Below are 57,671 nucleotides of genomic sequence, written 5' to 3'. Positions count from 1 at the left end.
GGAAGGAAGCAGATATCATTTTGCTGAATACCTGCGCCATCCGGGAAAATGCCGAGGATAAGGTATTTGGTGAACTTGGACATCTCATGCATCTGAAAAGAGAAAAGCCGGATATGCTGCTGGGTGTATGCGGCTGTATGTCCCAGGAAGAAAATGTGGTCAACCGCATTATGCAAAAGCATGGCTTCGTGGATCTCATCTTCGGTACCCATAACGTTCATAGACTCCCTCATTTAATTAAGGAAGCCCTGCTCAGCAAGGAAATGGTTGTAGAGGTGTGGTCCAAAGAGGGCGATATTATCGAGAACCTGCCGAAGAAACGCGAAGGCTTGCGTGCATGGGTGAACATCATGTATGGCTGTGACAAGTTCTGTACGTACTGCATTGTCCCAATGACACGCGGCAAAGAACGCAGCCGTCGTCCAGAGGATGTAATTGCCGAGGTACGGGAACTGGCCCGTCAGGGATTCAAAGAAATTACGCTATTGGGTCAAAACGTAAACGCATACGGCAAAGATTTTACCGATATCACATACAGCTTCGGCGATCTGATGGATGACATGCGAAAGATTGATATCCCGCGTATCCGCTTTACAACGTCCCATCCGCGGGATTTCGATGATCATCTCGTGGAGGTTCTTAGCAAAGGCGGCAATCTGGTGGAGCATATCCATCTGCCGGTACAGTCAGGCAGCAGTGAAATACTTAAGATTATGGGCCGGAAATACACACGCGAAATTTACTTGGAGCTCGTCCGCAAAATTAAAGCAGCCGTTCCGGGAGCCGTACTAACCACAGACATTATCGTAGGTTTCCCGGGTGAAACCGATGAACAGTTTGATGATACGATGTCGCTGGTGGATGAAGTCGGCTTCGATTCTGCCTATACCTTTATCTACTCTCCGCGGGAGGGTACACCGGCTGCGGTCATGGAAGACAATGTACCGATGGAGGTTAAGCGGGAACGTTTGCAGCGGCTGAACCGTGCAATTGAGAAGCACAGCCGTAAGAGTCATGAGAACCTTTGCGGAGAGGTTGTTGAAGTGCTGGTCGAAGGTGAGAGCAAGAATAACGCCTCCGTGCTGGCAGGACGCACACGTACCAACAAGCTGGTCCATTTTGAAGGGAACAAGGATCTGATCGGCGGTTTTGTTCATGTCAAAATCACCGATGCGATGACCTGGTACATTAAGGGTGAGATCGTTACAGAAATAAATGCAGCGCCTGCACTAACTCAAAAGAGTCAAATTAACGGAATAGGGGTAATGTAAGGTGACAGAAAAGGGCCATTTGAACAGCTTGGGCATGATGTCTTACGACACAAAAGATCTGGTTATCCGTGACGATATCATGGCCAAAGTAAAAGAACTTGCAGAACTGATTTCAGGCAGTGAAGAGGTTAAGCAGTTTCAGAAGGCGGAAGAAAAAATCCGCAATCATGAGCATGTGCAAGGATTAATCTCCACATTGAAGAAGCGTCAAAAGGAAATTGTTGCTTTCGAATCTTTTCAAAACCCGCAGATGGTAACGAAAATCGAAAAGGAAATGGAAACGCTACAGGATGAAATCGACGGCATTCCGGTGGTGGTTGAATTCCAGCAAAGCCAAAGCGATATCAATTACCTTCTGCAGCTGGTCATGTCTGTTATTCGTGATACCGTATCGGAAAAGATTAACGTGGAAGCGGGAAGCGATGCGCCTCCTTCAAACTGTGGTTAAGTTTTATGGAATTAAGGCTGTGGATCATGTATCCGCGCCTTTTTTTGTGAATGCCCGAAAAATATCACTTTCCAAATCTGGCATGCACGCGGAAAGGAAGGTCTGCTAATGAACGAGTTGGTGATAGCCAGGCCGAAGCAGAGCAATGAAGCACTTCCGAAGGAATTGCTGCTGCTGGCGGACCCGGACTGGCTGCAAGTGAAGAAGTATCTGGATAGATCAAGCTGGATGGTGGCTGAAATCGGAGGTCGAATCATAGGTGTCTGCGGATATATGCCTGTGGGTGCTTATTCTGCGGAAATCATGAATGCAGTGGTTGATCCGGATTTTCAGGGCAAAGGATATGGCAAACAGCTGATATTGCGAACCCTGGAACAAGCCATAAAGGAAGGTTATCAGAAGATCATAGTCCGGACAGGGAATTCCAGTCTGGACCAGCTGGGACTGTATCAGAAATGCGGATTCCGAATGGTCCGGATAGAGCGGGACTATTTTGTGAACAACTATCCTGAACCGATTTATGAAAATGGAATCCATTGCCGGGATCAGGTCGTGCTGGAAATCAACACCCGGGGAGAATGAAACAGCATAATATTCAGAGACAACAATGGGGGAAGCATAATGAAGGCATTGGAAGAAATGATCGCCCGCGGCGAGAACACATTTTGGGATTATCTGGGCTGTGAATTTGTTTCAGCCGATGAACATGAAGTTGTTATTGCTCTTGAGGCGAAGGAGCATCACACAAATTCAATGGGGATTATCCACGGCGGAGTTCTGACCTCATTAATGGATCAGGCGATGGGAATGGCTGCGACGGCGGCTAAAGACCAGGACAGCTGCGTGACGACTAATATCAACGTTCACTTCACGTCCGCCATGAAAACCGGAAAACTCATTGTAACAGCACGCGTGCTTCATATGGCGGGCCGTTCCCTGACAACGGAAGCCCGTATTCACAACAGCGAGGGAACCCTTGGATGCCTTGCCACAGCTACTTTCAGAGTTGTAAACCGTAAATAACGGAAGAATAAACAACGATAACGATATTTTTTCTAAAAATACTTGACTTTTCATATTAATAAATCATAATGAAAGTATCAAAAAGATATTATGTGGTGATGATATGAACGAACATGGGAAACAAGGTGAAATTTCACCTGAAGCACAAGCTTATTCGGCTAAAAAATACCGTACGCCAGATGGCGTGCCGGCAGATATCGTTATGTTTACGCTGACCAAAAAGGAAAGAAAAACGGTGACCAAAACGCTACCGATCAGAGAGCTCAAGGTTATGCTGATCCGGCGTAAATCCTGGCCTTTTGCAGGTATGTGGGCGCTGCCAGGAGGCTTTTGTCAGGAAAGCGAATCGATTTATGATGCCGCCACACGAGAGCTCAAAGAAGAAACCGGTGTTGACGGTGGCCACCTGGAGTATCTGGGGGTTTACAGCACACCCGGAAGGGATCCGCGCGGTTGGATTATCAGCCATGCCTTTTTTGCCCTTGTAGAGGAATGGATGCTGGAGAGCAGACAGGCTGCAGATGATGCTGGTGAAGTGGGTTTATTCGGCATAGAAGAGGTTTTAAACGGGCTGGAGCTGGCATTTGACCATCATGAGATTATACGTGATGCCTACCTTCGAATTCAGCAGCAAATGCTGCATTCCACGATCGCTCGCCAATTTTTACCCGAGCAATTTACGCTCAGCGAACTCTACCAGGTTATTCAGACCGTTGTACCGGAGTTTAGCGAACCGAATTTTATCCGGAAAATTACATCGACACGCAGCAGACAAGGCATTCTGGAAGAAGTACGGGACGAGGATGGCAAGCCCCTTAGCTCTAACCAATACTCTCAACGTCCGGCTCAATTATATAAATTCACGGATTTTGAGCCGCTGTTATCCATTTACACCTAGGGTAATTCCAACCAACGTTAAAAATCATTGCATGCGGTGGTTTTCATTGATGTTACAGGGCAGTTATTGATCCTGGCGTTTATCGTTGGCTGAACCGAAGGCTTGTAGGAACCTAGAGGCCCTTAAGTGGCTGGAGTACAAAGGAGGAAGCCTGCCATGCAAACAGCAGGATTGGCATTACATACGGATAAATATCAAATCAACATGATGTATGCACACTGGGTAAACCGGTCGCATCAACAGAAGGCTGTCTTTGAGGCATACTTCCGCAAGCTTCCATTCGGAAACGGTTATGCTGTATTTGCAGGCCTTGAGCGGATTGTTCATTATATTGCCAATCTGCGTTTTACGGATGAGGATATCAAGTATCTGTCTGAACAGGAAGAAAACTATGAATCTGCATTTCTGGAGGAGCTTAAGCAGTTCCGCTTCTGCGGAAGTATGTTTTCCATGAAAGAAGGGGCAGTTGTTTTTCCGAATGAGCCGCTGATCCGAGTGGAAGGAACGATTATGGAAACGCAGCTGGTGGAGACAGCGCTGCTTAACTTCATGAATTTCCAGACATTGATAGCCACCAAAGCTTCACGTGTGAAGCAGGTTGCCGGCAAGGATATTCTGCTGGAATTCGGAACACGGCGGGCACAGGAAGCGGATGCTGCCGTTTGGGGCGCACGCGCTGCTTACGTAGCGGGATTTGATGCTACTTCGAATATGTTGGCGGGTCAGAAGTTCGGCATTCCTACGAAGGGTACTCATGCCCATTCCTGGGTTCAAAGCTTTCCTTCGGAGCAGGAAGCATTCGATACCTATGCCAGAGTAATGCCTGATGACGTGACCCTCTTGGTCGATACGTTTGATACTTTAAAAAGCGGTGTCCCCCATGCGATCGAAACTGCCAAAAAGCTGGAGGCCGCCGGTAAGAAAATGTCGGCCATCCGCCTGGACAGCGGTGACCTGGCTTATCTTTCTATCCAGGCTCGCAAGATGCTCGATGACGCCGGTCTGCCTTATGTCAAAATCGTAGCTTCAAATGATCTGGATGAAAATACGATCTTTAACCTGAAGGCTCAGGGCTCCCGTATCGACACCTGGGGCGTGGGAACACAGCTGATTACCGCTGCGGACCAACCGGCTCTTGGTGGCGTATACAAGCTCGTAGAACGCGAAGTAAAGGGCGAGATGGTCCCTACGATCAAGATTTCCGGTAATCCGGAAAAGGTGTCGACGCCTGGCAAAAAGGATATCTACCGTATCGTAGACCGTGTCAGCGGCAAAGCAACAGCAGATTATATAATGTTTCCGGACGAAGAACAGCCGCATGATGGTATGCGTCTAAAGCTGTTTAATCCGCAGCATCCTTATTTGCAAAAATACGTGAAAAATTACGATGCTATTCCAATGCTGGAGCGGATCTTCGAAAATGGAATGCAGGTATACACTTTGCCTACGCTGGATGAAATCCGCCAGTACCACCGCGAACAAATGAACCTTTTTTGGCCGGAATATTTGCGCAAGCTGAACCCGGAGATTTATCGCATCAATATCAGCGAGAAGGTCTGGGAGCTCAAGCAAACATTAATGGCCGAATATATGCAGCTTGAAGAATAAAGTAAAAGATAGATCCAGCATAGAATAAGCGCTGGGTCTTTTTTTATGTTCAGGTGATGGGGAAAGAAGGACGCAAAGCATAATTATTTCTCGGGAAAGCGCATAAAACGCCAAATATCGCAGGGAATTCTCGTATGATCGACAGGGTTAGACGCTTATGGAAAATGATTTGACTGTTAAAGGTATTGTATAATCAATATGCAAGCATACCGAGGGAGGGATAACAGCAAATGGAAACATTCCAAGCGTTTATGGTCCGCCAAGAAGAGGATGGGCTGAGAAGCAGGATAGAGGAGCTGACAATCGATCAGCTGCCTGAAGGGGATGTATTGATAAAAGTGCATTTCTCGGGCGTCAACTATAAGGACGGATTAGCCTGTTCGCCAGAAGGTAAGGTAGTGCCGCAGTATCCTATGATTCCGGGGATCGATCTTGCCGGCGAGGTCGTGCAGTCGGAGCATTCTGACTTTCACGAGGGCGACTTGGTTTTATGTACTGGTTATGGACTAGGAACCAATCATTACGGCGGTTTCAGCCAATATGCGCGGCTTTCAGGAGACTGGCTGGTACCGCTGCCTGACGGGCTGTCTCCTCGGGAAGCGATGGGAATCGGAACTGCCGGTTTTACAGCTGCTATGTCCGTCGATCGTTTGCTTCGTAGCGGAGTTACGCCTGATTTAGGCCCGGTCCTCGTGACAGGAGCAACCGGCGGTGTGGGCAGCTTTGCGGTGGATATCCTGTCGCGGACAGGATTCAAAGTAACGGCAAGCACCGGCAAAATAAATGAACAAAGCGGCTGGCTGGAAAACCTTGGAGCATCTGAAGTTGTCAGCCGGAAAGATGTTGAGGTAACCGATGCAGCTCCGCTCGTTAAACAACGCTGGGCAGGTGTTGTGGATCCCGTAGGAGGACCGCATCTGACAGGAATACTAAAAAGTATCCGCTATGGTGGAGCTGTTGCGCTTTCGGGGCTTACAGGAGGGACATCGTTTGAAAGTACCGTACTTCCTTTTATACTGCGCGGTGTTCAACTGCTTGGCATCGACTCGGTGTATTGTCCGAAAGCATTAAGAAAAGAAATTTGGAGCAGGCTGGCGCAGGAATGGAAGCCGGAAAGAGCTTTGGCAGGCGGGATTAAGGAATGCACCCTTCAGGAGCTTACAGAGGTACTTCAAGCCATTTTGCAGGGGAAAGCTGTCGGGAGAACGATCGTCCGTCTGGAATAAAGCAACAGGCTCACCGGTATCATGCTACTGCATAATGCGTTTGAAATGTTGGCATTCTAAGCCCATAACAGGCTGTTTTCCGCTTGAAGCGGCATCAGGGAATCTGGAAGGGATGAACCAACATGAACAAACCGTTAGCATTGCTGCTGGCCTGTGTGCTGCTGATTGCCGCGGTTGGCTGTGACAAGCATACCGTCATCAAGAAAGAAACCAAATTGTATAATTTTGATTCCTATTCGGAAGGGAATATCAGAGCACAATCTCAAGGCAAAGGGTTAAACGGCCAATTATTAAATGAGCTTCAGCTGACTTTTGGAGCAAAGAAGGTACCGTTGACCCATGAAATGTATGCAGAGGATGGCAGGGGAAATATCAGCTATATGTTTTATATCAGGGGAAATCCGCAGCAGTACATTAATCTGCATGTTTTTACCGATGAACAGGAACGCATCAAACGGATCCATAACTGGTATGGAGACCAAAACCGGATTGATACGCAGAACATGCACACCGTGATTTATAGTCATAACAGAGCTTCTTTGATTTATACTTCATCAGGTAAAGACAAGGGAATGTATGACAAGCAGGTTCATGAGGTGTTTAATTCCTTACTGAACCGCATGGACTTTAAATAGTGAACATATAAAATGCCGGAGGAGCAGTCTATCGCTTCCCGGCATTTTTGAATTTTATTCTTTTTTATATATTTCTCTCATGACATGACCCAGTTCCGGAACAATAATCCGTTCCATGGCCAGTTTAACGGCCCCGGTAGAGCCTGGAATGGAGAATACAGCCTTACCACCGGAAGTTCCTGCAATGGCCCGGCTAAGAATGGCTGCAGCTCCGATATCTTCTGTAAAGCTGAGGTATCTGAAGATTTCTCCAAAACCCGGAAGCTGCTTATCCAGCAGGGAGGAAACGGCTTCATATGTGGTATCCCGTGGTGAAATTCCGGTGCCTCCCGTTAAAATAACAGCCTCCACATCCGGGCTGCTCGTTGCTTCATGAATAAGCTCGCGTATTCCTTCATAATCGTCTTTAACGATTTCATAGCCCGCAATTCGGTGCCCCGCCTCTTCCAAAAGGGATGTAATCAATTGTCCCCCGGAATCGGTCTCCGGAGTGCGTGTATCCGACACGGTAACAATCATACAGGAAACGGTCTCCGGTGCTTCACTGCGGTGCTGGTCTACTGATTTCATATCTCTATTATCTCCTCTCCCTTTTAGAGTATCTTTATAGAATAATCCTTTGAGGACTGACATGCAAATCACTTATATAACCTGAGTTTTTAATCATGATACTAAAGTTGCGGTGCAGCCAAGGGTGTAGTACACTTTGCTAAAAACAGATTTCATAGCGCAAAGATCAAAGAGGAGAACGATATGTCGAAGCAAACAACAACACCCATTTACATACTTTCCGGTTTCCTGGGAAGCGGAAAGACAACCTTACTGCAGCAGTTAGTATCTTACTGGCAGGAGCAGGGGATGCTTCCGGCTGTTATCATGAATGAAGTCGGCGATGTTAATCTGGACGGTCTGCTTGTTAAAGAGCAGGTGCCTATGACGGAAATGCTTAGCGGCTGCATCTGCTGCTCGATTCGCGGGGATCTCAGTATGGAGATTGCCGGATTAATTCAAAGAGAAGCGCCCGATGTCATTGTCGTTGAAGCAACGGGAATTGCGAATCCCATGGAGATTTTAGATGGAGTTACCGAAGCTGCCCTCTATCTTAAAATCGATCTTAAGGGAGTTATAACGGTTGTGGATTCTGCCCACTTACTCGATTTATACCGGAATCAGAAGGGGAAAACGTTCCGGTTAATGCAGGAACAAATACGCTCGGCCTCCTGCCTGATTCTGAATAAGACAGACCGGGTTAGCGCGGAAGAACAAGAGCTCCTGTCTTCCGTTATTTCCCGCTGGAACGAATTTGCTCCCGTTCTTCCTTCTGTCCGTTGTGAAGTGGATATCACCAAGGTTCTTGAATCGTTAGGAGATAGTTCCCTGGACATTGCCGCCCTGCGGTTCGATGTCCATGATCAGGTTGCCGGCAGCGGACAGACGACTCTTGAACATGATCATGATTCATCGCATCAACATACACATCATGATCATGTCATGGTTTATACGCATTATTTAAATGGTCCTGTAGACAGCGGGGAATTCGAGAGCTTTATTGCCAATCTTCCGCGTGAGGTTTACCGTGCGAAGGGTGTTTTGACCTTTAGCGATACAGCAAGCCGCTTTCTGTTTCAATATGCGTTCCGTGAACCGGATTTCCTAGGGATCAGACCACAAGGAGAAGTTCCGGATGTTGTCGTTTTTATCGGAGAGCATTTCTCAAAGTCGGCAATAGAAGAGGGTATGAGGGCGATGGAGCTGCGCTGATAAACAGGGCGTATTACTGATTTTTCCTGGTTTCTCCTCCACAGTTTATGGTTAATAGAAAAACAGAGCCACAAATAAACTGGAGGTTGGAAATGATGATGAACCAGGATTTGCATTATAAAGATTGTATCGAGGCCTGCCTGCAATGCATGAATGCTTGTAATGTCTGCTATGTTTCTAGCCTGAAGGAATATGACTTGGCTATGCTGCGTGAATGCATTCGTCTTGATCGAGAATGTGCGGATATTTGTGATTTTGCTGCACAATCGATGATCCGTCAAAGTCCGTTTGTCCATGAAATTTGCGAATTATGTGTGAAAGCATGTGAAGCATGTGCCGAGGAATGCGGCAAACATGAACATCAGCACTGCAAGGAATGTGCGGAAGCATGTCGCAGATGCGCTGATGCATGCCGTCAAATGTTGGCAACGGCTTAAGCTGATTCATATCATAAATTACATAAAGCCTGAAGTTTTCTTGAGTGCTCTCAAGGGACTTCAGGCTTTTTTCATGCTTGATGCAATACTTATGCTTGGGGTTTGAGTTCCATTGAAATGGGGTACTATATGGTTGGTTGTTTACATGAAGCTTCAGACATAAATGGAAGGAGAGACTTTCATGAACGCAAAAGAGCATAAGAAATCCGAATCATTTGTACCGTACATACCAGCATCCAAGTCGCTTCCAGAGTTAACCTTGCTATCTATCATTTTGGGGATTATTCTCGCAGTGGTGTTTGCAGCAGCCAACGCGTATCTCGGACTTAAAATCGGATTGACTGTCAGCGCCTCCATTCCTGCAGCCGTTATTTCCCTCGGTGTGCTGAGAGGAATATTCAAGCGTAAATCCATCTTGGAAAACAATATTGTCCAGACGATGACTACTGCGGGTGAGGCGGTAGCGGCAGGGGCAATTTTTACAATTCCAGCGCTGTATATGTGGAACCAGGTTCCGCATATGAGTACAGTCAGCTTTATTGTTCTGGTGGGCGGGTTTCTGGGTGTGGCCATGATGATCCCGCTCCGCCGACTTTTGATCGTAAATGAACATGAAACACTGCCATACCCGGAAGGAACGGCGTGCGCAGAAGTGCTGATATCCGGTGAAACCGGAGGGAAAAGCGCCAAGATGGTCGTGTTCGGATTTCTAGCCGGCGGCTTGGTTAAGGCCCTTGGAGACGGATTCAAATTTTTCAAAACAGAAATTGAAACCGGTATCTACAAGTTTAAAAATTCATTGATTGGTATGGATACTTACCCGGCACTGCTTGGTGTGGGCTATATCATCGGGCCGCGGATTTCAGGACAAATGCTGGCCGGCGGTATTTTGGCATGGCTGGTCCTGATACCGATGATCGGCTTTTTCGGAGCAGGTGATGCTTCCGTGCTTCCGCCTGGAGACAAGCCTATTCCGGGACTGGATCCATGGGGAATATGGGAAGGTTATATTCGTTATATTGGTGCCGGAGCAGTCGCTGCCGGTGGCATTATCACCTTGGTCAAATCACTGCCTATGCTATTCAGCTCGCTGGCTGCTACACTCTCAGGCTTGAGAAGAAAAGATCATGAAAAGGTAACCCTCGATCGTACCCATTTTGATATCCCAGGTTTTTGGGTGACCATTATGATCGCTTTGCTTGTCATCGTCATTGCTTTTGCCCCATTAACGGATGTGGGTATTATCGGCGCTATTGCGATTGCCATATTCGGCTTCTTGTTTGTTACGGTCGCTTCACGGATTGTCGGGCTGGTTGGAAGCTCATCATCACCGGTATCCGGAATGACGATCGCAACGCTGTTGATTGTCACGATTATATTCAAATTGACCGGCATGACAGGTATGACCGGCATGATTGCGGCATTAACCGTTGGAGCCATCGTGTGTGTGGCGCTTGCAGTAGCGGGAGATATTTCCCAGGATCTGAAGACTGGATATTTGGTCGGCGGAACACCTTGGAAGCAGCAGGTAGCCATGATGATCGGTGTTTTGGTAAGCGGACTAGTCATCGGGTTCATTCTGTCTGTTCTGAATGAAAGCTACGGACTGGGTTCCGAAGATCTGCCGGCTCCGAAAGCAGTACTCATGCGGTTGATCGTTGAAGGGATTATGTCCGGCAACCTGCCGTGGGATCTGATTTTTATCGGAGTTGCTTCGGCTGTAGTCTTTGAATTTTTGGGCCTGAATTCATTAACGGTAGCCGTAGGCATTTATCTGCCGATTCATGTCAGTACGCCTATTATGGTAGGCGGGATTGTGCGCTGGTTTGTAGAATGGCGTTCACGCAAAAATGAAGCACTGCTCAAAAGACGGGTGGAAACTGGTACTTTGCTTGCATCCGGACTTATTGCGGGCGAGTCGTTGATTGGCGTCATTATCGCGATTCTCATATGGCTTAACGTACCGATTCCAGGTAAAGTACTGATTGAGAACAATTGGCTGCCATTTATTATTTTCATGCTTGTCGTTATCATGCTTACCTGGATGTCGATGGGGCGGAAGAACAAGTCCGTGATTACCAAGCGGGAGGTGTAGTTTAGATGATCGGATTTAAACCTAAGAAAAATCGTCATCAGCTTGAATCTCAAAATTTGCTTGATATGATTCCTGTCTTAACCAACCGTATTTCGGTCGTGCAAAAAGCTGAAGAGGGGGTAACATTAGTCCTTCCAAGAAGGAGCTGGCTGGAACGGCAATCCGTCAAATGGCTAAAACAGCCTGAGGCCGTGCAGATTCATCTGGATGATTTGGGCAGTGCTGTGGTTGCCCGCTGTATCGGCAATCAATCGGTAGGCGAAATTGCGGATGAGATTCATAAGCATTTTGGTGAAGCCGCAGAGCCTTTGCTTCCACGCCTAGCCAAATTCATGGAGGTACTTGAAGCAAACGGGCTGCTGACATGGCAGTCTTCAACAGAAATGAATCATGACAAATTAACGGCAAGATAATGAAGTAGCCCTTGCATTCCCGTTCATGTGATGTGTATAATATTGAAAATTGAACGTCTAGGATCGGGAGAGTAAGGAAGGCAGAACATGGATAGCGAGCCGGAAAGAGTGAAAGCCGGTACATGGTTCCTTCGTGAAGCGCACCCGTGAGATGGCTGGTCCAAAGCTTTTCTTCAGGAAGCAAGTAGATCAGTCCGGTTGACCCCGTTAAAAGTTCTTAAGAGAAACGACAAGAACGGCTCCAGGCCTCTTTCGTTTACTTAGAGTGGTACCGCGGGAATTTAAGCTCTCGTCTCTATTATGGAGATGAGGGCTTTTTTGTTTTTCAAAATGAAAGAGAGGTATTGATCATGATGTTATACCAATGGGCAGCGGATGCTCTTAAGGCATATGTTCCGCTAGAAGAAAAACAAATCATGGAGCTGCTTGAGATTCCACCTTCTGCTAATATGGGAGATATGGCTTTCCCTTGTTTTATATTGGCTAAACAATTCAGAAAAGCTCCTCAGGCCGTTGCTGGGGCGATCGCTGAAGCCATCACAGATCCGTTAATTCATGCGGAAGCGGCTGGTCCTTATGTTAACTTGAAATTCAACCGGGGGCATTATGGCAGTCTAATCATGAGCGAACTGGAGAAAGGCAGGGTAGCGGAAACGGGAAAAGGAACCAAGGTTGTCATTGATATGTCTTCTCCCAACATTGCGAAGCCTTTTGGCATCGGTCATTTACGTTCCACCATGATAGGAGCAGCGCTGTACAATATGTATAAACTGGCCGGCTATAATGTTGTCAGCGTTAACCATCTTGGTGATTGGGGAACCCAGTTTGGCAAGCAGATTGCCGCTTACAAAAGATGGGGGGATGACAAAGCACTGTCAGAAGATCCGATTGGCGAATCTCTTAAACTGTATGTGCGTTTTCATGAAGAAGCACCACAGGATGATACGCTTGAGCCGGAGGCAAGGGACTGGTTCCGCAAGCTGGAAGCAGGTGATGAAGAAGCACGCAGACTGTGGACTTATTTTGTGGAAGTCAGCATGAAGGAGTTCAACCGGATGTATACGCGGCTGAATGTCCGCTTCGACCATACACTCGGAGAGAGCTTTTATAATGATAAAATGCAGACGGTTGTAGATACCTTGAAGAAGCAGGGATTGCTTGAGGAAAGTGACGGAGCGTTAGTGGTTCGTCTGGATGATGAGGGCATGCCGCCTTGTCTTATTATTAAGACGGATGGAACGACCATTTATCCTACGCGGGACTTGGCCACAGCGATCTACAGACATGATGTAATGAAGGCTGAACGTCTTTTGTATGTCGTTGGAAGTGAGCAAAGGCTTCATTTTGAACAGGTATTTTCCGTACTTCGCCGCATGGGTATGGATTGGGCTGACAGATGCGCACATGTACCCTTCGGCTTAATGAAATTTGAAGGCAAAAAAATGTCTACGCGCCGCGGCAAAATTGTCGTGCTTGAGCAAGTGCTGGACGAGGCAATAGCTCGGGCCAAGAGCATTATTGATGAAAAGAATCCGGAGCTTGAAAATAAAGAGAAGGTAGCGGAAGCAGTAGGAATAGGTGCTATTATTTTCGGTGACCTGAAGAATAACCGTGTGAATGAAGTGGATTTCTCGTTGGAAGACGCCCTGAATTTTGACGGTGAAACAGGTCCGTATGTACAATACACCTATGCCAGAACACAAAGCGTGCTCGCTAAGGGTTCGGCTCTAGAACAAGCGGCGGCAGAGGATGCTGCAGCGGTGATATCCACTAACGTTGATGTACTCGGGGATTCAGGCTGGGAGCTTTTGAAGCTGCTGACGAGATTCCCTGAGCAATTGCTGCGTGGTATCCGAAATAATGAGCCTTCCGTTCTGGCACGTTATGCTCTGGATGTGGCGCAGTCCTTCAATCAATTCTATAATAAGGAAAGAATTGTCACCGATGAAGTGTCGACCCGATCTGCAAGATTGCAGTTGACACGCCTGGCAGGTCTTTCTTTAACACGAACTTTGCAGCTGCTGGGACTTCAGACACCTGACCGTATGTAAACTTGGATTAATCCGGAGAGGAGCATTCGGGCTTGGCGATTGCAGGTATGGAAAATGGAGCATCTGCGGAACTGATGGTCATGCAGGACGCCGCTAAAGTATATGGCAGGCGTAAAGTACTGCAGGATATTTCGCTTAAAGTATGTAAAGGAGAATGTACCGCCTTAGTAGGCAAGAACGGCTCAGGCAAAAGCACACTTCTGCGGATGCTGGCTGGCCTTACCCACCCTACAAGCGGTACACGATGGGTAAGCGGCAGAAGACTGGTTACCGGCTATGTTCCGGAAAGATTCCCTCCGCTTATCTTTACTCCCTGGGAGTTTTTGCTTAGTAGTGCAGAAGTTCGCGGGATGGAAAAGGCATTGGCAGAGAATGAGCTGAGAGGCTTTTTGAGTCAGCTTGGTATGGAAAGCTTTGCGCATGTCCGGATGAGACAGTTCTCGAAGGGCATGCTGCAAAAGATCAATTTAATCCAGGCGATGATGGGTAGTCCTGATCTGCTTCTGCTGGACGAGCCTTTGTCGGGGCTGGATATGAAGGCACAGGAAAATCTGGTAAATATTCTGATTGGTTTGAAAAGCGGCGGTACAGCGATTGTCATGTCGGTTCATGAGCCCAAGCTGATTGAGCAGATTGCTGACCGTGTGCTGCTGATGAAGAATGGGCAGATTATCAAAGAAACATTGGAAAAGCATCTTGAAGCGGGAACTACCACCCAAATTGTCATACGGGGTCTCGATTCAAATGCGGTAAAACGAATATCCGAGCATCCGGGAATGGTCGATCTGGCAGTCAGATCAGATAGCTGTGAGCTTGAGGTACGGTCCGAAGCAGCTGACTTGTTATTACGACAAATTCTAGATTGCGGCGGTTCGATCGTGTCGGTGATTCCAAACATGGGAATGAACATTCCACTAGGAGAATGGCTGCAGCCTGCTGCCTCTGAGAAAGGAGATCAGGTTTAGTGATAGCATTGGTCCGCTTTTTACTGAAAAGCTATACCCGGAAGCATGCTTATTTTGCACCGCTCGCTGCAACCTTGATCGCTATGTTTTTGCTTTATTCATACAAACCGAATCCCGTAATGGACAGCTACGCGGTCACTTCTGTATTTTTGTTTATCGGTGCAGCTTGGCTGGGCTTAACCTTCCTGAATCACGGCAGTCCGCAGCAGGAGCAATTGCACATCATACATATTGGTAGCATGAAAAAGTACCTTTTCAGCCAGATTCTGGCGCTCCTCATTCCTGTGATTTTATTGACGGTTATCTTTATAGTCTTTCCGATTTTAACGCATATGTTTAATAGACCCGTCTATCTTAACGAGCTCCTAATGGCCATATGCGGACATGTGATTTTGGGCATACTGGGTTTCATGCTATCGCTTTTTTTCCAAACTGCATGGATGCCAAATGGTGCACGGGCAATCGCGATTATGCTGATTGTGGTCATTGTATCGCTTGGAGCCAAATCCATTATCGCGCGGCTCCCTTTCCCGTTTGCTTGGATACGATGGATCCTGCCTCCGGTATCGCCTATCATGGACGGTTTGATAAACAGCACGGTTTTTACGCCTGAACAAGTTTGGGGAGCTATTGGATATGGTCTTGTGTATATTCTATTGCTGTACCTTATTTACATGTTTATTTCAGTTCGAAGAGATGCCCGAACCTAGTTTCTTCGAGCCTGCAATGGATGTGGATGAGTACCTATATAACATTGCTGGTTGATGATTGGATGTACATCCTTTAACATGGAACTATACGATCTCATCACGGATATGGGTAGGAGGGTATGATGAAACAGACACGGCTCTTGGATAGCGAACATTCCAAAGAATTATTTGCTTATTTCGGACTCGCTGTATACTATTCACAGGCGCTCGAGCAGCAGCTTGTCAACTTGTTAATGCTGATGAAGATCTCACAGGGAAAGGTTCCGACAGAGGAAGATCTTGCCGATCTGTATCATCAGAAGCTGAGCAACTCGCTTGGCCAGCTGGTAAATGAAATTCAGCATCATTTCCCTTTCTCAGAGGAAGAGACAATACTCCTGAAAGAGGTTTGGAAACAGAGGAATTATATCGTTCACGATTATTTTAAGGAGCGTATCCAGGAAACCTTTAGTCCTGCAGGCCGGTCAAGAATGATACGGGAGCTCACCAGCTTCAAGCAGCAGGCGCAGGATCTGGAACGCAAGCTGCAGAAATATACGAATGATTTGTATAAGAAGCTCGGACTGGACCTGGAAGCGGAAAAGGCTGGCACGCATACGAATGCTTAATTGGAGAATGAGCAACTGCTCTTTTGCCAATAATATGAAACATTTACAAGATCGTCCCCGTCTGAGAAAGTGGAGGTGATCGTTTATGCGATACATGAAAAAAACAGCCGTGGCATTGTTGGTAACCTGCTCGCTTGCAGCTGCGACATCGGCTTATGCTTTTTCAGATATTAAGGATACCCGCCAGGAAAAAATAGCAGCAGAGCTGCAAAACAAAGGCATTATACAGGGCGTGTCCGCGGATAGATTTGCCCCAGCGGACAAATTGACGGCCGCACAGGGCGTTCAGATCCTTGTGAAAGCAATGGATTTTAAGGCTGTGAACGGAAAATCCGAAGCCGATAATATACCGCCCGATGCTTGGTACGCCAAAGCAGCAGTCATCGCGCAGGACAATGGCCTGCCTGTTGGTTCTATCAAGGATTGGAATGCCAAGCTAACGAGAGAGCAATTTGCTCTTTTGCTGTATAAAGCGGTAACGGCGACAGCAGGAACGTATCCATCCGTACAAATGCTGATGCCAGTGGCGGATGGCGACCAAATACAGCCTGAGACAAAAACGGCGGTGCAATTTTTGCTGCTGTCAGGTATTGCCGGGCTGGACGGGCAGAATCGTTTTTATCCCAAACAAAACATGACTCGTATGGAGGCAGCTGAAATGACGTATGATGCTCTTCAGTATATCCAAAAGCATAACGGGCAGCAGGATCCGGGTGAATCGGAAGATGAGGTTTCCGTCCAAATGGAAAAGATCGATGATCAAGTCAATAAAATCGTAATTTCAAAGTCCGGCATGCCAAATCCAGGCTACGGTATCTCGGTTGACCGCATTGACTTTCTTTCGGGGCAAAAGGCTGTAGCATACTATCATTTCACGACACCGGAACCGGGAAAGATGTATCCGCAGGTTATTTCAACCGCAAAAGCTTCATTTTATCTCGATAGCAAATATAAGGTAAGTGTAAAAAGAACCCCCGGCGAGAACGGACCTCCGATTTCAATCCCCGGGATAGATAAAACTTTACTCAAGTAGCATATCAAAAAGAGCCCTTTCTCCGGTTTCTGGGGGAAAGGGCTTTTTTATATTATTGTGCAGCATCTGTTAAAAGTATCAGATTTCGTTGACCAGGCAAATAGTATTCCTTTATTGCAAACGATTACAATAATAGCTGAGGGGGGAAGCATATGGCGCAGCTCGCAACGATAACAAAAGTGGAGAACGTAAAGAAAAAGCGGGGAGTCGCATACCGGATGGTCAAGCAGTGGGATATCCAACTGATGGTTATACCGGCACTGTTATTAATTTTTGTTTTTGCCTACATACCGATGTATGGTGTATTAATGGCTTTTCAGGATTACAGCATTTTTAACGGGTTTTGGGCGAGCCCTTGGGTGGGTTTCAAGCATTTCAGCATGTTTTTCCACTCACCTGAATTTTGGCCCATTATCCGTAACACGATCATCATCAGTTTGCTGAAGTTCTGTATCGGATTTCCGGCACCGATTGTTCTCGCGCTGATGTTGAATGAAGTGAGACATATGGTGTTCAAACGGGTTATCCAGACGGTCAGCTATCTTCCGCATTTTCTGTCCTGGGTTATTGTCGCCGGTTTTACCATGTCAATTCTGTCGACAGATAACGGAAGCTTGAACATTTTACTGCAAAAGCTGCATTTGATCAAGGAGCCGATCGGATTCCTTGGCCAGGCTGAGTATTTCTGGGGCATTATTGTATCTACAAGCGTGTGGAAAGAAATTGGCTTCGGCTCCATTGTGTATCTGGCTGCCATCGCAGGCGTCAATCCAAGTCTGTATGAAGCGGCAGCGATGGACGGAGCGGGACGAATCAAACAAATATTTATGATTACAATTCCTTCCATCTTACCTGTGGTTGCGATCTTCATGATTCTGGCTATCGGCAATCTCCTGAGTGCGGGCTTTGAAGACATTCTCCTGCTGGGTTCGAATCCGGTACTGAGGGATGTGGCTAATGTCATCGATACCTATGTTTACAGGGTGGGTATTACGAACCAGCGGTTCTCATACGCGACAGCGGTCGGATTATTCAAGGCCGTAATCAGTGTCGGGCTGCTGACATTCGCCAATATGTTTGCGCGCAGATCAGGTAACAGTCTGTGGTAGAATCCATAATTTTGACGACATGGGAGATGACAGGGAGGCTGCAATAGGATGCATAGTAAAAGCTTTGGCGATCGAGTGTTCAGCATTTTTGTATATGTCTTTCTGATATTGCTGGGCTTCAGCACTTTTTATCCATTCTGGAACGGACTTGTCGTTTCACTGAATGAAGGGATGGACACGGCACTTGGAGGAATTACCTTCTGGCCGCGGAAATGGTCTCTGGAGAATTATTACGTTGTTTTCCGGGATACCCGAATTCTGAACGCCTTTTCCATCAGTGTGATGAGAACCGTGGTGGGAACGATACTTTCCGTTCTGTGTACAGCGATTTTCGCTTATGGGATGACGAAAAAAGAGCTGATCGGCCGTAAATATTACATGTTGATGTGTATTGTTACGATGTACTTTGGCGGCGGTTTGATCCCTACATTCCTGGTCGTGCGCGGTCTCGGACTCATGAACTCCTTCTGGGTATTCATCATCCCGAGTTTGATCAGCGTGTGGAACATGATCATATTCAGGACCTTCTTTCTCGGGCTGCCTGACGGCCTGGAGGAATCAGCCAAAATCGACGGCTGTGGCAACTGGTCCACTTTTTTTCGGATCATTATGCCGCTGTCCGGTCCGGTTATTGCAACGCTGGGTTTATTTACGGCTGTTGCACATTGGAATGAATGGTTCCTCCCTAGTATCTACATCACCAATGAAAAACTGCTGCCTATCCAGTCCATGCTGCAGCAGATTCTGAGCACGAACATTATGACCGAGCAGATGTCCAAGCTGGATTCGGCTGCGCAAAGCCGGATGTCGGCTATGAAGAGCGTTACTACCAAGTCATTGTCGATGGCTACCATGATGGTTGCGACACTGCCTATTATTGCGGTCTATCCCTTTGTACAGAAGTATTTTGTCAAAGGTGTGCTGGTAGGATCACTCAAAGAGTAGCGTTTAGAGCTTTTGCTTTAAACATCAGGATTGTGCAAAATCGCAATCGGAATCTTGCAGAATCCTGATATAAATTGAATGATGGGGAAAAGGGGTTATCTTGTATGAAAAATTGGAGAAGATCGCTGATTGTGTCACTTGTGTTTTTGTGTGCAACAGCAACTGTCCTTTCAGGCTGCGGAAGCAAAAGCGACAATAACAGCAAGACAGCCGAGGGTTCGAACAACAACACTACGAAAGTAGAAGAAACAAAGGAAAATAAGGAAGGCGAAGGCTCCGAGAAATTTGAGCTTGGCAGCTCACCGCTCGATTTTACCTTCTACGGCCACTATGACTGGTACACCATGCCAGCCTGGGGTGCGGATGAAGCAAGTAAATGGATTCAAGACCAAAAGAAAGTGAATATTACGGCTGTTAATTCCGGCGGCAACGCTGCGCAAAAGCTGAACACAATGATTGCTTCCAAGGAGCTTCCGGATGTGATCTGGACAGACCGCGGCACAGATGTTGAGCGTCTGCGTGCTGCAGGTATGCTGGTTTCGTATGACGAATATCTCGACAAATATCCGAATCTAAAAAAATGGGCGGGGGATTCAACATTAAATATGCTCCGTTCGAGCGATGGCAAGCTGTATCAGTTCCCGAACTGGTATACCTCCCAGCCGGCAGGGAATGCAGGCTATCTCATGAACAGCAAAATGTATAAGGAGCTCGGTTCGCCGAAGCTTGAAACTACCGATGATTTATACAATTATCTGAAAGCAGTCAAGGCTAAGTATCCGAATGTTGTACCGTTTGAACCGGATCTGGCGAAGGATGGCCAGGGTCTGGATATTCTGTACAGTGCTTTCGGTGAAGATCATTCTCCGGTATATCTGAGAGAAAGAGCCGTACCAACCGGTGACAAGCTGACTTCGATTTTCCAGGATTCGGTCTATCGTGAATCGATGCAGTTCGCTTCGAAGTTGTTCCGCGAGAAGCTTATGGCACAGGATGCTTTGACACAAACAAAAGATCAGGTGCTTGAGAAAGCATATACGGGACGTTTCGCCATCGCTGCTGGCGCAAGTCCAACAGAATATGGCAGTAAAGGCGATGTGGAACTGAAGAAAAAGGATCCAACCGCCGGCTACGAGATGGTTTGGCCGTTTCATAAGGAAGGCCTCGACAAAAATAAAATTTGGACAGGAAGCTACAACCAACTGGGTTGGAACGTGGCTCTGATTACGAAATCAGCCAAGGATCCTGAAAAAATCTTCGCTTTTCTGGATTGGCTGACAGGAGAAGAAGGAAGCCGCGTCATTATGTGGGGGCCTGAAGGTATTCTGTGGAATGGTACCGATGAAGAAGGATATCCGAAATTTACCGATACGTACATTAATGATGTGGAAAGACGCAGCAAAATCATGGACGCAACAGTCAACCTGCAATGGAACGGTAATACGGTATATATTGATAAATCCAAAATGAAATTCGAAAAAACGCTTCCGGCCGAAAAACAAAACTGGGAGAGCCGTTATCAATCATCCATCACATGGAAAACGCAGTACAATGCAACACAGTTTGTAAACCTGAATCCAATGCCGGATACCGAAGAAGGTATTATCCAGCAAAGTGTGGATGAGATCTTTTCTGAATCGAGAGCGAAAGCCTTGTATGCCAAGAATGACGAAGAAGTACTGTCCATTCTGGATAAAGCAGAAAAGGATGCAATGGCTGTAGGTTATGACAAACTGCTGGCATTCAAAACAGAGAAATGGCAGGATAACCTGAAAAAAATCGGTGATAAATAACAAAAAATGGTATAATTAAGGTACATCGAGCATAAGCCGTCCCGGCCTAAGGGACGGCTCATGCCTTTATGAGGCGAATTCCATGTACTGTGCATGAGACAGTTTAATATTCGGTCAGGAGATGATTTCATGTATAAAACACTGATTGTAGATGATGAAATCCTCGATCTGGAGGGAATGAGGACCTTCATCCCTTGGACGGAACTGGGCCTGGAAGTCGTTGATGCCGTCAATAACGGTTTTGAAGCAATGAACGCTTTGGACAGAGAAGCGATAGATGTGTTAGTAACGGATGTACATATGCCCAGCATGTCAGGGCTTGAGCTTGTGAAGAAGGCGAAGGAGCTGTATGGCGGCATTAAAGTCATTTTTGTAAGCGGTTATCAGGATTTTAACTATGTGAAGCAGGCCATTTCGCTGAACGCGTACAGCTATGTTTTGAAGCCTATGGATGATTCGGAACTGATTGATGCTTTAAAGAAAATTGTTTTGGAGCTGGACGGAGAAAGACAACGGGAGAAAACTGAGCAAGCCTATAGAGTCATAGCCAAAAATGAGTATCTGCTTCAGCTTCTTGAAGGGGGTGTCACCGATGAAACCTCCAACATTCTTCTGGAGCATTATGGTTTGAAAAATGTAAGCTGGCCGGCCCGAGCCGCCGCAATAGAAATTGATGATTTGAGCTGGAAGCTGGATCCACTACCGGAGCATTTGAAGCAGGAATGGTTTAATAGGTTTTATGAATCGGCTTTACCTATGTTTGAAGCTGAGGGAATCCATCATGTGTGCAGAACATCAAACCAACGGATTTTTCTCCTCATTGAGAGTGGAATGCAGGATCCGGACTTGGAGTCTGTGATCCATCATCTTCATGAACTCCATCCATTCTCTGTGACCGTTGGTCTTGGGGGCAGAGCTGAGCATTTGGTTGCACTCCGGGAGTCTTACGTGGAGGCTCTGACAGCACTGGATTATAAGCTGATCCTCGGCAAAGGAAAAGTGATTGACCATCATAAGCTTATCTTTGAAGACGTTGAAGAAAGGGTGGACACGGATATTCCGCTGGAACAGCTACTAAATGCTGTACTTCATTATGATCTGGTCAAGATCAGTGACGAAGTGGACCGTTTGTTTATGATGGCGGCGGGGATGCGCACCAAGGCTCAGATTCAATTCTATGTCATGAATATTTGGATGAGGCTGGAAGGCCAGCTCAAATCCATCAGTGAGAATATGTTCCAAGCCTTGCAGCATGACGGACTAAGTAAACCGGATATCATGCTGAAATATGAAACTATAGATGATATCCGCTCATGGCTAAGATACCGGCTGTTCAGTGCCGCTGAAATCATCCAGAATAAAAGACAGAAGAAAAGTGCCAAGCTCGTAGAGGAAATGATTCGTTATGTGAAGCAGCAGATACACGAAAATGTCACACTCAAAGAAGTTGCCGACTATCTGTCCTTTTCTCCCAATTATCTGGGCTCCTTATTCAAGGAGGTTACAGGAACCAATTTCAGCGAATATGTTATCACCATGCGAATGGAAAAAGCGGGTGAATTGCTAAGGGATCCGCGGATTAAAATATATGAAGTTGCTGACCAGGTTGGATATCGTTATATGCCGTACTTCAGCCGTCAGTTTAAAGAGGTATTCGGTATGACACCAGGCGAATTCAGGAGAAAAATGTAGTTATGGACAAGTACAACCGGATGAATCCCAACAAGCCAATGTTCTTGCCCTTCGGCATGAAGCTGTTTATTTCCTACCTGATTCTGATCATTGTTCCGATCTTCATTTTTGGTTACATGGCCAATGCCATACTTGTTGATCTCTATGGGAAGCAAATGAATACGAATCTGACCGGAACATTGACGCAGATCCGCGACAATATCAACTACAAGCTGGAGGATACCCAGCGTCTTTCGGATATTCTATATTTTGATGAGAGTATGCCACTTGAAATTATGCGATATGAGGAAGGCTGGGTCAGTTACCAGACGACGACCAAGCTGCTGATTCCGAAATTCAGGCAAACGGTCGATTCAACGAACCGGAAAGTATGGATGAGTGTGTTTTTGAAAAATGAAACACTGCCGGAAATCTACAACAACGATGATTCGATGTCAGATGCCTTGGCGAAAGGCAAGCACTGGGGGTTGTTCCATTTGCGCCGGATCGTGGACAAATCCTGGTACAAGGCTTTTCCAGAAGAGAACTACGGAAAAACCATGGTATGGCAGCAGGTGGAGGATGACAGCAGATTTGGAAGAATATCGCTTCTGCGAAGGTTGGTGGATACGAGAAATCCGACGAAGCTTGAAACGATCGGATTTATGAGAATCAGCGTATATTTATCTGAAATTTTCCAGAGTGTGGACATTGATAAAGTTGGCAGCGGCAGCATGCTGTTGATTATGGATGAAAATAACCGGATCCTCTATGGCTCCGGGGAACATGTGCCGGACATACAATCGGATTACAAGCTAATGGATGTCTCCCGGTATACAGTCCTCAGCGAACAGCTGCCTAAACTGAATTGGAAGCTTACCGCATTAATACCCAATACAATCATTCAGCATGAGACCCGGAAAGTTAATATACTTACGCTAGTGATCTGTCTGGCAAGCTTTGTGGTGATTCTTCTGGTAGCTTTGGGTGTATCGCGTTTCTTTTCCAAACGAGTATCCAAAGTGGTCTCTGTGCTTAATTTATTTCAGCAGGGAGATTTTCATAAACGGGTGCATTACAAAGGAAACGATGAATTCACGATGATTGCCGCTTCGCTCAACAAGCTTGGTGAACATACCGAACATTTGATTGAAGAAGTATATATGACGAATCTGAAGAAAAAGGAGGCAGAGCTGGAGACGCTTCAGGCTCAGATCAATCCGCACTTTTTGTATAATACCTTGTCTTCGATCAGCCGGCTGGCCAAGTTTGGACAGGTGGACAAGCAGCATCAGATGGTTATGAACCTGGCTAAGTTTTACCGTTTATCGCTGAATGAAGGACATACCATTATTGCTATTCATAAAGAACTGGAACAGACGCAGGCTTATATTGATATTCAGAAGGTGAAATATGGAGAACGTATGGATGTGGAGTTCAACATTGATCCAAGCATCGTCAATTTTGTAACCGTAAAGCTGATTCTTCAGCCGTTTCTGGAAAATGCGCTGCAGCATGCCTGGTGTGGGGATCGGATATATATCCGCGTGTGCGGTCGACTAGAAGAAGCGGGCGATTCAATTTTGTTTGAGATTATGGATGACGGTAACGGAATGAGCCAAGACATTCTGAAGCAGGTGATTTCAGCTATGAATAATCCCGGTACGACAAAGGGTTCCGGCAGAGGAAGAGGATATGGAATCCGCAACGTGAATGAACGTATTAAGCTCTATTTCGGAAAGGAGTACGGTGTTCAGCTGCATAGCAGACATGGCATTGGCACCACGGTGTCCATCCGGATTCCGCTTCAGCGCGCAAAGCAACAGGCTTCTGCTGAGATGAATGTGGAATGGACCGGGTAATGTTGATGCGGTAAAAATGCACAAAGACTTTCAAGATTTCATATTTGCAGGTTTTGGTACAGGCAGCATATGTGGTACGATAATCCCTGACGATATCGATAGAAGAGAGCAGGTTTATAGTGAATGACAGAAAATAGACAACAGCGTTTCCGTTTCAGTGAAGCACCCATCTGGGATTTGCAGCGGATGTATTACGAAGATCTAGGATTAAAGGCATGGAATAATGATCAGGTTCCGCAATATATTACGAGCAACCCGATGATTGGCACAGCTTATGCGGAAATGATCTTTGGATTTCTGCAAGATCGGGCCGGAAAGGGCCATATTTCTGAACCCGTTACGATCCTGGAGCTGGGGGCAGGCGCGGGACGCCTCGCGTTTCATGTGCTGCATCAATTATGCGAGATGCGTGATTATGCGGGAATTCCACTTCCTCCATTTCGATATGTGATGACCGATTTGCCTATAAAAAATGTAAAGAGCTGGGAGCAGCATCCCGCTTTGCAGAGCTATATCCAGCAGGGGATGCTGGATTTCGCGCGCTTTGATGCGGTGAATGACACGGAGCTGAATCTGACGGTGTCAGGTACAACGATACGACAGGGAGATTTAAAGCAGCCCTTGTTAATTATCGCAAACTATTTTTTTGACGGTATCCCGCAAGAGCTGATTTATGTTGGTGAAGGCCATATTTTTGATTGCGATGTTATCGTCGAAACACCGGATACATCGGAAAACCTTACAGCGTCGGAAGCTCTGCAGCAAATGAAGCTAGAATATGAGTACCGCCGTGCGCCCGAATACGAAGAAGAATCATACCCGTATCGTGATGTGATTGCACTATATCAGCAAGAGCTGGAGGATTCGCATATTCTGTTCCCTGTGGCAGGACTGACTTGCTTAGAACGGCTGAACCAGCTGTCTGAGGCAGGATTTATGCTTATTACGGCGGATAAAGGCGATCACCGTCTGGATAACTTTAAATTTGCAGAGCCTCCTGAGTTAATCATTCATGGAAGCTTTTCTTTCACGGCTAATTATCATGCCATACAGCATGTGTTGGAAGAGAAGGGGGCACATACTTTATTCACAACGCATCACTATAAAAATTTAAACGTAGGCTGTTTCTTTATGATGGAAGCACCTATGAGCTACACGAATTCCAGGCTGGCATACCGGAGCTTTATCGAGCGTTTCGGGCCGGATGATTTCTTCAGTATGAAGGAATGGGTAGATCCTCTTCTGGATACGATGGGACTGCAGCAAATTCTCGCATTTTGGCGGCTGGGCGGATATGACGCGGAGTTTTTTATTCAGAGCGCAAAGCAAATTTCAGCTCTACTGCCTGAGGCAAATGACGAAGAAATGCTCGATATTCAGCGGGGAATACACAAGATGTGGTCTGCTTACTATATCATGGAGCAGCGCTATGATCTGGCTCTGGATGCTGGACTTCTGCTTTTTGAAATGGACATGTATGAGGATTCGAAGCATTTTCTGGAGGCATCCCTTGAAGCGGATGAAGATGAACCTGTTCCGACGGTTCTCTACTGCCTCGCCATTTGCAGTTATGAGCTCGATCAACTCGAATTAGCAATAGCATATACACGCGAGGCGCTGGTTCTGGAGCCTGATCATGTGGAGGCACTGGATCTGCTGCGTGCTTTGACCGGCGAGAATTAATATTTCAGGGTTCGATCCTGAGGTGCCGCTTGTAAACGCATCGTTCTATAAATAGAAAAGACCCGTAAGAGAGTCACTTTTGTAAAGTGTCTATCTTACGGGTCTTATTATATCTGGTTCTCATCTATTATTGATCATAGGGATTAAGCAAGAGAAGGCGTTATTGTCTGTGTTTGAGCCTTATCAATTGTCTCCGAGGAACCTGATTGCAGCTGATACATTTGATAATAGCGACCACCATGCTGCATGAGCTCATCATGTGTACCACGCTCGACGATTTCGCCGCGATGCAGAACGAGAATCTGATCAGCACTGCGGATGGTAGATAAGCGGTGTGCAATGATAAACGTCGTCCGGCCTTTTTTCAACACCTCAAGGGCGGATTGAATCAGACTTTCTGTTTCCGTATCGATATTGGCTGTCGCTTCATCAAGGATCAGAATTGCAGGATCGTAAGCCAGGGCACGTGCGAAGGAAATCAACTGCCGCTGTCCTGCAGACAAAGTGCTTCCCTTCTCAACCACAGGCTCGTCGAATCCTTTGGGCAGATGGGCGAGAATCCGCTGTGCACCTACATCGCGGAGTGCTTTTTCAATCTGCTCCCGTGATATTTTCTCGTCGCCGAGACTTACGTTTGAGGCGATGGTGCCCGTGAACAGGTAAGGATCCTGCAGCACGATACCCATATGATGGCGGATCCATTGCTTCGGAAGATCCGTGACATCCTGGCCGTCGATAGTGATGGTTCCTTTTTGCGGGTCATAGAAACGGAACAGCAGATTGATGATCGAGCTTTTGCCTGAACCCGTGTGGCCTACAAGCGCGACCGTCTGTCCTTGCTTCGCTTCAAAATTGATATTTTTCAGCACATAGTTTTCCTTCTTATAAGCAAAGGATACGTTTTTGAACTCGACATTTCCCTTGTAACGCGGCATCGTGCCATCGGTTACGTCTTCACCAGGCTCATCCATGAGCGTGAAGACGCGTCCTGCGGATACCATCGAGGAATCCAGTGCTGCCAGCTGATTCACCATACCGGTGATGGGCTGAAACAGACGGCCGAGAACATCCACAAAGGCGTATAAGACACCAAGGGATACCGCAGTTCCGCCTGAAAGCGAACCAAAGCCGAAGTAAGCGAGTATGACCGCAAAAGAAAAACTGCGGAGCACATTAACCAGATTATGTGTAGTAAATGCGTTCAGATTCAGCATTTTGTTCTGATGCTTCATATAATCATCATTCAAGGTTTCGAATTCTTCCCGGGTCTGCTTCTGCCGGCGGAAAACGCGGATGATAGACATTCCCTGAATGGACTCATTGATAATTGCATTGATCTCACTAAGGCGCGACCGGATGATCGTATTGTATTTGGTAGCGAACTTCCGGTAGAAGATGATCCAGGCAATCAACAGCGGGACGATAAACAAGCAGACCAGTCCGAGCCGCAGATCCAGCAGGAAGAGGGCAATATAAACGCCTGTTATATAAATGACCCCGGAGCTGAAATTGGCGAGAACAGCTACAAAAAGATCCTTGACCGCTTCCGTATCATTGGTAATCCGGGAAACGACCTTACCGGCAGGCAGCGTGTCGAAGAAATATACCGGCAGTCGCTGCATATGCGCATACACATCATTTCTAAGTTTTTGAATAACCTTATTGGCCGAAGATTGAAGCCAGTAGGTTTTGCCGAATTCTGTGAAAATGCTGATGATCAGGAAGATACAATACAAACCGACCAGCTTTAAAATCCCCGGGATTTCCGGTTTGTAAAAGGAATATAGATCGGTGGCTGACAGTTTCTGTGCAGGATACTGTGATACTTTGTCGCCGTACTTGATCGTCATTTGGCCGTCCGAAAAGGTTCGTTCACCTTGAGGCTCTGCCACAGCCTGATCGATAAAATAAAAGCTGCGACCGGATTGCAGGAGCTGAATCTGGGAACCCTTGCTCTCGTCAGCATCAAAGCGGTCGCCCCGCTTGTAGTAATGCCCGTTATATTCGGCGGCTTGCTCAGCCGATGTTGATTCAAAATAAGGCCGTTCGATACCGAGCATATGATCATCGATCATGCTCTTGGCTATAAAAGGTCCGGCCAGTTCTGCGCCTACGCCGATGGCGAGGGCGATGAAGGCGGCAATGAAAATGCCTTTGGCGGTAAGAGCGTATTGAAACAGACGCTTTCCCGTCCTGGGATTAGGAGTCATAGGATGATTCCTCCTCGCTCGTCAGATTGTTTTCGACCTGCTGGCGTTCAAATTGTTCTCGGTACCATCCACCTCTGGCCAGCAGCTCAGCGTGGGTACCTTCTTCGATGATGCTTCCTTCATCCAGCACCACAATCCAGTCCGCATGTTCAATGGCGGAAAGACGATGGGTCGAGATCAGCGTGGTTTTTCCGGAACGGTGCTCACGGATGTTATCAACAATGCGTGCTTCGGTCCGTGCGTCAACAGCAGAAAGGGCATCGTCCAGGATCAAAATGTCCGGATCGGATATGAATGCCCGTGCGAGCGATACGCGCTGCTTTTGACCACCTGACAGGGACACGCCTTTTTCACCAACGAGAGTATCGAGTCCGTCAGAGAGTGTATGCAGATCCTTATCGAATGCAGCGGTGGAAATGGCCTGCATAATAACTTCATCGCCCGCTTGATGCTTGCCGAACTGGATATTTTCACGGACGGATTTGGAGAACAGGATTTGCTCCTGCGGTACATATCCGACCCAACTGTGCAGCCGATCCTTGGCTATCAGTTCAATGGGGGTATTGGAGATGAGAATCTCACCGGTACCCGTTGGATATTCATGAAGCAGCTGCTTCAGCAGTGTTGATTTGCCGCTGCCCGTACGTCCAACAACACCCAGCGTTTGCCCGCGGCGCAGGTTCAAGTTTACATGCTTCAGGTTATCAACCGTGGAGGTAGGATAACGGAAAGTGACATCTTTTAAAGAAATGGTATCCGGTGAATCCACGTGAGATGGATGCGGTACATCCTCTACATCGGGAACGACGGATAAGGTCTCATCCACACGGTCCAGAGAAGCGCTGCCGCGCTGCATGACGTTAATCAGCTCGCCAATGGCGAACATTGGCCAAATCATCATCCCTAGGTACATATTGAACGATACGAGATCTCCCAAGGTAATCTGGTTCTTGAATACAAGATAAACGCCAAAGGCCAGGCCAATGACATAACTGAGGCCTACACAGAGCCGGATGGTTGGCTCGAACAGCGCATCCATTTTGGCAACCCGCATATTTTTGCGGTATACATCATCTGCAATATCCTGAAAACGGCGCTCATCGGATCTTTCCTGAACATAGGCACGGATGACGCGCACACCTGCTACCGATTCCAGTACCTGGTCATTCATATCACCGAAGGCGTCCTGTGCTTCTGTATAGCGTTCATGAACCATCTTGCCGTAGATTTTCATGGCCAGTGCTATGAAAGGCAGTGGAAGGATGGCTGCGAGCGTCAGCTTCCAGCTGATGAGAAATCCCATCGCGAACAGGATCACGGTCAGATAGGCTGTTGAATCGGTCATAACAAGCATGCCGAATCCGGCTGTATTGGCTACGGCGCGCAGGTCATTGGTCGCCCGGGCCATAAGGTCACCGGTACGGTTCCGTTCAAAAAACGGTGGAGTCATGCGCAGCAGTTGATTCATATAACGGGAGCGCAGGATGCGTTCCACCAGGTTCGCACCTCCAAACAGTTTGTGCATCCATATGTACGTGAAGATGTAGATCAGGATTAGAGTCACGATGATGAGACTAATGTATTTTGTGAGTGAAGCCCAGGTGATGGAGCCGCGGACGATTTCGTCAATAGCGTTTCCAAGCAGCCGGGGTGGGAACAGCTCACCAATTCCGCAGATAATCAGCATGAACAGACCGATCAAATAGCGCTTCTTTTCCTGGCGGAAGAACCAGCCCAGGTTTTTAAGTACGGAAAACAATACTTTCACTTCCTCTCTTGTTGGGTCAATCCCGGTAAATGCTGCGGAGTACAAAGAAATTAAAAAAAGGCATATCGCCCGTGTATTCGGACGATATGCCTTGCAATCCTTAACATATATCATACGCACGGTTGATGATAACAACCCGCGCCTCAGGAATGGTTAATATTCAATGCTCCAAAGTCTGTTTCCAGGCTTCAAAAGTCAATTCCACCAGCAGGGTTGCACCGATATTCAATTGTCGTTTGGTTAAACTGATCATGAATGAAATTGAACACGTTACTCACCCTTTCTTTGGTAATAATTTGAATTTGGACCTCGTATGCAGAGAATTTTATCACCCTCCTCACAACTATGTCAATTTATATTTTCAGGAGTTGATCGATTAATGTTATGATATATTGTATGTAGATTATTTTTGGACTCGCACAAAATTGATGAAGGGAATGAAGCCTGATGAAACTTCGGATCAGTAACGACGCGGCAAAATGGTACATCAAGGAACTGGGGCTGCAGAATGGCAGCGCGCTGCGCTTCTTTCCCCGATACAGCTCGGGTGGGGGACTCCATCCCGGTTTTTCGCTTGGCATATCGGTAGAAGATCCTGAACGTCCACTGCTTAAGGAAGAGTTGGAAGGAATTATCTTTTTTATGGAGGAGCAGGACGGGTGGTATTTGAGAGGTTATGACCTGGTAGTTCGTTACCTGGAATCCCAGGACGACATTGAATATATTTATGAGGAAGATCAGGGAAATACAACTTCGAACGCCGGGTAATTTAGAATATGGTTTGCGGAAGGAGGGAGAAGCTTGTCTCATTTGGACCGTGATTTCCGCCAATACATTAAAAAAACGTCCAAAATCACCATACAGGTAGCTATCCTTGTGATGAATAAAGACAAGGAAGTGCTGCTGCAGCAGAGGGCGGGGGCTGAGGAATGGGGGCTTCCCCTCGGTTCGATGACACCTGGAGAATCGCTGGAAGACGCTGCCCGCAGGGAATTATGGGAGGAGACCGCTCTGACGGCGAAGGATATGACTTTGTTGAAGATGTTTTCAGGCCCTGAATTCAAAAAGGTGAACAACAGCGGGGATGAAGAATTTTTAGTCATTGCGCTATATGAAGCGAAAGGGCTTCAAAGCGAGCTGGAATTTAAGGCGGATGTAAACAAGGCGCTTCGCTTTTTCACAGAACCATGGTCAGCGGTGGATCTGCTCTCCATGACGCTTCTGAGCAGTCTTCGATCATTTACGGATTAAATTCCAAACCGTGTAAGCCGCAAAAAACTCCTTTCCATGAGGAAAGGAGTTTTTGACTGCGTATACGATTCCCGTGAACCAGGATTAAATATGATGGGTAAAGTTATCGGCTTCCACAGCAAACTGAAAGTCATCAATATCAAATACCTGTACAGGTACCGAGGCATCAATGATGCGGTGAATCAGCTCCGGCTGATCCGTAAGCAAAGGTGCCTGTTCCCGCTGGGAAACAAGCAGCAGCTCGGTTTCGACAGGATCGAAAAACTCACCATATGGAGCAGTATCCATGGCATTGACCACGGAAACGCGTGTAGATTCTCCGATCAGAATATACGGGCTTTTAGCCCATGGCATGTTGAGAGCTTTTTGAATTTTCTTCTTATTTAGCGGCTCATCGAGATAATCTACCAATTCCCTGATTTTCTCTTTTACATGGTTGTCATCTTCGTTGTTGCTCATCAATGGCTCATCACTTGCTAAAAATTCATAAAGCTCAAGCAGGCTGGTATACGGTATCATATATTCAACCGGCACGGGAGTCAGCAGCAGTTCTCCGTATATGGCTAGCATGACCGCTTCCGTAACGAATTGTTTTGGCATTTGGGGCCTCCTGAGTTCCCTGCGATAGCGGCAGGGTCTTTGGTTACATGGCTTATGGTTCAATGGAACGATGTTGTAACTTAAAAATATCTAATCATTGTAAGGAGGAAATGTCAACCGGGTGAATCGGCTGTTCACTCGGGTAATATAGATTTACCGCCAAATGGCATGTGTTTGAAGAAGAAAGGGGAAGTGCAAGGCATTGAGTCACTGGAAAGCATATTATCAATTTGTTAAACCCTATACGAAGTGGATTGTCCTGACTCTGATCATTGGGATGGTGAAATTCGGGATTCCGCTCACCCTGCCGATGATCCTGAAATATGTCGTCGATGATCTGCTCATGAATCCCAAAATGACAGTTCAGGAGCAGGCATCGCAGCTGTTTTTAATTCTCGGCGGCGCATTGTTTCTGTTTGTCATTATCCGTGGACCCGTTGAATACTTGAGGCAGTATTTTGCCCAGCTCATTACGAGTCGTATCCTGTTCGATATGAGGAATAAGCTGTATGCGCATTTGCAGCGCCTATCATTGCGGTATTATCAGAATACGAAGGTCGGAGAAGCGATATCGCGTTTTGTTAATGACGTGGAGCAGACGAAAAACATCGTGGAAGTCGGCATGATGAATATCTGGCTGGACATGTTTACGCTGCTGTTTGTCCTTGGAGTCATGTTCTATCTCAATCCCGTTCTTACGCTGGTGTCAATTGCGATTCTGCCTTTTTACGCCATTGCCGTTAAAATGCTGTACAAAAGGCTCAAGAAGCTGACCAAAGACCGCTCCCAGGCACTGGCAGGGATTCAGGCTTATCTTCATGAACGAATTCAGGGGATTTCAGTAATTCGAAGTTTTACTCTCGAGCGTCATGATCATCAGCAGTTTAAAAATATTAACCAGAACTTTCTGAACAAGGCGCTTGCTGCAACCCGCTGGAATGCGCTGACCTTCTCGATTATTAATACACTCACAGATATTGCACCACTGCTTGTAATCGGGTATGGTGGCTATCGCGTTATCAATCATAGTCTGACACTAGGTACCTTTATCGCATTTTTCGGTTATTTGGACAGGCTGTATGCTCCGCTTAAACGGCTGATCAACTCCTCAACCGTATTAACCCAGGCGTCTGCTTCACTGGAACGTGTCATGGAGCTAATGAACGAGCCTTACGATTTTGTGGATGCTGCGGATGCCAAAAAGCTGGATACGCCTGCACGCAATATCACTTTTGACGGAGTATGGTTCAAATATAACAACGATGGGGATTGGGTGCTTAAGGATGTAAATCTTGAGATTAAGCATGGACAGACGGTAGCTTTTGTTGGCATGAGCGGTGGAGGCAAATCCAGTCTGATCTCACTGATTCCGCGGTTTTATGATATCCAGCAGGGAAGTGTACGCATTAACGGCGAGGATGTGCGGAAATTAACGATGGAGAGTGTCCGCGGTTCGGTCGGGATGGTGCTGCAGGATAACTTTCTCTTCAGCGGCTCCGTAAAGGATAATATCTTAATCGGAAATCCAGATGCGGATTCATCCAAGGTAGAGGCGGCCGCGGCTGCAGCCAATGCCCATGAATTCATCATGAATCTGCCCCAAGGTTATGATACAGAGGTTGGGGAAAGAGGCGTCAAGCTCTCGGGAGGACAAAAACAGCGGATTGCGATCGCACGCGTGTTTTTGAAAAATCCGGATATTCTCGTTCTTGACGAAGCCACATCGGCGCTTGATCTGGAGTCCGAGCATTTGATCCAGCAAGCATTGCAATCTCTGTCCGTCAATCGTACGACATTGATTGTTGCGCACCGATTGTCGACGATTACCCATGCAGACCAGATTATTGTGATGGAGCATGGTACGATTACCGAACAGGGTACCCATGCGGAGCTGATGGCGATGGAGGGCAGCTACGCAAGACTGTTTAATGTGCAGCATCTCGAAGTGTAACAGCATTTGCCATGGTTTGAGAACTTATACAATTCAAAATAAGAGGTTAGCGGAATGTTCCCTGCTAACCTCTTTTTGTTTGAATGGACAATCGGAATTGGCTTGTTTAGATGATCTTTCGTGTTAAAAAACAAGTACGAGCATTTGATTATACTCTGCCGATGATAAGGGAGAGAATTCCTGCCGCTATCAGTGGACCGACTGGAACACCTTTGAAAAAAGCTACACCAAGAACGGTTCCGATCAGCAAACCGGCTACAATCGTAGGGTTTGCGGCCATGAGTGAAGCTCCGCGACCACCAAGATAGGCGACCAGCATTCCGATCACAATAGCGAGCAGTGATTTCCAATTCAAGAACGATTCGCCAATGGTCTGCAGGCTCATCTTTCCACTGGCCAGAGGCGTCATCACCCCAATGGTCAAGATTACAATGCCAAGAGTCAGTCCGTTTTTTTCGAGCCAAGGAAATAGCTGCTGGAGATGAAGAACCCGCAGCAGAAGCAGAACAATCATAGCGATCGTAATTGGTGTATTGCTGCTGATGATGCCCAGTGCTGCCAGAATCAGCAATATCAATGACGTCATATCCAACCCGCTTCGCCTCCCGCATTCAGTAATGACAAAAAATACCCTCTATACAGCAGTATTCTTATTGCAGTCAGAAAATATCCATATGCAGGAAGTGTTACTTCGTAGCGGTGATATGTTCGGCAATCCGGACACCGTGCTCGCGTCCTGTCTCGATAAATACTTCATTGGCGTTGCGCCCCGATGCGATAACACCTGCGACATAGAGTCCGGGCACATTGCTTTCCATCGTTGATGTATTATAGAGCGGCTTTTCCATGTCGCCGTCAAGTTCAACACCACAGGAAGACAACAGCTTGCGGTCAGGACGGAAGCCGGTGAGGGCAAGGACGAAATCATTATCCACCTTGCTGATTTCACCGTCTTTGCTTTCAATAGTAACGGAGTCCTGTGAGATCTCCGTAACATGAGACTGAACATGGACGGTTATTTTGCCCTTCTGTACCATGGCTTCGAACACTGGTCGTACCCATGGCTTGATATTCTCGGACACCGTTTCGCCGCGATAGACCATATCGATTTTGGCGCCGACGCGAATCAGTTCCATGGCTGCATCAACGGCTGAGTTGCTTCCTCCGATAATGGCAACTTTCATACCGCTATATGGATGTGCCTCACGGAAGTAGTGCGTAACTTTGTCCAAATCTTCTCCCGGTATGCCAATATAGTTGGGATGATCAAAATAACCTGTCGAGATGACCACGTTGCGGGCTTCATATTGATGATGGGTTCCCGTGCGGTCAACAGTTTCGACTACAAAGGATTGATCTCCTTTACGCTCAAGAGACAGGGCTTCTTCATACTGTGAAATGGCAAGATCGTAATGTTCTGCCACCTTCCTGTAATAGGCTAGCGCCTCATAGCGGAATGGCTTTTCATTTGAAGTAGGAAAAGGGATATCCCCAATTTCGAGCATCTCAGCCGTACTGAAAAACTGCATATGAGTCGGATATAGAAATATGGAATGCACTAGGCAATGCTTTTCAATAATCCGTGTGGACAGCCCTCTGCGTTCGCATTCAATTGCGGCCGATAATCCGCAGGGGCCGGCTCCAATAATAATAACGTCTTGCATGGTTTGTTCCTCCTCTGACTATAAACAATTCACTTACCATCGTATCGTAATTTACTGACAAAAACCAGCAGCTTACCCGGGATTTAAGGTTGACAAAAATGTGAATTGACACATGACATTTGATGAATATATAATTAGACAAACATTAAATTAGATAAACATGAAATTAGATGGTGGATAACTATTTAATCCCCGGGGAGTGAAGAGATGCAGCTTGAGAAAATCGTGAACTACCACAAAGCATTGGCTGATCCGACCCGGCTTCGTATTTTGCTGCTGCTGTCGGAAGGGGAGATGAACGGTCAGACACTGGCAGAAAAATTGAACATTTCACAGCCGACGGTCACTCACCATGCAGCCAAGCTTAGAGAGGCGGCACTTATTACAGAGCGACGTGAAAAGAACACGGTTTATTTTGCCCAAAACCGCTATTTTATCCAGCAGCATGCAGAGGCATCACTTCATTTGATTTTCAAGGAAGGAGGTAAGGAAATGTCAGAACCCGTGAATGAAAATGTAAAAGCAGCGGTGATTCGCAATTTCTTTGCGAAGGACGGCCGTCTGCGCCAAATTCCTGCCCAGTATAAGAAAAAGTTGATCGCATTCGAGCATATGATCGAACAACTGGAGCCAGGACGCAAGTATCCAGAGAAAGAAATTAACGAGTTTATCAAGCAATACCATGATGATTTTGCCACAATCCGAAGAGAGTTTATTATGCATCAATTTATGTACCGGGAAGACGAAATCTATGAGCTTAATCCGCGAGAGCTGTGGACACATTGGGAGAACGTCAAATAAAAGGGCTTGACAATGATTGGCTAAACTGGTTATGATGTCAGCATATGACAGGAAAGGAGACGATAAAACATGAAAAATAACACATTATTTGTATCTGGCGTTCGTTATGCATGTATATCGGTCTCCTTTCATCGGCTTAAGAAGGTTCCCATGTTCTAATACAACATGAGGGATACCATTTTTATATGCCGCGGAGACCTTATGTCTCCGCGGCTTTTTTTATTGCGAATGTATGCAATAACCCCGGAGCGATAAGCTTCGGGGTTTTTTCATAAAAAAACAAACAACATTTTTTAGGGGGATTTTATTTGAATCAATTGAAGCAGTACGGTTGGAATATGTATTGGGAGAACAACTGGAGCAAAGAGGAACGCAGTCTGCACAAGCCGGGACGGATCATCGCGGATCACGGTCAAAAGTACAGGGTGTTCACGGATGAAGGAGAAGTGTGGGGCGAAATGTCCGGCAAAATGCAGCATACTCTTCAAAGTAAAGGCATAAATCCTGCTGTTGGCGACTGGGTTCAGCTGCATATGCTTGAAGGTGAGGGCCGAGCCATTATTCACAGTATTATCGACAGAAAGACCAGCATTTCCAGACAGAAGGCTGGTGCCAAATCGGCACAGGAACAATTGATTGCTGCAAATGTCGATGTACTATTCCTAGTGACTTCACTGAATGATGATTACAATCCGCGGAGGATGGAGCGTTATCTGATCATGGCCTGGAATAGCGGCGTGAATCCGGTCATTCTTCTGAGTAAAGCCGATCTGTGTGATGATGCGGAGATGAAGGCTGCGGAAATGGAATTGATTGCACCCGGGGTGCCGGTACATGTAGTTAGTGCGCTTGAGAATATGGGGAAAGATGCGGTTACCAGTTATCTGAAGGAGGGTGTGACGGTAGCACTTACGGGCTCATCCGGCTGCGGTAAATCGACGATCGTTAACTGGTTGGCGGAATCCATCGAGCAAAAGACGCAGGGCATCCGTGAGGAGGATAGCCGGGGACGGCATACGACCACCCATAGGGAGCTGTTTTTGCTGCCACAGGGAGGACTGATGGTGGATACGCCGGGAATGCGGGAGCTGCAGCTCTATGATGATGACGGCGGAGGATGGGAGCAGGTGTTTGCCGATATCGAAACGATCGGGGAAGGATGCCGATTCACGGACTGCCAGCATGAGAATGAAGCGGGATGCGCCGTTCTTGCAGCTGTTCATGACGGGGAGCTGGATGAGAAAAGGTTGCAGAATTACCATAAGACTCAACGCGAGCTACAGTTCCAGATTAAGAAGGAGGCGCGCACCCTTAGGAAAGTCAACCGGAAGGATCACTCTGCGAAGGAGCCGGTACGCCGAAAATCTGCGTTTTGGAACAGCCGCATAAGTGAGGAGTGAGGGGGCTCACCGGAGCTGAATAATAATGGTATATATTGGATGTAAAGGCTTTCCTTTTAAGTTATAATTAGGCTTGCCCTACCAATATATAATATAAAGGAAGCTGCGGGAGGTGGAGAGAGTGGGTTTTTTACACTTATTTTGGGGATTTCTGTTTCTGATTGATGTCCGCATTAATGGTTTTGACATACTGCCGGATGTGGTCGGGTATGTGCTCTTCTTTCTCGGTTTCATAAAACTGGAAAGCAAGTCGCTGCATTTTCTCAAGGCCAAAAATATGTCCGTTGTCATGATCATTCTTTCGGTGATGTCCCTCGTCATATCGTGGGCATCACTCCAGTCATGGTTGTTCTACTTTTTGTTTAATGCCGTGCTCTACATCCTAAAGCTGTACATTGTATTTCATCTTTGCTATGGCATCAGCGAGCTTGCCGGCCGCAGAGGCTTGCATGAATTTCAGAACAAGGCGATCCAGCGCTGGAGATGGTATATCATCGTCATCACTGCAACTTTTCTCATTTTGCTGATTGCGCCGCTCGCACCGCTGCTTGCCGTAATTCTGGGAATCCTCCTGATCCTGGCATCCCTTGTTATTTATATTTTAATGATGCTTTTAACACTAGAAGCAGAGCAGGTGCTGCATAGGTAAAAAGCGTGATTAAAAAGGATTTATGCGGGTAAATATGTAAAACAGGAAAATAGTTCCTGAATGAATCTTAAGGGAGAGGCTTGATATGTCCATTGATCGGTTTATTTTAAGAAAACTGGACTCCTGCCCGGAAGAACATACTCGCTCCAGTTTGCTTCAGTTATTCAAGATCCGTATTCAGAAAGCACAAAACGCAGTGGAATGGTATTCCTTCAAATAATAATGATACGCATGTATCCATCATGGGGAGTCTTACATAAAGGCTCCTTTTTTGTTGCAGACAAAAAAAATCCCTCTTAATAGAGGGACAGTGCCAATGTGTCATTTTCACTTTTGCTGTGCAAAATGGCTTCAGAGCCTTCGATTTCGATGCTGATCAATGAATTCAGGCATTTTTGTAATGCTCTTTTACCGTATTGGAACTTATTTTCTAAGGTGCCGCTTAGCAGCTTTAATATTTTTTGGACGGATTGTTTGTTTTCACTGCTGAAGTATACTGGGACCAGCTTGTTTTGGAAACTAATTAACATTCTCATAGAAAAATCACCTCATTCGTGTTATTCCATATCTGTATTCTAAACCCCGATTATTAAAAATACCTTAAAGAAAGCTTATAAAAACTTAAATTGCACACAATTTTCACAGATTCATAGAGATTTTCATGGATATAAATGAAGTGAAATTGTCATTTCGATCTTACTTGAAAAAGGATATTTTATCATAAACAGGAATGAAAAATAAATGGAAATGATTCTCTGAACCTATTTTATTTTTGAGTATAATGATTTATTCTAGTTAATTTGTCACAAATTGACATGTTTGCGCACGAGTGATACATTATCATAGAAGTTATTGTATCTTATGAATCATAGATTTACAGAGAATGTGAGGTGTAAAATATTGATTCTGACCGTCATCAAAAGCCGCCAGCAAAGAGACTGGTTTGATATCGATGTTCCGGACGATTATCCCGTCATTCAATTGAAGGAAATGCTGGGAATGAGGGTGTACGGGGAATCGCCTCAAGCAGGCCAACAATATATATTGGAAGGAAAATTTCCGGACGGGCTCTGGTTTACGATCCGTGATTCACAGGATATCGCCGAAGCAGGTCTTCGGGAAGGCAGCCTGATAAGGCTTCAGCGCGCTTTCTCCACAACGGATGAAGAAGCTCCCGTATATGGGAAAAGAAGCCTGTTTCAAAATGATTCTATTGGGGTAATGGGGGATTAAGAGAGCAACTTTGGAGAAAAAAACACGTACAAAATACATAGAATGTTTTTGGAAGCTAAAGGAGGAGCTGACGCATCGTGAATGTGTTGTATCAACGCTCGCCAAGAATCAAGCCAACGCTGAAAGAAGAGATAATCGAAATATTGAGACCGCAGAATGAGCCAAATAAGCCTTCATTCTCTCTCATTTCCATTCTACTTCCGGCGGTAATGACGATATTCAGTATTGGATTTTATATATATATGAATCTGACCGGAAAGATGGGCAATTCCAGCTATATTATGTTTCAGATGGTTTCTGTCATGATGATGCTGACATCTTACACGATTCCTTTCTTTGTCTATCTAGGCAACAAGAAGAAATATAAGGAACAGCTGAAGGAACGTGTCCGTGTATATCATGTGGAGCTGGACAAACACAGGGAAGAATTAACCATAGGGCATAAGGAACAGGTGAATGTGCTTTTCGAAGTTCACGGTGATCCTGATGTCTGTTTTCATGTTGTCAAAAACCGCAGCAGCGTGCTGTGGGAACGTTCCTTTGAGGATGATGACTTTCTGCATACGCGTATTGGTACAGGAAATCTTCCCTTTTATATGAAGGTGAAGGTTCCCCGTCCGGACGGCTATGTAAAAGATCCGCTGATTGAAGCGGCACAGGAGCTGGCAAGTGAATTTGAAACGGTTCCGGATGCTCCGGTAGCGCTGCCGCTGTTCCAAGCGAAAGTCATTGGTCTCGTGGGGGACCGGGAGGCGGTCATGAATTCGCTGCGGGTCATGATTGCCCAGATGGCTGTCCGGCATTCACCGGACGAGGTGAAGCTCGCCGCCTTTTACGAGGAAAAGGATGCAGAGGACTGGGACTGGATGAGATGGCTCCCGCATACATGGGATGAGAACCGGGGCCAGCGCTATATGTCTGACCGGCGCAGCAGTACCCACCAGCTTGCGGATGAATTGTTCCAGCGTCTGATGCGCCGTAAAACATCACGTAATGAGAAAAAGAAGAAAACCGTTGAATTGCCGGTGCAGCTTGTCCTTCTGTCGAGCAGCCAATTGATCGAAGAGGAGCCGCTGCTTCCACTTCTGCTGGAAGAACCCGGAGAGGTTGACACCTGCACCATCATTTTGTCGGATCGCAAGGAGACACTGCCTATGCAATGCCATTTGATCGTGGATGTTAGCAGGGAGCAGGGGCATTACTCCTTAAAGCGTGAGGACGGGGCATTTGATCAGATGAGTTTTGTACCGGATATCCTTACGCTCGAAAGGGCAGAGGCTTTATCACGTTATATGGCCCCAGTCCGGTTGAAACGTTCCTTGGCATCGGATATACCGGATGTACTGTCTCTGTTTGAAATGATGAATATGAAAACCGTATCGGATCTGGATGTGCAGCAGCGCTGGAAAAATAATCGTTATCCAGAAAGCCTCCCGGTCCCGATTGGCGTCCGTGCCGGCGGTAAAAAGATCAATTTGAATATTCATGATAAAATAGAAAGACAAGGGCATGGTCCGCATGGACTGATCGCGGGGACAACCGGGTCAGGCAAAAGTGAGGTTATTCAGTCCATTGTAGCCTCTCTAGCCGCAGAGTTTCATCCCCATGACCTGTCTTTCATGTTAATTGATTATAAGGGCGGAGGTATGTCCAATACGTTCATCGATCTGCCGCATGTTGTAGGAACGATTACCAATTTAAGCAGCAGTTTGATGGAAAGAGCCCAAATATCACTTAAGGCGGAGCTAGTACGACGCCAAAAAATATTGAATGATGCCGGAAATCTGCAGCATATCGATGAATACTACAAGCAGTTAAGACGCGGAGGGGGAGAACCTCTTCCGCATCTGGTCATTATTATTGATGAATTTGCACAGCTCAAAAAAGATCAGCCCGAGTTCATGGATGAACTGATCAGCATAGCGGCTATAGGCCGAACACTGGGTGTCCATCTGATACTTGCGACTCAGAAACCGGCTGGCGTTGTTGACGATAAAATATGGAGTAATGCCCGTTTCCGCATTTGTCTGCGCGTACAGGACGAAGGTGACAGCCGGGACATGCTCAAAATTCCGAATGCAGCCTGGATCAATAAGCCGGGACGAGGCTACCTACAGGTGGGCAGCGATGAGATTTTTGAAGAAATGCAGTTTGCCTGGAGTGGTGCACCTTATGTGGAACAAACGGATTCGCCGGGGCGGATCGTCCCGACCGAAATCTCTTTGAACGGAAAACGTGAAAATCTGCTGGCAACCAGCATGTCCGCAGCGAATCTGCAAATGGAGCAGCCGCCAAAGCAGCTGCAGGTCTTTATAGACAAACTGGCAGAAGCAGCAAACGACGCCGGAATCCCGCGTCTTCAGGGACCGTGGCTGCCGCCGCTTCCGGACAGACTTGAGCTGGAGGATCTGGCTGGCATTACAGGAAACCTGCAAGTCAATGAGCTTGAAGGAATCGTTGGTGTTATTGATGATCTGCCTAACCAAAGCCAAAGACCTCTTCATATTTCGATGCAGATGGGACACTGGGCAGTATATGGAATGCCGGGTCTCGGCAAGACGACATTTATACAGACACTGTTTATGTCACTGGCAGGCCGCTATTCTCCACTGGCGTGGAATGGTTACATCGTGGATATGGGCCGCATGATGCGTGATTTCACAGGACTGCCGCATATTGGCGGTGTGATGATGGCAGAAGAGGATGACCGGATCAAGCGCTTGTTCCGTTTTCTGGTGAAGACGGTTTCCCGGCGCAAAGAAATGTTTGCCGAGGCAGGCGTGAAAACTGCTGCTGCTTATCGGCGTTCTCAGATGACCGTTCTTCCGCAGCTGCTCGTGATCATCGATGGTTACTTGAATTTCCGGAATTCATTTCCTGAAGAAAATGAGATGCTGGAATTTATTTTGCGTGAGGGCGGTAACCTTGGAATCACGTTCATGATCACCTCAAACCGTATATCTGATATTTTTGAAAAAGTACGGAGCAATATTGCCAATGCCGCAACCTTTGAACTCGCGGATGCTGCAGATTATTATTACGCCGTTGGCAGACCGGCCAGGAACCCTGGCTCCATGCCTCCGGGCAGAGGTTTAGTGAAAGGACATGTACCACCGCTTGAGTTCCAAGCAGCGCTGCCGGCAGCGGGCGATGATGAAGCAGTACGTTCCATTGCGCTCCGCAACCAGATTCAGAGCATCGCTCAGCATTATCCCAATGAACAAGTGCCGAAGATTGAAAAGCTGCCGGAACGTATTCTGCTTCATGAGCTTATGCCGCATATGGCAAGCTTTAAGCCAGAACTTTCGGGGAAATCTTCGTTTAAAGTACCTGTCGGATTGTTTACGGATGATCTGGAGCCCTTTGAACTGGACTTGAAGGAAGGACCTCATTTCATCATTGCCAGCCCGATGGAGGGAGGTAAAACCTCTTTTTTACTTGCGTGGATGCTGTCGTTGGCATATCATTACTCACCGGAGCAGATGCTTATGTACACAGTGGATTCCCGTTATGGAAGCCGTGGTCTGTCGCAAATTAAAGAGCTTCCTCATATACAGGGCTGTGCCGCGAGGGAAGAAGAGCTCTCTCTTCTGATTGGGCATATATATGAGCAGGTGCAGCGACGTGGAAGTGAAGAGACGGAAGAACCAGCCATTCTGCTGGTGATCGATGATGCCGACATTCTAGCTAAGCAGTTAAATGATTTTACTATAAAGGAACAGCTCGGAGCCATTGTGAGGCTCGGACGCGACCGGAATGTACATGTTCTGTTATCGGGTGTTCCGGCTGACTTTCCAACGTTCGGGGTGGAATGGTTTAATGATGTGAAATCTTGCCAAAGCGGATTTCTTTTCGGGACTTTAGACCCTAATGATTTATCGTTCTTTCGGATTCCTTTTTCGGAGTCCAGTAATGCCCCTGGCAGCTTGAAAATTCTTCCACCGGGACAGGGGTACTACATTAAACGGAAATTTGCCAGGGTTAAAGCTGCAATTCCGTTCGGTGACCAATGGGACAGCGATCAATGGGTCACAGAAATTCGTGACCGATGGCATGTTGTTGTTTGAGGGGAGGTGGCTCATAATGTTGACGATTCATGCTTCCAAACAGGATACAATTACACTTGATAATAAAGAATTCTTTTTCCTGGCAGGAATTCTGGGTTCAGACCGCCTTTTAGGCATAGAAGACCCTTTTCAAGGATATCTGGCGGAGGAAATTGCCGAAGAATGGGATGTCGTCAAAGCATCTCTTCTGGAAAAGGGTTACCTTATAGAGGAAGACAACGGTGTCGAGCTTGCCATGCCTCCAAAGGTATTCTCGCGAGTGGCCATAGCAGGTTTAGCTGAACGCTCCTGCTGGTTAAGGTATAAGCAAAATAATGAAACTTTCGAAGGTTATTTGCATGCTACAAATGAACGTGTCGTTCAGGTCTGTAAATCCGAAATGGATTTCCAATATAAACTTGATGAGCTGGGAACGGTGGATGAGGCTTGCGGCAGATTGATAGATGAGATGGATTTAAAGGATTATGCCCCTGCGGATACACCGGCCCTGCTGCTCTCCAAAAAGAAATTCGGGGAAATATACAGCCGCGCTTCGACTCTCACTTTGGATGAACTGAGTGATGAGCTTGCCGCGGCTACGAATGATATGGAAGGTTCAATTGCGCTTGCCCGCTGCATGAAATTCCGTACAGTAGAAGGCGAAATGCACTTATCCACATGGAATGGAAGCAGCTGGGAGACACAGAATGCCGCATTTGTGGTTAATGATTCAATGAATTGGCTAGTCCGCATGAGCATGAGCGGGGATCAAGACTGGTTGACAGCCAGTCCTGCCAGCAAACAACAATTTCAAGAGATGCTGCTTCTTTGGCTGAAGCAGTCCGCTGAATCAGATGGAAGGTGATGATCCGTGCGTATTTCTGTTGAACCGGAAGCACTCCGGGCATTAAGTCGTCAGTTGGAGCAGAGTGGCGAGCAAATCCGCCAAATTACGGCTTCTTTAAATCAGGCTTTAGGATCGTTAATATGGGAAACTTCTATCCGTCAATCTCTCTTGAATCAGTGGCAAACCGCCAACCAACAGGGAGAACAGCTCTATGCCCTGCTTAACGAAATGGGAAGAAATGTGCTTAATAAGGCAGGCCAGTTTCAGACCGCAGATCAGCAGCAGCATTCTATCATGGGCAATTCTGCATTCTATAATTCCCCGGTTGCCAGTTTTCGTGCTGCCGGTATACAAGGCAGTGGTTCGATTCTCCCCGGTTATGGCGGACGCAATGTCCCGATCTCGAATCCGTCTTCTGCAATTATGGCTGTACAGGGACAAGGATCAAGTGAGGACGGGGTTGATGTCGGCTGGGGCTATCAGGGACCGACTCCAGCAGGCTGGGCTTCGCTGGGCTATGGTGCTCTAATGCTGGGAACGATGGTCAAAAGCGGATTCAATGTCAATATGAGAAATAATGGGGCAGTTGCTACGATCAAGGGCGCGCGTTCACCATATGCACTGAATGAAGGCATTAAGGGAACACGTTACACGCTCAATAATGCGGCGAAAAATCCTCAGGTTTGGAAATTTGTTGATCCCAAAATCGCTGCCAAAGAGTCTCTTTCTATCAAGGGGATTGGCGGAAAGCTTGGTTACGCTGGCCTTTTATTTGATACAGGTGTATCCGGATTTCAGGATTATAAGCGCGGAGGCGCAAGCCGCGCGGCAGCCAGTGTATTGGTGAACGGAAGCTTGGGTCTAGGGACTTTGGCAAGCAGTGCCGCGATTGGTGCGGCGGTTGGTTCCGCGGTTCCTGTAGCTGGTACGGCTGTAGGTGCGGTGGTAGGCTTGGCTTCAGGTGTGATCATATCGGCGGTCACCGATATTGAAATTAACGGAAAATCGCTAAAAACTTATGCGGTAGACGGAGTAGATGCGGCGATCGACGGAACCGTTGAAGTGGCGAAGGTTGCAGCGGAAGGGATCGGCCATGCAGCGCAGGAAACCTTTCATGCCGTTTCAGATTCCGTAAAAGCCGTATCTCATGGAGCAAGCGAGCTGGCGGATCAAGTGAAAAATAAAATCGGCAGTCTGGGCAAGATGTTTGCCTGATGTAAAGGAGTGAGGGATCGTTGAACAGCAGTGTTCCTCAACAAAAGCAAAGTTCCATAGATGATTTTACCGGGGTTTATCCGCTCCATATCATACGATCTCAGACCGTGAGTCTGCTCCTGCTCCCTAATTTGCTGCTTCTCATTTTGGCCTTTGCAGATCCCTTTACCCCTTTATGGGCGTGGGTGCTGCTGGTTCCGCTGGCTGTATTGGATGTTTTGGGCCTCTTGATATTGATATCGCCTGGCAGAATGCAAGTATTCCATTTGTTGTTTCTGGGAGTGCTTGGATTATTGGGCTCAGCAGCCTTTACGGCGGCTGCGAACAAGCTTGCATATGCCACCTTGGGTATGACATCACCTTGGTTTCTGATCGTATCCGGGGCGGGGTATTGTATCGTTTTCGGACTTCTGTATCGGATTCATATGAAACTTTTATATGGCGGATATTACTCCCGTGAAGAAAATGAGACCGTGTCAGGTAATGGCAATGGGCTAAGAAAGTCACAAGGCGTCATTCTGGCATGCTCCGGGGCAGGGGTTCTGATCGGGAGTGTGCTCGTTAAAACCTTCGGGGGCTACAACATCAAAGTGATGCTGATTATCATGCTTCTTTTACTATTTGCGTTGGCATATATGATGCTAGCCGGTAATCTTCACAAGTATATTTTGATGAAGAAAAGAGGCTAATATTTCAGTCTTTTCCCAGAAAGACGCGTACATATTGTCAATAGAGAGGATGGTTGAACAAACGATGGAGGAACGGGAACACACGAATTCATTGCTTCCGCTCGGATCGGTAGTTCTGCTCAAGGGCGCTCAGAAGAAGTTGATGATTTACGGGCGCAAGCAGATCCAAATGGAAAGTAACACCTTATACGATTATTTGGGTGTTGTCTATCCGGAAGGATACATCGACCCCAACTATACTTTTTTGTTCAATCATGAGGATATCGACAAGATCGAATTTACCGGATTTTCGAATGATGAGGAAGAAAGATTCAACAAGCTTCTGGAGGATGTTTCAATTTAGTAGCGAGCGGGTATAAAGAATCAGGACTAGCGACTTTAGATGAAATTGGCAAAATATAGTATAGTCTAGAACGAAAATAAAAAAGAAAATAATCGAACCTTGAAGGAGGCACATTATGGCAGGACGTATTTTAATTACCCCCGAGCAAGTCGATACGGTAGCGAATCAATTCAAGCAAAGCGGAGAGCAAAGCCAACAAATCGTCTCCAGCTTGACCCAAGCCATTCATGGCATGGAAGGACAATGGGAAGGGATGACCAAACAGCGTTTCTTCCAGGAATTCCAGGAAGCAGGCAAGCAGATGCAATCATTCGTTCAAATTCTCAACAGCATCAGTCAAGAGCTGACTGCAATTGCCCAGAAATTCCGCACCGTCGACGAAACGCGTTAAGGTGTATTCCGATAGGACCAAAGTATTGGGATTGGTACAATCCACATATAAGCTTAGAAACCGGGTGTTCATGAACTCCCGGTTTTCTTGCAGTCTATTCTAGTTTTTTGACAAAGAGAGGGGATGTCTATGTCTTTTCAGCCTAATCCCGGAGATATGATCCGTATCAACGGAAAAATGTACTCTGTGGGTCAGCATCCAGCCGCGCCCGGTTTGGCATATGCCCAAGCAGGAAGGCAGGGAATTGTCTATCAGCTGATTCCTGCAGAAGGCGGGCCGCATGAGGCGAAGGCTCTGAAAGTGTTTTTTCCTAAATTTCGTATTCCGGCGATGGTTTATCAGTCCGAAACGATGGAGATTTACAGTGAAAGCCCGGGCTTGCAGGTCTGCAGTCGAGACGTGCTCACTCCCGAAAGAAACGGAGAAATAATTGCCGAACATCCGGACCTGCTATATGCCGTATTGATGCCCTGGGTTCACGGATTTACCTGGTTTGATATCATTGCCGACCAGAGGCAGCTTAAACGCACGGAAAGTCTCTCGCTCGCAAAGGCGCTTTCCGGCATTGCTTCGGGCATGGAACAGCGTGGCTTGGCCCATTGCGATTTATCTGCTCCGAACGTGATGCTTCCGTTTTTTTCTGAAGTCGATCTACCGGACAAGAGCTCGGCTGTCGAATTGGTTGATGTTGAGCAGATGTATAGTCCTAAAATGGACCGTCCTGACGTACTGCTGACAGGCTCACCTGGATATGCAGCCCATCGTACGGTGCAGAGTGGACTGTGGAGTGCTTATGCAGATCGGTTTGCCGGAGCGATTATTCTTGCTGAGATGTTGGGATGGTGTGATCCACAGGTAGTGGGGAAGGCTTGGGGAGAAAGCTATTTCGACCAGCATGAGATGCAAAACCCTTGTGAGCGGTATTTTGTGCTGAAGAAGTCCCTCGAGCATAACTGGGGTACTAAGGTTGCGGAACTGTTCGGCCGTGCTTGGGAGAGTCAGGATGTTAGCAGTTGTCCGACCTTCGGTGAATGGCTGGTTATCTTGTCGTCGATTAATGAGGAACAACTGCTGCAGGATGAAATTGAAATCGCTGCAGTTCCAAATATTCAAGTGGAGGAGCCAATCATACCTTTGCAGGCAGCCTCTGAGGCTGCTGAGGGGTCCGTCCCTGAACGACAGGGTTCAGGCGCTGTCTTCGTTGAATCGAACCGAACCGGGCAGGATAGTGGCGTAGTCAACCGGTTATTCCTGCAGGCAAGGGAAATGGAGGAGAAGGGAAATCTCAACGGCGCACTTGAGGTTTACCGGTCCGCACATCATTTTGTTCCCTCAGGCTCACCGATGCAGGTGGAACTGGAAGCGGCCATTCAGGGGATTGAGGAGCTGCTCAATCCGAAACAGGAAAATGAGACAGGGAAGCTTCCTTTTTACCGTTCCCGAAAATGGATTGCCACTGCGATCGCTGCCTTGATCCTTATCGGAGGCTCCGGCTTTACGGTAAATCGGATATTGGCAGACCGGGCGGAAAACCGTCAAAAGGAAGCCGCAGCCACTGAAGCGCTTGCCAAGCAGCAGGAAGAAGTCAGATTGGCAGAGCTCAAAAAGCAGGAGGATGAAAAGCTGCTGAAGGCTGCCGAAGCGGAGCAAAAGCTTAAGCAGGAAGAAGAAATCAAGCTGGCTCAGCAGAAGCTTGAAAAGCAAAAGCTGCAAGAGCAGTATGACAAACAGGCCAAGTATGAAGCATATCTTGCCCAGCAAATGCAAAATCAAAAGAAAAAGAATGCGGAGAAGCAACAGCTGCAGCAGATGTATGACAAACAGGCCAAGTATGAAGCTTACCAGAAGCAGCTAAAGATTCAACAGGCCAAAGAAGAAGCCGCACGCAAGGAGGCTGCAGCGAGAGCCAAGTCACTCCAGAAAAAACGGTCAAGCCAGGTAGTCCAGCTGATTGCATCCTATAATCAAGCCTATAATGCTCAAAAGGGCGGTAATACGGCGAAAGCAAGAGAATACGCTAAAAGCTTTGTCAATCTGTATGAGCAGGATTCTGCTTATTTTAAAACCGTGGGGAAAACCAGCACTCGCGCTAACGGAATTTATAAATTTCTGGCCAACGCGGGTTATCAGCTGCCTAACGTCTAGACATGATTTATTAACCAAAAAGGGGAGTTAAATAAAAAGATGAATTATACTATTCAGGCTTCCCAGCGCACGCCCGCGCTTATTATCTACTTAATCGATATCAGCGCATCCATGAATATGCTGATGGAGGATAAACGGCGGATCGATATCGTTTATGAAGCCTTATCTCTCGCCATTCGACAAATGGTGTTCCGATCAACGAAAGGTAACCGACTCACGCCGCGTTACCGGATTGCCATCTTGGCATATAGTGATGATGTTTACGATCTGCTCAATGGAATTAAGGGGATCGATGAAATTGCAGCAGTGGGTTCATTGCCGGATCTGACACCGAGAAGATTCTCGGATTCAGCAAAGGCCTTCCGCCAGGCGGAACGTATTCTGCAGTCCGAACTTCCGCATATGCAGGATTGTCCTGCCCCGCTGGTTTGTCACATGACCGATGGGGTGGCAACCGGTGATGATCCTGAGCCTATAGCCAAACGGATTATGAGCATGAGTGTACCAGACGGAAATGTGCTCGTGGAAAATATCTTTATCTCCGATCATATGCTGGATGAGCCTATCTTGCAGCCGAGGCGTTGGAAAGGAATCCACACGGAAACCGAGCTGAGGGATGAGCATGCGGCAAAGCTGCGGAATATGTCCTCACCTCTGCCGGAGAGCTACCGGGAGATGCTGGCCGAGGCTGATTATCTGCTTGCACCCGGAGCTTTGATGATGCTTCCAGGAAGCTGTTCGGAGCTCGTGTCCATCGGATTCCAAATGTCGGCGGCAACGCCGGTCAGAGCGTAGGAAGGGGTATTCTATGAAAACCAATACGGCTGCAACTCAAGGCTTATTCACGTTTGTCAGTTCCCAGTCCTCCGAGCATCGGCTTTCTACATATCAAGGTCGTTTTGTCTGCAGATATGCTTATGGGCGCGCAATGGAAAGTCTAGTGCAGGGAGAGAAAGGGCAGGATTTTGTTGGTGTTCATATGGATGGAAACTCATGTAATTTTGTTCTTTGCGACGGAGTCGGACAGAGCTACCAAGGTGATTTCGCTGCACGATTTCTTGGCAATACGCTGCTGGACTGGCTGGGTACCACGCGCGAGTGGTCCTCTGCAGCTTTTACAAGCTTCATGCAGGAAATTACCGTATCAGCTTCCGAGCAGCTTAAACAGCTGACGCCCCCGGGAGAAGTCCCGGCGCTGCTGCGCGAGGTACTGGAAGACAAACAGCGTCTTGGAAGCCAGACGATGTATATTTGTGGCCGCATCGAGCTGCCTACAGCAAGGAAAAGGCAGGGTAGAATCTGGATGGCATGGCAGGGGGACTCACGGCTGCGCTTCTGGAAAAATGATGCGGAGATTAGCGAATATTTCCACGAAACGATGCTGACGAATGAACGCTGGTCCACCTTAACGGGGCCGGTCGGCGGTTCGCCCCATGTATACCAGACCCGTCTGGAATACGGATTACCAATGCGTCTTCAGCTCTATACGGATGGTCTGGATGATCTGGATCCGATCCGCCAGCTGCTGCCGGATGAACAGATCCAGATTCTCCTTGATGCCCCTCATACAGGCGGACTTGAGGATGATGCTGCGTTTTTGGAGCTTCAGTGGTAACAGGAATAACGAGGATTTACAGAAATTCAAAATATATACAGGAATAAAAATGTTTTTGCTAGGTGATTAAGCATAAGCTCTTTTTGGGTAATCTTGAGACAGATGAAACATACTAGAATCAGGATACCAAAGGAGAGATACGAATGAGCCAGGAGCAGGTAAATAAACTGCGTTTTACAGGAAAGACAGCGATTGTAACGGGAGCCGGTTCCGGCATTGGAAAAGCGGCTGCCATCAAAATGGCTACAGAGGGAGCCAATGTGGCTTTGTTCGATCTTTTAAACGACCGCACTGCTCAGACAGAAGCGGAGATTAATGCCATTCGTCCGGGCTCCGCACGCGCTTTTGATGTGGATACCTCGGATGCGGCCCGTGTGGAAAAAGCGGTTCTCGAAACGGTAGAACTGTTCGGCTCGGTTGATGTTGTTTTTGCCAATGCAGGGATCAATGGCGTGCTTTCACCTATTGAAGATATGAAGCTGGAGGACTGGCAGCATACGCTGAGCGTGAATCTGAACGGCACATTTTTGACAGTCAAATATGCCATACCCCACTTGAAACAGCACGGTGGCAGCGTCATTATTACGAGTTCCATTAACGGCAACCGCACGTTCTCGAATTTTGGTATGTCCGCATACAGTACCTCAAAGGCAGGTCAAGTAGCCTTTGCCAAAATGGCTGCGCTGGAGCTGGCCAAATTCAAAATCCGTGTGAATGTCATCTGCCCGGGTTCCATTTCAACCAATATCGACCAAAGCACGGAGAAAACCGAAGAGCTGAAGGAAATCGTCATCCCGGTACAGTTCCCGGAAGGAAGTCAGCCGCTGGCTGATGGACCTGGGGACCCGGAAAACGTGGCTGATCTTGTGGCGTTTCTGGGGTCGGATGAGGCCTGTCATATTACAGGCGCACAGATTATTATTGACGGAGCGGAATCGCTACTCTGCTAATGTAGGATATGTTGGAAATAAAGGCCGTTTCCGCAGCTGCGGAAGCGGTCTTCTTCTAGTTTGACATGCCCCGCGGTACATGATTACATAGAAAGAAGGTTACTTTAGAACATAAGGAGGGCTGACCTCGCATGAGTATCATGTCTTGGCTTGCAGAACAAAGAATAACCCGGGCAATGAATCAGGGTGAATTCAAGGATCTGGCAGGTAAAGGAAAGCCGCTGGAGCTCGAAGATACGTCTCAGATTCCTGAAGACCTCCGCATGTCATATAAAATCATGAAAAATGCCGGGTTCATTCCAGAGGAAATGCAGCTGAAGGGAGAACTGCTGAAGCTGCAGGATTTAGTTCATGCCTGCGAGACCGCCGGCGAGAAGGAAAAGCTGAAAAAAACACTGACTGAGAAGAAGCTGCGCTTTCAAATGCTGACTGAGCAGAGAGGCTTAAGCGGCAGTACGGCGTTTTTGGAATATGAGCAAAAGATGCGAGATCGCTTGGAGGATTCTTAGGTGCTTATTCGTTGTATAGCAAAATAAAAAACCTCTATCTTTACCTTCAGCTCAGGCAAAGATAGAGGTTTTTTATGGGATTTTAGTTCCATGCAGACGGGATAACGTCACTTCGGTGATGATGATCGGATCAGAAGGAAGCTTCTCCATAAGGAAGAGAGGTATACACTCTCTGGCTGTCAATGGCTCCAGCTTCTCTGTCAGGCCTGCGATCCACATGAGCCAGCCGACCACTTGCTCGGCAGTGACACCCATTTCACGAAGTGCTGCCAGGCTGGTTCCGCCATGCCGCTTGGCCAGTCGTTTGCCATCCGGACCCATGAACAGGGGAACATGGGCAAAAGTTGGGGCATGCAAACCAAGCGCTTTATAAAGCATGAGCTGCCTGGGGACGGAATCCAGCAGATCTGATCCTCTGAGGACATCCGTAATATGCATCCGGTCATCATCTACGACAACAGCCAATTGATACGATATCATTCCATCTGCTCTCCGCACGATGAAGTCGCCGCCGCTGGCGGCATCAAACTCCTGACGGCCGGCAACACCATCCCGGAAAATAAGCATTTCATGGCCAACTTTGAACCGTAATGAAGGGGCTTTAACCAAGGACTTGCGGGCAGCTTCTTCTTGCGTCAGATGGCGGCAGGTTCCTGGATATGCGGGACCTTCCGATGATAATCCGTGGGGTGCGCGTGCAGCTGCTAATAGATCAGCGCGGCTGCAATAACAGGGATAAAGGCATCCTTTGCCATCAAGCTGCTTCAAGGCTTCATTGTAATACTCGATCCTCTCGCTTTGGGTATACGGACCAAAAGGACCGCCTACATCCGGACCTTCATCCCAGTCCAGCCCTAGCCAGTACAGGTCGTCAAGAATTTGTCTTGCCAAGTGCGGTCTGGACCGCTGTGTATCGATATCCTCCATCCGCAGCACGAAACTTCCTTGCCGGCTGCGGATCTGAAGCCAAGAAAGCAAAGCCGCCCATGCGTTGCCAATATGCAGCTCGCCTGAAGGTGTAGGTGCGAATCTGCCTCGCACCTGACGTTTGTTTTGGCTCAAGTGCAATCGTCTCCTTTTTGCAGCTTCGTACATTTTATAGCAAACCGACGTGGATATCCAGTGCTCCAAGGCTCTATAATGAAAGCAAGACAAGTATACGATCGAAAGACATGGTGAGAAGAGAATGAATGAATTACCGATACAGAGGGTACTGCCAGAGCTGATTGAACGATTGCGATCAGATACATCGGCGGTCCTCATTGCTGAGCCGGGGGCGGGGAAGACGACCCAGGTTCCACTGGCTTTCCTGAACGAATCTTGGCTGCATGGCCGAAAAATCATTATGCTGGAGCCGCGCAGGCTCGCAGCGCGGGCTGCAGCGGAATATATGTCCAAAATGCTCGGCGAGCAGACTGGAGAAACTGTCGGCTACCGGGTAAGGATGGATAGTAAGACAGGTAAAAATACAAGGATAGAAGTAGTGACGGAGGGGATTTTGACCCGGATGCTGCAAAATGATCCTGAGCTTGAAGGCGTCGGGATGATCATTTTTGACGAATTTCATGAACGTAATTTACAGGGTGATGTTGGTCTCGCTCTGGCACTTGAATCCAGGTCTGTCCTCAGGGAGGATTTACGGATTCTGGTGATGTCGGCGACGCTTGAAGCAGAGCCTGTCGCTACGCTGCTGGGGCATGCATCTGTCGTGAACTGTCCTGGACGGCAGTTTCCGGTAGAAACGATATATACACCGCCAGCTAACGGACAGAAACTCGAGCAGCATCTGGCAGCTGTTATCCGGGAGGCTGCCGCAGCACATCCCGGCGATATTCTGGTCTTCCTGCCCGGAGCCGGGGAAATCCGCAGGCTGCATGCAGAGCTGGATAGAGCAGTACTTCCATCCGGATATGTGGTTAGGCCGCTGTATGGTCAGCTGCCGCAAAATGAACAAGATGCTGCCGTGCGTCCGGATACGGAAAACCGGCGCAAGATAATACTGTCAACTTCCATTGCGGAAACGAGCTTAACAATAGACGGTGTTCGGATTGTGGTGGACAGCGGATATATGCGTACACAGCTTTTTTCTCCGCGCTCAGGAATGCCTTATTTGGCAACAAGCCAGGTATCAAGGGCTTCTGCAGACCAGCGCAGAGGCCGGGCGGGACGGACGGCTCCGGGAGTGGCGTACAGGCTGTGGAGCCATGAAGTACATGATCACTTGAAACAGCGGAATCAGCCGGAGATTCTGGAGACGGATTTAACGCCGTTAGCACTTGAGCTCGCGGCATGGGGAGTTCAAGAGCCCAAAAGCTTGCTGTGGCTTGATCCTCCGCCGGAGGCCGCCTTTGAGCGGGGGAGAGAGCTATTGCAGCGCCTCGGGGCAATTAATCTGGGCGGGATGATCACTGATAAAGGGAAGCGGATGGCGGAGTTTGGCATGCATCCCCGGCTGGCAGCAATGATGCTCCAGGCTGTGGGGATGGGTATGGGAGGGCTTGCTGCCTCCATAGCTGCTCTGCTGCAGGAGAGAGATATTTTCCGGGGCAGCCCCAAGGACAAAGATGCGGACATCCGAAGCCGGATCGAGGCTATTTCCTTATGGGATCAGAGAGGTATAACATCAGCAAATACAGAAGAGACAATATTAAAGCATATTGCACGTGAAAGCCGGCATATCCGGAAACAATTGGGCATTAAGGATGGAGAAGCAGTTGATTCGGAGAAGTGCGGGCTTTTATTATCTTTTGCTTATCCGGACCGGATTGGTCAGAGCCGCGGCGGAGGCAAGTTTTTGCTGACCTCGGGCCGGGGAGTGGAACTTTCAGGAGCGCAGCTGCTCAGCCGTTCATCATATGTCACGGTGGCTGCGGTGGATGATCAGAAAGGTGCGGAGGGTAAAATTTTGCTGGCTGCTCCACTGAGCATTGAGGACCTGCAGCGATATCATCAGGATGATATAGAGGAAGAAATGATTGTAGAATGGGATTCGGGGCTCAGCACTGTTAAGGCCCGGAATCAGACGAGTCTGGGAGCAATCATACTCCGGGAGTCGCAGGCCATGCAGCCTCCTCAAGAGTTGGTAGCCGCTGCTCTCCTGACAGGTATACGGACCGAGGGACTGGATATTCTGCCTTGGACCAAGCAGGCCAAACAGCTGCGTCAGCGTTTGCAGCTGATGCACATGGCGGATCCGGATTGGCCGGAGATGACTGCAGAAGCGCTTCTGGGGAACCTGGAGGAGTGGCTCCTGCCGTATCTTTATGGAATGAGGAGCCGTACAGATCTCCAGAAGCTGCAGCTTGCAGCGATCCTTGAGCAAAAGCTGGGCTGGGATAAAAAGAGTCGTCTCGACAAGGAAATACCTACACATATCACCGTTCCAAGCGGATCAAGAATAGCCGTGGATTACAGCGATCCGAGGCAACCCGCCCTGGCGGTCAAGCTTCAGGAGATGTTCGGACTACATGAAACGCCAAGGATTGGTCATGGTAAAATACCGCTGACACTTCATCTTTTGTCGCCCGCTCAGCGCCCTGTCCAGATTACTTCTGATCTGGCGAGCTTTTGGAAAAGCGGATATTTTGAAGTGAGGAAAGATTTAAAAGGCCGGTATCCCAAGCATTATTGGCCGGACGATCCGCTGGAGGCTATAGCGACAAGACGCACCCGCCCACAATAAAGATCCTTCAGGGAGTTCCATATTGTTTGTTTTTCAGATGAAGCGGGTAATATGAAAACAAATAGTGAAATGGAGGAAAAGGTCATGGAGGATAAAAAGATTGTAGGCGTGTTCGAAACAGAGCAGGAGGCTTCCCGTGCTATTGAAGGCTTGCAGCGCTATGGCTTTCCATCCAAGGATATTTCTGTGATTACGAAGGATCGTGAAGATTTGGAGTCCATTACCGAGGATACGGGGACAAAGGCACCTGAAGGGGTTGCGGCAGGTGTTGCTACGGGCGGTATGCTGGGAGGCATCACAGGATTGCTTGCAGGTATCGGAGCACTGGCGATTCCGGGTATTGGTCCAATTCTTGCAGCAGGCCCGATTGCAGCTACACTGGCTGGTCTGGCTGTAGGTGCCGGAGCCGGCGGTATGGTAGGTGGCTTGATCGGTCTTGGAATTCCAGAGGATGAAGCTAAGGATTACGAAAATTATGTAGACCATGGCAAAATTCTGGTTATAGTAAATGCCCAAGAGCGAGACAGGGAAATTTACGATATTTTCAGGGAAAACCGCTCGTTGAATGAAGATCGATATAATAATGATCTTGGGCTGATTACCGATGACACGACGAGAATCATAAACGATGATGAACCCAAGCCTCATTGATATATAAAATAAAACCGGCAGCTGCACACAGCAGATCCGGTTTTATTTTTTCTGAATCATACGCGGAGCCTTATATGCCCATTTCAAATCTCTGCCCAATTGCTCCCAGATATCTTCAGCCAGCCAATCTTTAATCAAACCCAGCTGAAGCAGATGCTGCTCAAGCTGGATGGACAGTTTGATCTGCAGTATCATTTCATTCATTAAATTCTCTTCGGTGGAAGCCTTGAGACAATCCAGAAGCAGTCCCATGCGCTGTCGGTTATCCTGCAGCAGGTCCTCCGCTATGAATTGATCGTTAAATGCTTTGAAGCCGAGCAGACTCTCCACAACGGGGTTCAATTACCTCACCTCCGGTGATTGTTCAAGTCAAGGAATTACAGAATCGAACCGGTCATGCAGCAGCTGAAGTATATGTTTATTCATGGACATGCTTTGAGCTATCAGATCCATCAGTTCCGGGTAGGAGACCAGTTGAACAAAAGTTCCGGATTTGATGATCTGCAGAGTTTCATGTCTGATGAGTGCTTGCCATGCCAATAAATCAGCGGCATCCAGGATTTTGCCGGATTCGGGTGGCAGTGTATCCATAAAAGGGCTCCATTCTTTTCGGCTTAGTATAAGCGGTAGGGATGCGGTCTATCCTCAGATAAAATAAAATTATAAAAAAGGTTGACTATAATCTAAAAATGATATATCTTTAAATCAAGATAAAAACACCGAGCACAAGGAGAGGAATTACATGTTACGACTAACTAAATATTAGCTGATTTTTTTATCTATATATCTTAAATTAAAGCAAAATAAAATTAAGAA

At 47.3% G+C, this 57,671-nt stretch carries 53 protein-coding genes and 1 other annotated feature (1 of these 54 only partly in view); of the genes, 43 read left to right on the top strand and 10 right to left on the bottom strand.

Annotation, left to right across the window (positions count from 1 at the left end; translation table 11 throughout):
- The 8 genes from miaB to KJS65_RS11860 form a co-directional block, all read left to right on the top strand.
- Nucleotides 1-1,271 carry the 3' portion of a tRNA (N6-isopentenyl adenosine(37)-C2)-methylthiotransferase MiaB gene (gene miaB / locus KJS65_RS11895; RefSeq protein WP_213650002.1) on the top strand. 322 nt of this gene lie to the left of the window's left edge, so the window shows 1,271 of its 1,593 coding nt (coding positions 323-1,593); its start codon lies beyond the left edge, outside the window; it ends in the stop codon at nt 1,269-1,271.
- Between the two features lie 34 nt (nt 1,272-1,305).
- Nucleotides 1,306-1,719, top strand: coding sequence for a YlbF/YmcA family competence regulator (locus tag KJS65_RS11890; RefSeq protein ID WP_213650782.1), 414 nt, complete (start codon nt 1,306-1,308; stop codon nt 1,717-1,719).
- Nucleotides 1,720-1,827: 108 nt separating this feature from the next.
- Nucleotides 1,828-2,301, top strand: coding sequence for a GNAT family N-acetyltransferase (locus KJS65_RS11885; RefSeq protein ID WP_213650001.1), 474 nt, complete (start codon nt 1,828-1,830; stop codon nt 2,299-2,301).
- Between the two features lie 39 nt (nt 2,302-2,340).
- Nucleotides 2,341-2,742, top strand: coding sequence for a PaaI family thioesterase (locus tag KJS65_RS11880; protein WP_213650000.1), 402 nt, complete (start codon nt 2,341-2,343; stop codon nt 2,740-2,742).
- A 103-nt stretch (nt 2,743-2,845) separates the two neighbouring features.
- Nucleotides 2,846-3,640 (top strand): NUDIX domain-containing protein, encoded by a 795-nt coding sequence (locus KJS65_RS11875; RefSeq protein ID WP_213649999.1) that lies wholly within the window; start codon nt 2,846-2,848, stop codon nt 3,638-3,640.
- Nucleotides 3,641-3,796: 156 nt separating this feature from the next.
- Nucleotides 3,797-5,248 carry a nicotinate phosphoribosyltransferase gene (locus KJS65_RS11870; RefSeq protein WP_213649998.1) on the top strand — a complete coding sequence of 484 codons (1,452 nt, stop codon included), beginning with the start codon at nt 3,797-3,799 and terminating at the stop codon, nt 5,246-5,248.
- Nucleotides 5,249-5,478: 230 nt separating this feature from the next.
- Nucleotides 5,479-6,474 (top strand): acrylyl-CoA reductase family protein, encoded by a 996-nt coding sequence (locus KJS65_RS11865; RefSeq protein WP_213649997.1) that lies wholly within the window; start codon nt 5,479-5,481, stop codon nt 6,472-6,474.
- Nucleotides 6,475-6,596: 122 nt separating this feature from the next.
- Nucleotides 6,597-7,109 carry a hypothetical protein gene (locus KJS65_RS11860; protein WP_213649996.1) on the top strand — a complete coding sequence of 171 codons (513 nt, stop codon included), beginning with the start codon at nt 6,597-6,599 and terminating at the stop codon, nt 7,107-7,109.
- A 54-nt stretch (nt 7,110-7,163) separates the two neighbouring features.
- On the opposite strand, the gene KJS65_RS11855 is transcribed toward KJS65_RS11860, so the two are convergent.
- On the bottom strand, nt 7,164-7,679 hold the full coding sequence (locus tag KJS65_RS11855) for a MogA/MoaB family molybdenum cofactor biosynthesis protein (RefSeq protein ID WP_213649995.1): 516 nt from the start codon (nt 7,677-7,679) through the stop codon (nt 7,164-7,166).
- 183 nt (nt 7,680-7,862) lie between these two features.
- On the opposite strand from KJS65_RS11855, the gene KJS65_RS11850 reads away from it, so the two are divergent.
- The 15 genes from KJS65_RS11850 to KJS65_RS11780 all read left to right on the top strand — a co-directional run bounded on the left by KJS65_RS11850 (nt 7,863) and on the right by KJS65_RS11780 (nt 26,245).
- Nucleotides 7,863-8,870: a CobW family GTP-binding protein gene (locus KJS65_RS11850; protein WP_213649994.1), complete on the top strand. Its 1,008-nt coding sequence runs from the start codon at nt 7,863-7,865 to the stop codon at nt 8,868-8,870.
- A gap of 98 nt (nt 8,871-8,968) precedes the next feature.
- Nucleotides 8,969-9,307 (top strand): four-helix bundle copper-binding protein, encoded by a 339-nt coding sequence (locus KJS65_RS11845; RefSeq protein WP_213650781.1) that lies wholly within the window; start codon nt 8,969-8,971, stop codon nt 9,305-9,307.
- A 181-nt stretch (nt 9,308-9,488) separates the two neighbouring features.
- The gene (locus KJS65_RS11840) at nt 9,489-11,402 is read left to right on the top strand and encodes an OPT family oligopeptide transporter (protein ID WP_213649993.1); all 1,914 of its coding nucleotides are present in this window, start codon (nt 9,489-9,491) and stop codon (nt 11,400-11,402) included.
- Nucleotides 11,403-11,407: 5 nt separating this feature from the next.
- A complete protein-coding gene (locus KJS65_RS11835; protein ID WP_244864500.1) occupies nt 11,408-11,815 on the top strand; it encodes a PqqD family protein in 408 nt (135 codons plus the stop codon).
- A gap of 50 nt (nt 11,816-11,865) precedes the next feature.
- Nucleotides 11,866-12,115, top strand: a binding site (T-box leader).
- A 53-nt stretch (nt 12,116-12,168) separates the two neighbouring features.
- The gene (argS, locus tag KJS65_RS11830) at nt 12,169-13,866 is read left to right on the top strand and encodes an arginine--tRNA ligase (RefSeq protein ID WP_213650779.1); all 1,698 of its coding nucleotides are present in this window, start codon (nt 12,169-12,171) and stop codon (nt 13,864-13,866) included.
- Between the two features lie 32 nt (nt 13,867-13,898).
- Nucleotides 13,899-14,831 carry an ATP-binding cassette domain-containing protein gene (locus tag KJS65_RS11825; RefSeq protein WP_213649992.1) on the top strand — a complete coding sequence of 311 codons (933 nt, stop codon included), beginning with the start codon at nt 13,899-13,901 and terminating at the stop codon, nt 14,829-14,831.
- The gene (locus KJS65_RS11820) at nt 14,831-15,541 is read left to right on the top strand and encodes a hypothetical protein (protein WP_213649991.1); all 711 of its coding nucleotides are present in this window, start codon (nt 14,831-14,833) and stop codon (nt 15,539-15,541) included. The genes KJS65_RS11825 and KJS65_RS11820 overlap by 1 nt, the downstream gene beginning before the upstream one ends.
- A gap of 119 nt (nt 15,542-15,660) precedes the next feature.
- Nucleotides 15,661-16,149 (top strand): hypothetical protein, encoded by a 489-nt coding sequence (locus tag KJS65_RS11815; protein ID WP_244864499.1) that lies wholly within the window; start codon nt 15,661-15,663, stop codon nt 16,147-16,149.
- A gap of 85 nt (nt 16,150-16,234) precedes the next feature.
- On the top strand, nt 16,235-17,182 hold the full coding sequence (locus KJS65_RS11810) for a protease complex subunit PrcB family protein (RefSeq protein WP_213649990.1): 948 nt from the start codon (nt 16,235-16,237) through the stop codon (nt 17,180-17,182).
- 152 nt (nt 17,183-17,334) lie between these two features.
- On the top strand, nt 17,335-18,291 hold the full coding sequence (locus tag KJS65_RS11805; RefSeq protein WP_213649989.1) for an ABC transporter permease: 957 nt from the start codon (nt 17,335-17,337) through the stop codon (nt 18,289-18,291).
- 48 nt (nt 18,292-18,339) lie between these two features.
- The gene (locus KJS65_RS11800; RefSeq protein ID WP_213649988.1) at nt 18,340-19,236 is read left to right on the top strand and encodes a carbohydrate ABC transporter permease; all 897 of its coding nucleotides are present in this window, start codon (nt 18,340-18,342) and stop codon (nt 19,234-19,236) included.
- A 104-nt stretch (nt 19,237-19,340) separates the two neighbouring features.
- On the top strand, nt 19,341-21,029 hold the full coding sequence (locus KJS65_RS11795; RefSeq protein WP_213649987.1) for an extracellular solute-binding protein: 1,689 nt from the start codon (nt 19,341-19,343) through the stop codon (nt 21,027-21,029).
- 129 nt (nt 21,030-21,158) lie between these two features.
- Nucleotides 21,159-22,721 carry a response regulator transcription factor gene (locus KJS65_RS11790; RefSeq protein WP_213649986.1) on the top strand — a complete coding sequence of 521 codons (1,563 nt, stop codon included), beginning with the start codon at nt 21,159-21,161 and terminating at the stop codon, nt 22,719-22,721.
- Between the two features lie 2 nt (nt 22,722-22,723).
- Nucleotides 22,724-24,562: a cache domain-containing sensor histidine kinase gene (locus KJS65_RS11785; RefSeq protein ID WP_213649985.1), complete on the top strand. Its 1,839-nt coding sequence runs from the start codon at nt 22,724-22,726 to the stop codon at nt 24,560-24,562.
- 123 nt (nt 24,563-24,685) lie between these two features.
- Nucleotides 24,686-26,245: a tetratricopeptide repeat protein gene (locus tag KJS65_RS11780; RefSeq protein WP_213649984.1), complete on the top strand. Its 1,560-nt coding sequence runs from the start codon at nt 24,686-24,688 to the stop codon at nt 26,243-26,245.
- Nucleotides 26,246-26,388: 143 nt separating this feature from the next.
- Here KJS65_RS11780 and KJS65_RS11775 read toward each other — a convergent pair whose 3' ends face one another.
- The gene (locus KJS65_RS11775; RefSeq protein ID WP_213649983.1) at nt 26,389-28,455 is read right to left on the bottom strand and encodes an ABC transporter ATP-binding protein; all 2,067 of its coding nucleotides are present in this window, start codon (nt 28,453-28,455) and stop codon (nt 26,389-26,391) included.
- Entirely contained in the window at nt 28,445-30,214 is a 1,770-nt protein-coding gene (locus KJS65_RS11770; RefSeq protein WP_213650777.1) for an ABC transporter ATP-binding protein, read from the bottom strand. Before KJS65_RS11770 ends, KJS65_RS11775 begins: the two co-directional genes overlap by 11 nt.
- A gap of 456 nt (nt 30,215-30,670) precedes the next feature.
- Between KJS65_RS11770 and KJS65_RS11765 the strand changes: the two genes are divergently transcribed.
- Complete coding sequence (locus KJS65_RS11765; RefSeq protein WP_213649982.1) at nt 30,671-30,991, top strand: HesB/YadR/YfhF family protein; 321 nt, start codon at nt 30,671-30,673, stop codon at nt 30,989-30,991.
- A 33-nt stretch (nt 30,992-31,024) separates the two neighbouring features.
- Nucleotides 31,025-31,474, top strand: a complete 450-nt coding sequence (locus KJS65_RS11760; protein ID WP_213649981.1) for an NUDIX domain-containing protein — start codon at nt 31,025-31,027, stop codon at nt 31,472-31,474.
- Between the two features lie 84 nt (nt 31,475-31,558).
- On the opposite strand, the gene KJS65_RS11755 is transcribed toward KJS65_RS11760, so the two are convergent.
- Nucleotides 31,559-32,074: an ADP-heptose synthase gene (locus tag KJS65_RS11755; protein ID WP_213649980.1), complete on the bottom strand. Its 516-nt coding sequence runs from the start codon at nt 32,072-32,074 to the stop codon at nt 31,559-31,561.
- A gap of 202 nt (nt 32,075-32,276) precedes the next feature.
- Between KJS65_RS11755 and KJS65_RS11750 the strand changes: the two genes are divergently transcribed.
- Nucleotides 32,277-34,025, top strand: a complete 1,749-nt coding sequence (locus KJS65_RS11750; RefSeq protein WP_213649979.1) for an ABC transporter ATP-binding protein — start codon at nt 32,277-32,279, stop codon at nt 34,023-34,025.
- Nucleotides 34,026-34,173: 148 nt separating this feature from the next.
- Here the strand turns inward: KJS65_RS11750 and KJS65_RS11745 are convergent, their stop codons facing one another.
- Together KJS65_RS11745 and KJS65_RS11740 are read right to left on the bottom strand one after the other, a co-directional pair.
- Complete coding sequence (locus tag KJS65_RS11745; RefSeq protein ID WP_213649978.1) at nt 34,174-34,617, bottom strand: DUF441 domain-containing protein; 444 nt, start codon at nt 34,615-34,617, stop codon at nt 34,174-34,176.
- Nucleotides 34,618-34,711: 94 nt separating this feature from the next.
- Nucleotides 34,712-35,689, bottom strand: coding sequence for a YpdA family putative bacillithiol disulfide reductase (locus KJS65_RS11740; protein WP_213649977.1), 978 nt, complete (start codon nt 35,687-35,689; stop codon nt 34,712-34,714).
- Between the two features lie 207 nt (nt 35,690-35,896).
- Between KJS65_RS11740 and KJS65_RS11735 the strand changes: the two genes are divergently transcribed.
- The 3 genes from KJS65_RS11735 to KJS65_RS11725 all read left to right on the top strand — a co-directional run bounded on the left by KJS65_RS11735 (nt 35,897) and on the right by KJS65_RS11725 (nt 38,539).
- Nucleotides 35,897-36,490 carry a DUF2087 domain-containing protein gene (locus tag KJS65_RS11735; RefSeq protein ID WP_213649976.1) on the top strand — a complete coding sequence of 198 codons (594 nt, stop codon included), beginning with the start codon at nt 35,897-35,899 and terminating at the stop codon, nt 36,488-36,490.
- A 308-nt stretch (nt 36,491-36,798) separates the two neighbouring features.
- Nucleotides 36,799-37,890 (top strand): ribosome small subunit-dependent GTPase A, encoded by a 1,092-nt coding sequence (rsgA, locus tag KJS65_RS11730; protein WP_213649975.1) that lies wholly within the window; start codon nt 36,799-36,801, stop codon nt 37,888-37,890.
- A 121-nt stretch (nt 37,891-38,011) separates the two neighbouring features.
- On the top strand, nt 38,012-38,539 hold the full coding sequence (locus tag KJS65_RS11725) for a hypothetical protein (protein ID WP_213649974.1): 528 nt from the start codon (nt 38,012-38,014) through the stop codon (nt 38,537-38,539).
- Between the two features lie 296 nt (nt 38,540-38,835).
- On the opposite strand, the gene KJS65_RS11720 is transcribed toward KJS65_RS11725, so the two are convergent.
- A complete protein-coding gene (locus KJS65_RS11720; protein ID WP_136604810.1) occupies nt 38,836-39,075 on the bottom strand; it encodes a hypothetical protein in 240 nt (79 codons plus the stop codon).
- A gap of 364 nt (nt 39,076-39,439) precedes the next feature.
- Here KJS65_RS11720 and KJS65_RS11715 point away from each other — a divergent pair, with 364 nt between their 5' ends.
- The 12 genes from KJS65_RS11715 to KJS65_RS11660 all read left to right on the top strand — a co-directional run bounded on the left by KJS65_RS11715 (nt 39,440) and on the right by KJS65_RS11660 (nt 52,522).
- Nucleotides 39,440-39,772 carry a ubiquitin family protein gene (locus tag KJS65_RS11715; protein ID WP_213650776.1) on the top strand — a complete coding sequence of 111 codons (333 nt, stop codon included), beginning with the start codon at nt 39,440-39,442 and terminating at the stop codon, nt 39,770-39,772.
- Nucleotides 39,773-39,849: 77 nt separating this feature from the next.
- Nucleotides 39,850-43,839: a type VII secretion protein EssC gene (essC, locus tag KJS65_RS11710; protein WP_213649973.1), complete on the top strand. Its 3,990-nt coding sequence runs from the start codon at nt 39,850-39,852 to the stop codon at nt 43,837-43,839.
- Nucleotides 43,840-43,855: 16 nt separating this feature from the next.
- Nucleotides 43,856-44,683 carry a hypothetical protein gene (locus tag KJS65_RS11705; RefSeq protein ID WP_213649972.1) on the top strand — a complete coding sequence of 276 codons (828 nt, stop codon included), beginning with the start codon at nt 43,856-43,858 and terminating at the stop codon, nt 44,681-44,683.
- A gap of 6 nt (nt 44,684-44,689) precedes the next feature.
- Nucleotides 44,690-45,880 carry a WXG100 family type VII secretion target gene (locus KJS65_RS11700; RefSeq protein ID WP_213649971.1) on the top strand — a complete coding sequence of 397 codons (1,191 nt, stop codon included), beginning with the start codon at nt 44,690-44,692 and terminating at the stop codon, nt 45,878-45,880.
- A 20-nt stretch (nt 45,881-45,900) separates the two neighbouring features.
- On the top strand, nt 45,901-46,569 hold the full coding sequence (locus KJS65_RS11695) for a hypothetical protein (RefSeq protein ID WP_213649970.1): 669 nt from the start codon (nt 45,901-45,903) through the stop codon (nt 46,567-46,569).
- A gap of 64 nt (nt 46,570-46,633) precedes the next feature.
- Nucleotides 46,634-46,912, top strand: coding sequence for a DUF4176 domain-containing protein (locus KJS65_RS11690; RefSeq protein WP_136604815.1), 279 nt, complete (start codon nt 46,634-46,636; stop codon nt 46,910-46,912).
- 115 nt (nt 46,913-47,027) lie between these two features.
- A complete protein-coding gene (locus KJS65_RS11685; protein ID WP_136604816.1) occupies nt 47,028-47,303 on the top strand; it encodes a WXG100 family type VII secretion target in 276 nt (91 codons plus the stop codon).
- 129 nt (nt 47,304-47,432) lie between these two features.
- Complete coding sequence (locus tag KJS65_RS11680) at nt 47,433-49,448, top strand: protein kinase family protein (protein WP_213649969.1); 2,016 nt, start codon at nt 47,433-47,435, stop codon at nt 49,446-49,448.
- A gap of 39 nt (nt 49,449-49,487) precedes the next feature.
- Nucleotides 49,488-50,243, top strand: a complete 756-nt coding sequence (locus tag KJS65_RS11675) for a vWA domain-containing protein (RefSeq protein ID WP_213649968.1) — start codon at nt 49,488-49,490, stop codon at nt 50,241-50,243.
- A gap of 13 nt (nt 50,244-50,256) precedes the next feature.
- On the top strand, nt 50,257-51,063 hold the full coding sequence (locus KJS65_RS11670) for a hypothetical protein (protein WP_213649967.1): 807 nt from the start codon (nt 50,257-50,259) through the stop codon (nt 51,061-51,063).
- A gap of 143 nt (nt 51,064-51,206) precedes the next feature.
- Nucleotides 51,207-52,013 (top strand): SDR family oxidoreductase, encoded by an 807-nt coding sequence (locus KJS65_RS11665; protein WP_213649966.1) that lies wholly within the window; start codon nt 51,207-51,209, stop codon nt 52,011-52,013.
- Between the two features lie 131 nt (nt 52,014-52,144).
- Nucleotides 52,145-52,522, top strand: coding sequence for a DnaJ family domain-containing protein (locus KJS65_RS11660; RefSeq protein ID WP_213649965.1), 378 nt, complete (start codon nt 52,145-52,147; stop codon nt 52,520-52,522).
- Between the two features lie 72 nt (nt 52,523-52,594).
- Here the strand turns inward: KJS65_RS11660 and gluQRS are convergent, their stop codons facing one another.
- On the bottom strand, nt 52,595-53,584 hold the full coding sequence (gene gluQRS, locus KJS65_RS11655; RefSeq protein ID WP_244864498.1) for a tRNA glutamyl-Q(34) synthetase GluQRS: 990 nt from the start codon (nt 53,582-53,584) through the stop codon (nt 52,595-52,597).
- Between the two features lie 124 nt (nt 53,585-53,708).
- Between gluQRS and hrpB the strand changes: the two genes are divergently transcribed.
- Together hrpB and KJS65_RS11645 are read left to right on the top strand one after the other, a co-directional pair.
- Nucleotides 53,709-56,204 carry an ATP-dependent helicase HrpB gene (gene hrpB, locus KJS65_RS11650; protein ID WP_213649963.1) on the top strand — a complete coding sequence of 832 codons (2,496 nt, stop codon included), beginning with the start codon at nt 53,709-53,711 and terminating at the stop codon, nt 56,202-56,204.
- An 84-nt stretch (nt 56,205-56,288) separates the two neighbouring features.
- Complete coding sequence (locus KJS65_RS11645; RefSeq protein ID WP_213649962.1) at nt 56,289-56,855, top strand: YflT domain-containing protein; 567 nt, start codon at nt 56,289-56,291, stop codon at nt 56,853-56,855.
- A gap of 42 nt (nt 56,856-56,897) precedes the next feature.
- On the opposite strand, the gene KJS65_RS11640 is transcribed toward KJS65_RS11645, so the two are convergent.
- Nucleotides 56,898-57,197, bottom strand: coding sequence for a hypothetical protein (locus KJS65_RS11640; RefSeq protein ID WP_136604824.1), 300 nt, complete (start codon nt 57,195-57,197; stop codon nt 56,898-56,900).
- Nucleotides 57,198-57,224: 27 nt separating this feature from the next.
- On the bottom strand, nt 57,225-57,446 hold the full coding sequence (locus tag KJS65_RS11635) for a hypothetical protein (RefSeq protein ID WP_213649961.1): 222 nt from the start codon (nt 57,444-57,446) through the stop codon (nt 57,225-57,227).
- Nucleotides 57,447-57,671 lie beyond the last annotated feature (225 nt).

Origin of the sequence: Paenibacillus sp. J23TS9 (assembly GCF_018403225.1) — a bacterium.
GTDB lineage: Bacteria > Bacillota > Bacilli > Paenibacillales > Paenibacillaceae > Paenibacillus_AQ.
Note: the sequence above shows the minus strand (reverse complement) of the source record. Positions and strands in the feature narration are given on the sequence as shown.

Excerpts from the sequence above, each read along its gene's own strand:
- KJS65_RS11860 (WP_213649996.1), top strand. The coding sequence starts at position 6,597 with ATGAACAAACCGTTAGCATTGCTGCTGGCCTGTGTGCTGCTGATTGCC.
- KJS65_RS11755 (WP_213649980.1), bottom strand. The coding sequence starts at position 32,074 with ATGCCAAAACAATTCGTTACGGAAGCGGTCATGCTAGCCATATACGGA.
- KJS65_RS11675 (WP_213649968.1), top strand. The coding sequence starts at position 49,488 with ATGAATTATACTATTCAGGCTTCCCAGCGCACGCCCGCGCTTATTATC.
- KJS65_RS11645 (WP_213649962.1), top strand. The coding sequence starts at position 56,289 with ATGGAGGATAAAAAGATTGTAGGCGTGTTCGAAACAGAGCAGGAGGCT.
- KJS65_RS11795 (WP_213649987.1), top strand. The coding sequence starts at position 19,341 with ATGAAAAATTGGAGAAGATCGCTGATTGTGTCACTTGTGTTTTTGTGT.
- KJS65_RS11815 (WP_244864499.1), top strand. The coding sequence starts at position 15,661 with ATGATGAAACAGACACGGCTCTTGGATAGCGAACATTCCAAAGAATTA.
- KJS65_RS11635 (WP_213649961.1), bottom strand. The coding sequence starts at position 57,446 with ATGGATACACTGCCACCCGAATCCGGCAAAATCCTGGATGCCGCTGAT.
- argS (WP_213650779.1), top strand. The coding sequence starts at position 12,169 with ATGTTATACCAATGGGCAGCGGATGCTCTTAAGGCATATGTTCCGCTA.
- hrpB (WP_213649963.1), top strand. The coding sequence starts at position 53,709 with ATGAATGAATTACCGATACAGAGGGTACTGCCAGAGCTGATTGAACGA.
- KJS65_RS11850 (WP_213649994.1), top strand. The coding sequence starts at position 7,863 with ATGTCGAAGCAAACAACAACACCCATTTACATACTTTCCGGTTTCCTG.
- KJS65_RS11875 (WP_213649999.1), top strand. The coding sequence starts at position 2,846 with ATGAACGAACATGGGAAACAAGGTGAAATTTCACCTGAAGCACAAGCT.
- KJS65_RS11785 (WP_213649985.1), top strand. The coding sequence starts at position 22,724 with ATGGACAAGTACAACCGGATGAATCCCAACAAGCCAATGTTCTTGCCC.
- KJS65_RS11855 (WP_213649995.1), bottom strand. The coding sequence starts at position 7,679 with ATGAAATCAGTAGACCAGCACCGCAGTGAAGCACCGGAGACCGTTTCC.
- KJS65_RS11880 (WP_213650000.1), top strand. The coding sequence starts at position 2,341 with ATGAAGGCATTGGAAGAAATGATCGCCCGCGGCGAGAACACATTTTGG.
- KJS65_RS11870 (WP_213649998.1), top strand. The coding sequence starts at position 3,797 with ATGCAAACAGCAGGATTGGCATTACATACGGATAAATATCAAATCAAC.
- KJS65_RS11780 (WP_213649984.1), top strand. The coding sequence starts at position 24,686 with ATGACAGAAAATAGACAACAGCGTTTCCGTTTCAGTGAAGCACCCATC.
- KJS65_RS11735 (WP_213649976.1), top strand. The coding sequence starts at position 35,897 with ATGCAGCTTGAGAAAATCGTGAACTACCACAAAGCATTGGCTGATCCG.
- KJS65_RS11840 (WP_213649993.1), top strand. The coding sequence starts at position 9,489 with ATGAACGCAAAAGAGCATAAGAAATCCGAATCATTTGTACCGTACATA.
- KJS65_RS11810 (WP_213649990.1), top strand. The coding sequence starts at position 16,235 with ATGCGATACATGAAAAAAACAGCCGTGGCATTGTTGGTAACCTGCTCG.
- KJS65_RS11690 (WP_136604815.1), top strand. The coding sequence starts at position 46,634 with ATGGAGGAACGGGAACACACGAATTCATTGCTTCCGCTCGGATCGGTA.
- KJS65_RS11680 (WP_213649969.1), top strand. The coding sequence starts at position 47,433 with ATGTCTTTTCAGCCTAATCCCGGAGATATGATCCGTATCAACGGAAAA.
- KJS65_RS11775 (WP_213649983.1), bottom strand. The coding sequence starts at position 28,455 with ATGACTCCTAATCCCAGGACGGGAAAGCGTCTGTTTCAATACGCTCTT.
- KJS65_RS11845 (WP_213650781.1), top strand. The coding sequence starts at position 8,969 with ATGAACCAGGATTTGCATTATAAAGATTGTATCGAGGCCTGCCTGCAA.
- KJS65_RS11720 (WP_136604810.1), bottom strand. The coding sequence starts at position 39,075 with ATGAGAATGTTAATTAGTTTCCAAAACAAGCTGGTCCCAGTATACTTC.
- KJS65_RS11790 (WP_213649986.1), top strand. The coding sequence starts at position 21,159 with ATGTATAAAACACTGATTGTAGATGATGAAATCCTCGATCTGGAGGGA.
- KJS65_RS11835 (WP_244864500.1), top strand. The coding sequence starts at position 11,408 with ATGATCGGATTTAAACCTAAGAAAAATCGTCATCAGCTTGAATCTCAA.
- KJS65_RS11740 (WP_213649977.1), bottom strand. The coding sequence starts at position 35,689 with ATGCAAGACGTTATTATTATTGGAGCCGGCCCCTGCGGATTATCGGCC.
- KJS65_RS11890 (WP_213650782.1), top strand. The coding sequence starts at position 1,306 with ATGATGTCTTACGACACAAAAGATCTGGTTATCCGTGACGATATCATG.
- KJS65_RS11800 (WP_213649988.1), top strand. The coding sequence starts at position 18,340 with ATGCATAGTAAAAGCTTTGGCGATCGAGTGTTCAGCATTTTTGTATAT.
- KJS65_RS11665 (WP_213649966.1), top strand. The coding sequence starts at position 51,207 with ATGAGCCAGGAGCAGGTAAATAAACTGCGTTTTACAGGAAAGACAGCG.
- KJS65_RS11660 (WP_213649965.1), top strand. The coding sequence starts at position 52,145 with ATGAGTATCATGTCTTGGCTTGCAGAACAAAGAATAACCCGGGCAATG.
- KJS65_RS11765 (WP_213649982.1), top strand. The coding sequence starts at position 30,671 with ATGAAACTTCGGATCAGTAACGACGCGGCAAAATGGTACATCAAGGAA.
- KJS65_RS11670 (WP_213649967.1), top strand. The coding sequence starts at position 50,257 with ATGAAAACCAATACGGCTGCAACTCAAGGCTTATTCACGTTTGTCAGT.
- KJS65_RS11885 (WP_213650001.1), top strand. The coding sequence starts at position 1,828 with ATGAACGAGTTGGTGATAGCCAGGCCGAAGCAGAGCAATGAAGCACTT.
- KJS65_RS11805 (WP_213649989.1), top strand. The coding sequence starts at position 17,335 with ATGGCGCAGCTCGCAACGATAACAAAAGTGGAGAACGTAAAGAAAAAG.
- KJS65_RS11705 (WP_213649972.1), top strand. The coding sequence starts at position 43,856 with ATGTTGACGATTCATGCTTCCAAACAGGATACAATTACACTTGATAAT.
- KJS65_RS11685 (WP_136604816.1), top strand. The coding sequence starts at position 47,028 with ATGGCAGGACGTATTTTAATTACCCCCGAGCAAGTCGATACGGTAGCG.
- KJS65_RS11865 (WP_213649997.1), top strand. The coding sequence starts at position 5,479 with ATGGAAACATTCCAAGCGTTTATGGTCCGCCAAGAAGAGGATGGGCTG.